General features: G+C 71.0%; 45 protein-coding genes (1 of these 45 running past the window's edge). 25 read left to right on the top strand and 20 right to left on the bottom strand.

Annotated elements, in window-relative coordinates; all coding sequences use genetic code 11:
* The 4 genes from AB4Y76_RS14160 to AB4Y76_RS14145 form a co-directional block, all read left to right on the top strand.
* On the top strand, window positions 1-612 hold the 3' portion of the coding sequence (locus AB4Y76_RS14160) for an ATP-binding cassette domain-containing protein (RefSeq protein WP_441926330.1). 117 nt of this gene lie to the left of the window's left edge; 612 of the gene's 729 nt are visible here — the last part of the coding sequence; its start codon lies off the left edge, out of view; the stop codon is at window positions 610-612.
* Entirely contained in the window at window positions 609-1,832 is a 1,224-nt protein-coding gene (locus AB4Y76_RS14155) for a hypothetical protein (RefSeq protein WP_441926328.1), read from the top strand. Before AB4Y76_RS14160 ends, AB4Y76_RS14155 begins: the two co-directional genes overlap by 4 nt.
* Window positions 1,833-1,855: 23 nt before the next feature.
* Window positions 1,856-2,407 carry a hypothetical protein gene (locus tag AB4Y76_RS14150; RefSeq protein WP_441926326.1) on the top strand — a complete coding sequence of 184 codons (552 nt, stop codon included), beginning with the start codon at window positions 1,856-1,858 and terminating at the stop codon, window positions 2,405-2,407.
* 65 nt (window positions 2,408-2,472) lie between these two features.
* The gene (locus AB4Y76_RS14145) at window positions 2,473-2,649 is read left to right on the top strand and encodes a hypothetical protein (RefSeq protein ID WP_441926324.1); all 177 of its coding nucleotides are present in this window, start codon (window positions 2,473-2,475) and stop codon (window positions 2,647-2,649) included.
* An 82-nt stretch (window positions 2,650-2,731) separates the two neighbouring features.
* Here AB4Y76_RS14145 and AB4Y76_RS14140 read toward each other — a convergent pair whose 3' ends face one another.
* The 3 genes from AB4Y76_RS14140 to pdhA are packed head-to-tail and all read right to left on the bottom strand — an operon-like array spanning window position 2,732 to window position 6,317.
* Window positions 2,732-4,183: a dihydrolipoamide acetyltransferase family protein gene (locus tag AB4Y76_RS14140; protein WP_441926322.1), complete on the bottom strand. Its 1,452-nt coding sequence runs from the start codon at window positions 4,181-4,183 to the stop codon at window positions 2,732-2,734.
* Between the two features lie 11 nt (window positions 4,184-4,194).
* Window positions 4,195-5,172, bottom strand: coding sequence for an alpha-ketoacid dehydrogenase subunit beta (locus AB4Y76_RS14135; protein ID WP_441926320.1), 978 nt, complete (start codon window positions 5,170-5,172; stop codon window positions 4,195-4,197).
* Entirely contained in the window at window positions 5,169-6,317 is a 1,149-nt protein-coding gene (pdhA, locus tag AB4Y76_RS14130; RefSeq protein WP_441926318.1) for a pyruvate dehydrogenase (acetyl-transferring) E1 component subunit alpha, read from the bottom strand. Before pdhA ends, AB4Y76_RS14135 begins: the two co-directional genes overlap by 4 nt.
* A 207-nt stretch (window positions 6,318-6,524) precedes the next feature.
* Here pdhA and AB4Y76_RS14125 point away from each other — a divergent pair, with 207 nt between their 5' ends.
* The 4 genes from AB4Y76_RS14125 to AB4Y76_RS14110 all read left to right on the top strand — a co-directional run bounded on the left by AB4Y76_RS14125 (window position 6,525) and on the right by AB4Y76_RS14110 (window position 10,395).
* Window positions 6,525-7,538 (top strand): EamA family transporter, encoded by a 1,014-nt coding sequence (locus tag AB4Y76_RS14125; protein ID WP_441926316.1) that lies wholly within the window; start codon window positions 6,525-6,527, stop codon window positions 7,536-7,538.
* A gap of 95 nt (window positions 7,539-7,633) precedes the next feature.
* Window positions 7,634-8,311 (top strand): hypothetical protein, encoded by a 678-nt coding sequence (locus AB4Y76_RS14120; RefSeq protein ID WP_441926314.1) that lies wholly within the window; start codon window positions 7,634-7,636, stop codon window positions 8,309-8,311.
* 37 nt (window positions 8,312-8,348) lie between these two features.
* Complete coding sequence (locus AB4Y76_RS14115; protein ID WP_441926312.1) at window positions 8,349-8,957, top strand: hypothetical protein; 609 nt, start codon at window positions 8,349-8,351, stop codon at window positions 8,955-8,957.
* 19 nt (window positions 8,958-8,976) lie between these two features.
* Complete coding sequence (locus AB4Y76_RS14110) at window positions 8,977-10,395, top strand: ATP-binding response regulator (protein ID WP_441926310.1); 1,419 nt, start codon at window positions 8,977-8,979, stop codon at window positions 10,393-10,395.
* Window positions 10,396-10,943: 548 nt separating this feature from the next.
* Here AB4Y76_RS14110 and AB4Y76_RS14105 read toward each other — a convergent pair.
* Window positions 10,944-16,454, bottom strand: coding sequence for a SpaA isopeptide-forming pilin-related protein (locus AB4Y76_RS14105; RefSeq protein ID WP_441926308.1), 5,511 nt, complete (start codon window positions 16,452-16,454; stop codon window positions 10,944-10,946).
* Between the two features lie 298 nt (window positions 16,455-16,752).
* A complete protein-coding gene (gene hisC / locus AB4Y76_RS14100; RefSeq protein WP_441926306.1) occupies window positions 16,753-17,835 on the bottom strand; it encodes a histidinol-phosphate transaminase in 1,083 nt (360 codons plus the stop codon).
* A 42-nt stretch (window positions 17,836-17,877) separates the two neighbouring features.
* Between hisC and AB4Y76_RS14095 the strand changes: the two genes are divergently transcribed.
* Window positions 17,878-18,846, top strand: coding sequence for an EamA family transporter (locus tag AB4Y76_RS14095; RefSeq protein ID WP_441926304.1), 969 nt, complete (start codon window positions 17,878-17,880; stop codon window positions 18,844-18,846).
* A gap of 39 nt (window positions 18,847-18,885) precedes the next feature.
* On the opposite strand, the gene AB4Y76_RS14090 is transcribed toward AB4Y76_RS14095, so the two are convergent.
* On the bottom strand, window positions 18,886-19,776 hold the full coding sequence (locus tag AB4Y76_RS14090; protein ID WP_441926302.1) for a dimethylarginine dimethylaminohydrolase family protein: 891 nt from the start codon (window positions 19,774-19,776) through the stop codon (window positions 18,886-18,888).
* Between the two features lie 100 nt (window positions 19,777-19,876).
* On the opposite strand from AB4Y76_RS14090, the gene AB4Y76_RS14085 reads away from it, so the two are divergent.
* The 7 genes from AB4Y76_RS14085 to AB4Y76_RS14055 all read left to right on the top strand — a co-directional run bounded on the left by AB4Y76_RS14085 (window position 19,877) and on the right by AB4Y76_RS14055 (window position 25,973).
* Window positions 19,877-20,596: a GntR family transcriptional regulator gene (locus AB4Y76_RS14085; protein WP_441926300.1), complete on the top strand. Its 720-nt coding sequence runs from the start codon at window positions 19,877-19,879 to the stop codon at window positions 20,594-20,596.
* Between the two features lie 5 nt (window positions 20,597-20,601).
* Complete coding sequence (locus tag AB4Y76_RS14080) at window positions 20,602-20,970, top strand: phage holin family protein (protein ID WP_441926298.1); 369 nt, start codon at window positions 20,602-20,604, stop codon at window positions 20,968-20,970.
* Window position 20,971: 1 nt separating this feature from the next.
* Complete coding sequence (locus tag AB4Y76_RS14075) at window positions 20,972-21,481, top strand: low molecular weight protein-tyrosine-phosphatase (protein WP_441926296.1); 510 nt, start codon at window positions 20,972-20,974, stop codon at window positions 21,479-21,481.
* 49 nt (window positions 21,482-21,530) lie between these two features.
* On the top strand, window positions 21,531-22,391 hold the full coding sequence (locus AB4Y76_RS14070) for a fructosamine kinase family protein (RefSeq protein WP_441926294.1): 861 nt from the start codon (window positions 21,531-21,533) through the stop codon (window positions 22,389-22,391).
* Window positions 22,392-22,456: 65 nt separating this feature from the next.
* Entirely contained in the window at window positions 22,457-23,164 is a 708-nt protein-coding gene (locus AB4Y76_RS14065; RefSeq protein WP_441926292.1) for a response regulator transcription factor, read from the top strand.
* A 22-nt stretch (window positions 23,165-23,186) separates the two neighbouring features.
* Window positions 23,187-24,587 carry a sensor histidine kinase gene (locus AB4Y76_RS14060; protein ID WP_441926290.1) on the top strand — a complete coding sequence of 467 codons (1,401 nt, stop codon included), beginning with the start codon at window positions 23,187-23,189 and terminating at the stop codon, window positions 24,585-24,587.
* A 45-nt stretch (window positions 24,588-24,632) separates the two neighbouring features.
* Complete coding sequence (locus AB4Y76_RS14055; RefSeq protein WP_441926288.1) at window positions 24,633-25,973, top strand: S1C family serine protease; 1,341 nt, start codon at window positions 24,633-24,635, stop codon at window positions 25,971-25,973.
* An 80-nt stretch (window positions 25,974-26,053) separates the two neighbouring features.
* Here AB4Y76_RS14055 and pabB read toward each other — a convergent pair whose 3' ends face one another.
* Genes pabB through AB4Y76_RS14040 form a run of 3 tightly spaced genes read right to left on the bottom strand, consistent with a single transcriptional unit; the run spans window position 26,054 to window position 29,759 of the window.
* Entirely contained in the window at window positions 26,054-27,262 is a 1,209-nt protein-coding gene (gene pabB / locus AB4Y76_RS14050; RefSeq protein WP_441926286.1) for an aminodeoxychorismate synthase component I, read from the bottom strand.
* Complete coding sequence (locus AB4Y76_RS14045) at window positions 27,259-27,831, bottom strand: anthranilate synthase component II (RefSeq protein WP_441926284.1); 573 nt, start codon at window positions 27,829-27,831, stop codon at window positions 27,259-27,261. Before AB4Y76_RS14045 ends, pabB begins: the two co-directional genes overlap by 4 nt.
* Complete coding sequence (locus AB4Y76_RS14040; RefSeq protein ID WP_441926282.1) at window positions 27,831-29,759, bottom strand: anthranilate synthase family protein; 1,929 nt, start codon at window positions 29,757-29,759, stop codon at window positions 27,831-27,833. The genes AB4Y76_RS14045 and AB4Y76_RS14040 overlap by 1 nt, the downstream gene beginning before the upstream one ends.
* Before the next feature lie 114 nt (window positions 29,760-29,873).
* On the opposite strand from AB4Y76_RS14040, the gene AB4Y76_RS14035 reads away from it, so the two are divergent.
* The 4 genes from AB4Y76_RS14035 (at window position 29,874) to AB4Y76_RS14020 (ending at window position 34,272) form a co-directional block, all read left to right on the top strand.
* Window positions 29,874-30,509 carry a pyridoxamine 5'-phosphate oxidase family protein gene (locus AB4Y76_RS14035; protein ID WP_441926280.1) on the top strand — a complete coding sequence of 212 codons (636 nt, stop codon included), beginning with the start codon at window positions 29,874-29,876 and terminating at the stop codon, window positions 30,507-30,509.
* A gap of 108 nt (window positions 30,510-30,617) precedes the next feature.
* The gene (locus AB4Y76_RS14030; protein WP_441926278.1) at window positions 30,618-31,025 is read left to right on the top strand and encodes a YciI family protein; all 408 of its coding nucleotides are present in this window, start codon (window positions 30,618-30,620) and stop codon (window positions 31,023-31,025) included.
* On the top strand, window positions 31,022-32,188 hold the full coding sequence (locus AB4Y76_RS14025; RefSeq protein WP_441926276.1) for an RNA polymerase sigma factor: 1,167 nt from the start codon (window positions 31,022-31,024) through the stop codon (window positions 32,186-32,188). The genes AB4Y76_RS14030 and AB4Y76_RS14025 overlap by 4 nt, the downstream gene beginning before the upstream one ends.
* A 368-nt stretch (window positions 32,189-32,556) precedes the next feature.
* Window positions 32,557-34,272, top strand: coding sequence for an Ig-like domain repeat protein (locus AB4Y76_RS14020; protein WP_441926274.1), 1,716 nt, complete (start codon window positions 32,557-32,559; stop codon window positions 34,270-34,272).
* Between the two features lie 39 nt (window positions 34,273-34,311).
* On the opposite strand, the gene zwf is transcribed toward AB4Y76_RS14020, so the two are convergent.
* The 4 genes from zwf to AB4Y76_RS14000 all read right to left on the bottom strand — a co-directional run bounded on the left by zwf (window position 34,312) and on the right by AB4Y76_RS14000 (window position 40,352).
* A complete protein-coding gene (gene zwf / locus AB4Y76_RS14015) occupies window positions 34,312-35,769 on the bottom strand; it encodes a glucose-6-phosphate dehydrogenase (RefSeq protein ID WP_441926272.1) in 1,458 nt (485 codons plus the stop codon).
* 66 nt (window positions 35,770-35,835) lie between these two features.
* Entirely contained in the window at window positions 35,836-37,989 is a 2,154-nt protein-coding gene (locus AB4Y76_RS14010) for a HelD family protein (protein WP_441926270.1), read from the bottom strand.
* 81 nt (window positions 37,990-38,070) lie between these two features.
* A complete protein-coding gene (locus AB4Y76_RS14005) occupies window positions 38,071-39,477 on the bottom strand; it encodes a VWA domain-containing protein (RefSeq protein ID WP_441926268.1) in 1,407 nt (468 codons plus the stop codon).
* 8 nt (window positions 39,478-39,485) lie between these two features.
* Window positions 39,486-40,352, bottom strand: coding sequence for an AAA family ATPase (locus tag AB4Y76_RS14000; RefSeq protein WP_441926266.1), 867 nt, complete (start codon window positions 40,350-40,352; stop codon window positions 39,486-39,488).
* A gap of 141 nt (window positions 40,353-40,493) precedes the next feature.
* Here AB4Y76_RS14000 and AB4Y76_RS13995 point away from each other — a divergent pair, with 141 nt between their 5' ends.
* Window positions 40,494-42,581 (top strand): aryl-sulfate sulfotransferase, encoded by a 2,088-nt coding sequence (locus AB4Y76_RS13995; protein WP_441926264.1) that lies wholly within the window; start codon window positions 40,494-40,496, stop codon window positions 42,579-42,581.
* A gap of 6 nt (window positions 42,582-42,587) precedes the next feature.
* Here AB4Y76_RS13995 and AB4Y76_RS13990 read toward each other — a convergent pair whose 3' ends face one another.
* Genes AB4Y76_RS13990 through AB4Y76_RS13980 form a run of 3 tightly spaced genes read right to left on the bottom strand, consistent with a single transcriptional unit; the run spans window position 42,588 to window position 44,757 of the window.
* Window positions 42,588-43,163: a cysteine dioxygenase gene (locus tag AB4Y76_RS13990; protein WP_441926262.1), complete on the bottom strand. Its 576-nt coding sequence runs from the start codon at window positions 43,161-43,163 to the stop codon at window positions 42,588-42,590.
* Entirely contained in the window at window positions 43,145-44,092 is a 948-nt protein-coding gene (locus AB4Y76_RS13985; protein WP_441926260.1) for an amidohydrolase, read from the bottom strand. The genes AB4Y76_RS13990 and AB4Y76_RS13985 overlap by 19 nt, the downstream gene beginning before the upstream one ends.
* A 23-nt stretch (window positions 44,093-44,115) precedes the next feature.
* Window positions 44,116-44,757 carry an FMN-binding negative transcriptional regulator gene (locus tag AB4Y76_RS13980; protein WP_441926258.1) on the bottom strand — a complete coding sequence of 214 codons (642 nt, stop codon included), beginning with the start codon at window positions 44,755-44,757 and terminating at the stop codon, window positions 44,116-44,118.
* An 87-nt stretch (window positions 44,758-44,844) separates the two neighbouring features.
* On the opposite strand from AB4Y76_RS13980, the gene AB4Y76_RS13975 reads away from it, so the two are divergent.
* The 3 genes from AB4Y76_RS13975 to AB4Y76_RS13965 all read left to right on the top strand — a co-directional run bounded on the left by AB4Y76_RS13975 (window position 44,845) and on the right by AB4Y76_RS13965 (window position 47,116).
* The gene (locus AB4Y76_RS13975) at window positions 44,845-45,864 is read left to right on the top strand and encodes a cobalamin B12-binding domain-containing protein (RefSeq protein WP_441926256.1); all 1,020 of its coding nucleotides are present in this window, start codon (window positions 44,845-44,847) and stop codon (window positions 45,862-45,864) included.
* The gene (locus tag AB4Y76_RS13970) at window positions 45,861-46,655 is read left to right on the top strand and encodes a sensor histidine kinase (protein WP_441926254.1); all 795 of its coding nucleotides are present in this window, start codon (window positions 45,861-45,863) and stop codon (window positions 46,653-46,655) included. The genes AB4Y76_RS13975 and AB4Y76_RS13970 overlap by 4 nt, the downstream gene beginning before the upstream one ends.
* Before the next feature lie 98 nt (window positions 46,656-46,753).
* Window positions 46,754-47,116 carry a helix-turn-helix domain-containing protein gene (locus tag AB4Y76_RS13965; protein ID WP_441926252.1) on the top strand — a complete coding sequence of 121 codons (363 nt, stop codon included), beginning with the start codon at window positions 46,754-46,756 and terminating at the stop codon, window positions 47,114-47,116.
* A 384-nt stretch (window positions 47,117-47,500) separates the two neighbouring features.
* Here the strand turns inward: AB4Y76_RS13965 and AB4Y76_RS13960 are convergent, their stop codons facing one another.
* The 4 genes from AB4Y76_RS13960 to AB4Y76_RS13945 all read right to left on the bottom strand — a co-directional run bounded on the left by AB4Y76_RS13960 (window position 47,501) and on the right by AB4Y76_RS13945 (window position 56,798).
* Window positions 47,501-49,042: a DUF6119 family protein gene (locus tag AB4Y76_RS13960; RefSeq protein ID WP_441926250.1), complete on the bottom strand. Its 1,542-nt coding sequence runs from the start codon at window positions 49,040-49,042 to the stop codon at window positions 47,501-47,503.
* 74 nt (window positions 49,043-49,116) lie between these two features.
* The gene (locus AB4Y76_RS13955) at window positions 49,117-49,326 is read right to left on the bottom strand and encodes a transposase (protein ID WP_441926248.1); all 210 of its coding nucleotides are present in this window, start codon (window positions 49,324-49,326) and stop codon (window positions 49,117-49,119) included.
* 165 nt (window positions 49,327-49,491) lie between these two features.
* On the bottom strand, window positions 49,492-50,145 hold the full coding sequence (locus AB4Y76_RS13950; protein ID WP_441926246.1) for a hypothetical protein: 654 nt from the start codon (window positions 50,143-50,145) through the stop codon (window positions 49,492-49,494).
* Entirely contained in the window at window positions 50,142-56,798 is a 6,657-nt protein-coding gene (locus AB4Y76_RS13945; protein WP_441926244.1) for a DNRLRE domain-containing protein, read from the bottom strand. The genes AB4Y76_RS13950 and AB4Y76_RS13945 overlap by 4 nt, the downstream gene beginning before the upstream one ends.
* A 484-nt stretch (window positions 56,799-57,282) precedes the next feature.
* Here AB4Y76_RS13945 and AB4Y76_RS13940 point away from each other — a divergent pair, with 484 nt between their 5' ends.
* Window positions 57,283-57,546 (top strand): hypothetical protein, encoded by a 264-nt coding sequence (locus AB4Y76_RS13940; RefSeq protein ID WP_441926242.1) that lies wholly within the window; start codon window positions 57,283-57,285, stop codon window positions 57,544-57,546.
* Window positions 57,547-57,671 lie beyond the last annotated feature (125 nt).

Below are 57,671 nucleotides of genomic sequence, written 5' to 3'. Positions count from 1 at the left end.
AACGGGATCGGCAAGTCCGCGATCCTGACCGCGGTTGCCGATCCGAGGGCGCGCACCCGCGGCAGTCACGCCGAGCTGCGCAACCGCATCGTGCCGGGAGCAACCGGTGAACCGTCGCTCGCACTGCTCCCGCAGAGACCGGCACTGCCTCGCGGTCTCACCGTGGACGAGCTGCTCCGGTACTGCTGCTGGATCCGCGGCGCGGAGTACGCCGCGATCGCACCGGTCGTGGACGCCGTGGACCTGAGTTGCCTGGGCGGGCGGCGCGCTGACCGGCTCTCGGGCGGCGAGACGCAACGGGTCAACCTGGCGATCGCCTTCCTGGGCCACCCCGAAGTGGTCCTGCTCGACGAGCCCACCGTCGCGCTGGACCCCGTCGCGAGAGCGGGCTTCATCAGGGGCCTGCGTCGACTCCTGCGTCCTGACACGATCGTGCTTCTCACCACCCACCTCGAGTCCGATCTCGAGGCAGCGGACCGGGTGCACGTCCTGGGAGAACGAGGCATCTCCTGGCAGGGCACCGTGCAGGGCGTGCTCGACCTGAGCGAGGACGGTCAGCTGCACACGGCGCTGGCGCGCGCGGCGCACCCGTCGACGGTCTTGCGGCCGTGACTGGCTGGTGGCTGCTGCTCCGACGAAGCACCGCGCGGTGGTGGACACCCCCGGGGGTGGTCCTGCTCGTGCTCCTGGTGGCGGATCAGGTCGGCACGGCGAGCACCTCGATGGCCGCCTCGTCGGAGGCCGCCCTGGCGGCGCTCGTGTGGACGCCGGCAACGGTCCTGACGGGGTACCTCAGCGTTCGCTCGACGGGCCCGTCCTCGCGCCGCGACGCCCTCGCGCTGCGGAACTCGCGGGCGCAGTCGTGCCGTCGGGCGCTGACGGCGCTCGCGGCTCCGCTCGCTTTGGCATCGCTCGGCTGGGCATCGTTCTGGACGGCCACGAGCATCGTGGCAGCGCGCGCCGGCGTCCCGCTGTACTGGTCGATGTCCGTCACCGGATTCGCCATGGGCACCGTCGGAACCACCCTGGGTTGCTGCCTCGGCACCCTCCGCGCGCCCGCCTGGGTGGCAGCGTGCGTGACCGGTGCGGCCTATCTCGCCGGCGTCATCTGGAACTACATTCCCTCGTCGGCGGCAGAGGTGCTCGTCGCCCCGTACTACCCCCTGTTCCTGTCCGATGCCCTGCCGAGCACCGGCCGCCTGGGTGTCCAAGCCGCCTGGGCCGGGACGGTGCTCCTGATCGCACTCGCCTCGTGGAGCGGGATCCTCAGGCGTGGCGCCGCGGCCGCGGCCCTGGCCGCGGCTGCCGTCGCCTGCTCGGCGGCCACCTCCTGGACGCCCGCGACGACGCTGCGCTCGGACCGGCTGGTGCTCGACTGCCACCGGTACCGCGGCCTGACCATCTGCACCTGGCCCGACCACCGCCCGATCCTTCCCGCACTCCGTGCCGGGGCCGACCGCGCCCGACGGTTGACCGCCGGTACCGGACTGACGCTGCCTGCTGCGCTGACCGAGAGCGACAGCCGGGGAACGCCGTCCGACCTGTCGAGCCGTCTGCGGGCGGACGTCGTCGTACTGCTCGCCACCACCCGTGCCGATTCCGACGGAGTGGCCGCAGCGCTGGTCTCGGCGGCCCTTGCCCGCCCCTCCGGCTGCCCTGTCAACACTCGCGCGCCCGGCGCCGGCCCTGCGCTGGCCCCGGCCAGTGCAGCGCGCTCGCTGGTGGAGCTCAACCAGTGGGAAGGACGCGAGATCGACGACCCGGCCATCCACCGATGGCTGGTCGCGGCCACGGAGGCCGGTCGTCGGTGCGAACCCGCGCCACTCCCGTGAGCCACGTCTGGAGATGGCTCCGGGTGCGGCGGCTCGGGCAATACCTCGTCACCTCGGCCGTGGTCGGACTCGGCGGACTCTGGCTCGGCGCTCGCCTGGTACCGGTGCCGGGCCAGCTGTTCGCCGATGTCCTCGGCGTTCCGCTGGTGTACGTCGCGCCCCTGGTCGTCGCGGTGTCCCTCGCCCACGGCGTCCCCGAGGGTGATCCGTGGTTCGAGCGCCGACCTCCAGGACTGCGCAGCGCCACGGTGATCGCCGTCGGGCTCGCGGTTGCGTTTCTCGTCCCGCTCGTGAGCACGGGCACCACCGAGGTGTCGACGGTCGCGGCCCGCGACGGGGTCCTTCTCTCCGGCCTCGTCCTGGCACTGCGCAGTCGACTCGACGCGGCGGCGACCACAGCGGCCGTGATCGTCCCCAACCTGGTCATCTGGACCTTCGGCTGGGACGCGACCGGCACCCCGCGCGACTGGGCACTGCTGCTGGCGCCCGCGAGCTCGAACGTCGCGGCCGCCGTCGCCGCCGCGGCCTTCGTCACCGGAGCCGGTCTCTACCGACGCCGACGCTGGCCGGCCTGATCCGGTTCGAGGACAAGGAGCCGGAACACGCGTGACCCCGCCCGCCCCGGCGTCGTTAACGGGGTGTGAACACGACGCACTGGAAGACGCAAGCAGCCTGGCTCTGGCTGCCGCTCTTCCTCGTCCTCTGCGCGGTCCTCGGGTTCTACCGCAGCTACGCGGGTCCGGGAATCGGTGCGGAGAGTGACGTCACGTCCTGCCCCGACAGCAGCCACCTGACGCAGTTCCTGGGCTGCCGCTAGGACGCAGGGGCCGACGCGGCCCCTCGCCCGCTCACCTGGTTCGGGGGAACAGGGCGATCGGACGAGGGGTCGTGCCTGCGCACTAGAACAACAGCGCCGCCGCCGGGTCCTCCAGGATCGAGGCGACGTCGGCGAGGAAGCGCGACCCGCTCTCGCCGTCCACGTGCCGGTGGTCGAACGACAGCGTCAGCGTCGCCACGTCGCGGATCTCCAGCGATTCGTGGCCGTCGGCGTCGGTGACCACCCACGGCTGCCGCTTGGTCGCGCCGAAGCAGAGGATCGCGGACTCGCCCGGGTTGATGATCGGCGTACCGCCGTCGACCCCGAAGACCCCCACGTTGGTGATCGTGAAGGTGCCCCCGGCCATCTCGGCCGGCTGGGTCTTCCCGGCCCGCGCGGTCGCGGTCAGGTCGCCCAGCGCGCCCGCGAGCTCGAGCATCGACAACGAGTCGGCGTCCTTGATGTTCGGCACGACCAGTCCGCGCGGCGTGGCCGCGGCGATGCCGAGGTTCACGTAACGGCGGAACTCGATCTCCTGGGCGGCCTCGTCCCAGTAGCTGTTGACCAGAGGCGTACGACGCACCGCCTTGAGGCACGCGGTCGCCAGCACCAGCAGCGGTGAGACCTTCACGTCGGCGAACTCGCGCCGGGACCGGAGCCGGGCGACGAACTCGGTGGTCCGGGTGACGTCGACCGTGACCCACTCGGTGACGTGCGGCGCGGTGAACGCGGAGCTCACCATCGCCTGGCCCATCATCTTGCGGACGCCCTTGATCGGCTCGCGCCAGGAGCGCTCGCCGGCGGGGACCGCGGACCCGGCCGGAGCAGCACCGGGGGACGGGATCTGGTAGCCGCCGGACGCGGCGGCCTCGACGTCGGCGCGGGTGATCACGCCACCGGCGCCGGTCGGCTGGCACGCGGCGAGGTCGACGCCGAGGTCCTTGGCGAGCTTGCGCACCGGCGGCTTCGCCAGCGCGGCCTGCTCGACCGGTGCCATCGGCGGCGGTACCGCGGCCGGCGTCGCCGGGACCACCGGCTCGTCGGCCTCGAACACGTCGCCGGTGTTGATCACGCCGGGCGCGAACGCACCCTGGAGCTGGAGCTGGGTGTTGGCGCCGGCCTCGGTGCGCGGCGACGCGGAGCCCTTGCGGGCCCGCCGGATCGGGCCGCGCTCGGCCTTGTTCCGGCCGACCAGGCTCTCCCCCTCGCCACCGCCGCTGGTGGCGGGGTTGGACAGGTCGATCTCGCCGATGTCGGCGGCGGCCGGGGCAGCCGGAGCGGCGGCGGCCGGGGCCGCGACGCCGTCGTCGATCCGGATGATCGGGGTGCCGACCGCGACGGTCAGCCCCTCCTCGACGAGCAGGGCCTCGACGGTGCCGGCGTACGGCGACGGCAGCTCGACCAGCGACTTCGCGGTCTCGATCTCGACGACGACGTCGTTGATCTTGATCTCGTCGCCGACCTGGACCTTCCAGGAGACGATCTCGGCCTCGACCAGGCCCTCACCGACGTCAGGGAGAAGGTATTCAGACAAGGCAGGTCCTCTCAGAAGGCGATGCTGCGGTCGACGGCATCGAGCACCCGGTCCAGGTCGGGGAGGAACTCCTCCTCGAGCCGGGCCGGCGGGTACGGGGTGTCGAAACCGCCCACCCGCAGCACCGGGGCCTCCAGCGAGTAGAAGCAGTGCTCGGTGATCCGGGCCGCGATCTCCGAACCCATGCCGAGGTTGACGTGCGCCTCGTGGACGACGACGGCGCGGCCGGTGCGGCGTACCGAGTCGTAGACCGGGCCCATGTCCAGCGGCGACAGCGTGCGCAGGTCGATCACCTCGACCGAGCGGCCCTCGCCGGCGGCCGCCTCGGCGGCCAGCAGGCAGGTCTTCACCGTCGGGCCGTAGCCGAGCAGGGTCACGTCCGTGCCGGCCTTGATCACCCGCGAGGAGAACAGCGGCGCCGGGGTGGCGCTCTCGTCGACGTCGGCCTTGTCGGCGTGGTACTGCCGCTTCGGCTCCAGGAAGATCACCGGGTCGTCCGACGCGATGGCCTGCTGGATCATGAAGTAGCCGTCGACCGGGTTGGAGCAGGTCACGACCTTGAGACCGGGCGTGTGCGCGAACTGCGCCTCCGGCGACTCCGAGTGGTGCTCGACCGCGCCGATGCCGCCGCCGAACGGGATCCTGATCACCATCGGCATCCTGATCGCGCCGTGGGTCCGGTAGTGCAGCTTGGCGACCTGGCTGACGATCTGGTCGTAGGCCGGGTAGACGAAGCCGTCGAACTGGATCTCGCAGACCGGCCGGTACCCGCGCATCGCCATGCCGACCGCGGTGCCGATGATCCCGGACTCGGCCAGCGGGCTGTCGATCACCCGGTCCTCGCCGAAGTCCTTCTGCAGGCCGTCGGTGATCCGGAAGACGCCGCCGAGCTTGCCGACGTCCTCCCCCATCACCAGGACCTTCGCGTCGTCCTCCATCGCCTTGCGGATCCCCGCGTTGAGGGCCTTGGCGAGCGTCATCCTGGTCATCGGTGCGCTCCTTCGCGGTGTCCGACTTCAAATGTGGCGAGGTAGGCGGCGAACTCGTCGCGCTGCTCGGCGAGCTCGGCGGTCTGCTCGACGTAGACCTGGTCGAAGATGTCGAGCACGTGCTGCTCGGGCATCGACCTGCAGCCCTCGCGCAGCCGCGCGCCGGCCTCGTCGGCCTCGGCCTCGACCGCGTCGAAGAAGTCCTGGTCGGCCAGTCCGTTGCGGGTCAGGTAGACCTTCACCCGGGCGATCGGGTCGCGGAGCTTCCAGTACTCGACCTCCTCGCTCATCCGGTAGCGGGTCGGGTCGTCGGTGGTGGTGTGCGCGCCCATCCGGTAGGTGTAGGCCTCGATCAGCATCGGGCCGTTGCCCTCGCGGGCCCACTCCAGCGCCGCCTGGGTGACCGCGTGCATCGCCAGGACGTCGTTGCCGTCGACGCGGACGCCGGGGAAGCCGAAGCCGCGGGCGCGCTGGTAGAGCGGGATCCGGGACTGGCGCTCGGTGGGCTCGGAGATCGCCCACTGGTTGTTCTGGCAGAAGAACACCACCGGCGCGTTGTACGACGCGGCGAAGATGAAGGACTCGTTCACGTCGCCCTGCGAGGAGGCGCCGTCGCCGAAGAAGGCCATCACCGCGGTGTCGCGGTCGGGGTCGCCGGTGCCGACCAGGCCGTCGCGCTGGACGCCCATCGCGTAGCCGGTCGCGTGCAGGGTCTGCGCGCCGATGACGATCGTGTAGTTGCCGAAGTTGTGCTCGTGCGGGTCCCAGGCACCCTGGTCGACGCCGCGGAAGAGCCCGAGGATCCGGAGCGGGTCCAGGCCGCGGCAGAGCGCGACGCCGTGCTCGCGGTAGGTCGGGAAGACGTAGTCCTGCGGACGCAGCGCGCGGCCGGCGCCGATCTGTGCCGCCTCCTGGCCGAGCAGCTGGGTCCAGATGCCCAGCTCGCCGTGGCGCTGCAACGCGGTGGCCTCGATGTCGATCCGGCGGGTCAGGACCATGTCGCGGTAGAAGCCGCGGATCGTGGCCGCCTCGTCGGGACCGCCGTCGAAGTGGTAGTCCGGGTTGCTCACCCGGTCGCCCTCGGGCGTCAGCAGCTGGACGAATTCGGGGCCGCCCTCGGCGCTCGGCGCCAGGTACTCGGTCATACGCACCTCTCCAGATCCATCAGGGCCCGGACGGAGTTGCCGTCCGGGCGTCGGTAGATCGCAGTCCGTTCCCCCGAACGTGGGTGGTGCTCAGGTGTGACGCGGACCACAGTGATTCCACGGTACCCAGAGGAAGCGCCGACGCCCTAATCAAGTCGGGCACCCGAAAATCGGGCATCCGAAAATCGGGTGTCCGAGGAGAGGACCGTGATCGTCGCCGTTATCCGGGTGCACCCTGGCCGGTGGCTGCGGCACAGTGACCGGGTGACCGTCTCGCCGCCCGCCGCCCCCGCCACCAAGCGGGTGGCCGCGTCGGCGGGCATGGTCGCGGTCGCCCTGGTGATCGTCTACCTGGTCTGGGGGTCGACCTACCTCGGCATCCGGGTGGTCGTCGAGGAGGCCCCGCCGCTGAGCGGGATGGGCGCGCGCTACTTCACCGCCGGCGTGCTGCTCGCGCTGGTGCTCGCGTTCCTGCACCGGTCCGGCGGCGGCTTCCGGCGGCTGCTGGTCACCCGCCGCGAGCTGCTCGGCTGCGCCACCCTCGGGCTCCTGCTCCCCGTTCTCGGCAACGGCCTGGTCTCGGTCGGCGAGGACCGCGGCGCGCCGTCCGGCGTGACCGCGCTGCTGATCGCGATCGCGCCGCTGATGATCGCCCTCTTCCGGTTCCTCTCCGGGGACCGTCCCCGGGCGTGGAGCCTGGTCGGCGTGCTGCTCGGCTTCGTCGGGCTCGCCTACCTGGTGCTCGCCGGCCGGAGCACCGGTGGATCCGACCGGGTCCCGCTCGACGCCGCGCTGATCGTGCTCTTCGCCAGCACCTGCTGGGCGTTCGGCTCCTGGGTGCAACCGCGGTTGACCCTGCCCGGCGACGCGTTCGTCATGACCGTGCACGAGATGTGGATCGGCGGGCTGATCCTGCTGGCCTCGGGCTTCCTGCGCGGCGAGCGGCTCGACCCGGCGTCGTACTCGGCGGACACCTGGGTGGCCTGGGCGTACCTGGTCGTCTTCGGCTCGATGATCGCCTTCTCGGCGTACGTGTGGTTGCTCGGCAACGCGCCGATCTCGCTGGTCGCGACGTACGCCTACGTGAACCCGGTCGTCGCCGTGGTCCTCGGCGCGCTGATCCTCGACGAGCCGATCACCCACGCCGTGCTCGTCGGTGGAGCCGTGATCGTGGCCTCGGTGGCGATCGTGATCTCGGTCGAGCGGGTCCGGTCCCGGTAGACCATTCTTCCCAAAGGTCCGGTATCGGCCCTATCCTGCCGGGGAGCCGGCACGCCCCAGGCGCGCCGGTCGGGGGAGGGAACCCGGTGGTGCCGATGTCCGCGAGCGCCGACGTTGTCGCGCACGGCGTGCACTACGCCGTGCTCGCGGTCGGCCTGGCCGGGGTCGCCGTGCTGCTCGGACCGCGGTTCACCCCGGAGCGAAGCCGCCACCGCGACCCGCACGACGCCCGGGTGGCCGAGCTGCGCCGCCGGCTCGACGTCGGCCGGTCTCCCGAGATCGCCGTGCCCGCGCTCGGCACGACCAGGCTGCTCCTGCCGGTCGCCGTCGTCTCCTCGGCGGCAGCCGCCGGCGTGCACGCCGCCGTCGGGCCGGCGCACGTGCGCGAGGGCCTGCTGCTCGGCCTCTTCTTCGCCGGGTCCGCGCTCTTCCAGATCTCCTGGTCGGTGGTCGTCGCCGGCCGGGGCAGTACCCGGCCGCTGCTGCTCGCCGGGGTGGTCGGCAACCTCGCGTTCCTCACACTCTGGGCGGTCACCCGCACGGTCGGGCTGCCTTTCGGGCTGCTCCCCGGTCCCGAGGCCGTCGGGCCGTGGGACCTGGCCTGCGGGGCCTGGGAGGCGAGCGTGGTCCTCAGCTGCGCCGCGGTCCTGCGCCGCGGCCACGGCCGGCACCGGCTGCCGCCCTGGTCGCGCTGGACCGGAACGGCCCGCACCGGCGCCCTCGGCTCGGCGGCGGCGCTGGCGTTGCTCGCGGTGAGCGGGGCCGGATCGTGAGGGCCGGATCATGAGGGCCGGATCGTGAGGTACTGAGATGGAGTCCTGGAGTCTCGGACTGTTCTGCAACGCGTTGATCGCGATCGCCTACCTGCTGATCACCGCGGCGATCGTCGTCCCGCTGACCCGCAGCCACCAGCTGCGGACCAACCCGCTCGGCGCGGCGACGGCGGCGATCTTCTTCACCTGCGCGGTCCACCACGGCGCGCACGCGCTGCACATGCTGCTCCCTTCGCTCGGCATCGACGACGCCCAGGGACTCGCCATGCGCACCGCCTGGGGCTGGCCGCTGGCACTCTGGGACGCCGTCGGTGCCGTCTGCGCCATCTACTACTGGACGCTGCGGCGCAACTACTCCTCGCTGATGCACGGCGCCCAGCTCTTCGAGGACCTGCGGCAGCGCGAGCGGCAGGCGCTCGAGCTCAACGACACTGTGCTGCAGGGCCTCGTCGTCGCGAAGCTGGCGCTCGATCTCGACCAGGCGGACAAGGCCCGGGACGCGCTCGACTCCTCGATCGACTCGGCCAGCCGGATCATCACCGGCCTGCTCGGACCCGGGAACGGGAAGGACCCGCTCGCGCTGGTCCGGAGCGCACCCGCCGACCTCGACGGGTCCGCCGACCGCGGCGACCGCGACCCGACGTGAGCCCGGGACGAGTTCCGGCGTGAGCACCGAGATGAGCCCCCAGACGACCACCGGGACGAACGCCGGGCCGCAGGGGAAGCCGCGGGTCGTCATCATCGACGACACCGCGGACCTGCGCGACCTCCTCCGGCTCGCCCTGCAGCGCGGCGGCCTGGAGGTCGTCGGCGAGGCGGCCGACGGCCGGGCCGGGATCGACCTGGTGCGCGAGACCCTCCCCGACCTGGTCCTCCTCGACCTCTCGATGCCGGTCCTGGACGGCATGACCGCGCTCCCGGAGATCCGCGCACTGGTGCCCGCGGCCAAGATCGTGGTGCTCTCCGGCTTCGACGCCCTCCAGCTCGCCGAGCGCGCCGTCGCCGCCGGCGCGGACGCGTACCTGCAGAAGGGCATGCCGCTGCACCGGATGCTCGCCCGGATCCGCGAGGTGATGGAGGGCCGCGCCGCCCCGGCCGCTCCGTCGCCGGGCACGGTGCCGCCGGCCCGGTACGACGCCCTCGCCCTGGCGCCCTTCGGCGTGCTCGAGGTCGACGGCATCCCGCCGTACCGGGTGATCTCGCTGAACGCGAGCGCCCGGGACCTGCTCCCGGCCGGGACCGGGCCCGGGACGCCGCTGCCGGTCGCGTCCCCGGCCCTGGCCGAGCTGCTCGCGACCAGCACCCGGCTCGACGACGGCCCCTTCGACGCCCGGATCGGCGAGCAGGACAGCCAGGTCACGGTGCGGTCCACCCCCGGCTCGCACTACCTCTACTTCGAGCCGCGCGGGGACGAGGTGGGCGTGCTCCGCACCGCCATCGCCACCACGGCCCACGAGATCCGAGGACCGGTGGCCGTGCTGTCCGCGCTCGCCGAGACGATCTCCGAGGCGTCCAGCGAGGTCCCCCTCGACGACGAGCAGCAGCTGCGGCTGGTCGCCTCGATCGCCCGCCAGGCCCGGATGCTCGACAGCATCACCTCCGACCTGCTCACCGCGGCGCAGATCCAGCGCGGCGCGCTGCGGGTGGCGCCGACGATCACCGACCCGCGTTCGGTGGTGGAGACCACCGTGGACGACCGGCACCTCGACCGGACCGTCCGGCTGGAGGTGATGGACATCCGCAAGGTCGTCGCGGACCCGCTCCGGCTCGGCCAGATGCTCGGCAACCTGCTCGGCAACGCGCACAAGTACGGCCGGCCTCCGGTGGTGGTCCGAATCCGCGCGGCCGGGGAGGACGGCATGGTCGCCATCGACGTCGAGGACGCCGGCGACGGCGTTCCCTCGGAGTTCCGCGACCAGCTGTTCCGCGAGTTCACCCGCGCCTCGGGCACCAGCGCCGCCGGCACCGGCCTCGGCCTGCACGTGGTGCAGACGCTCGCGCTCGCCCAGGACGGCCGCGTCGACTACACCGCGGCGGACGGCGGCGGTTCGGTCTTCACGATCACGCTGCCGGCCGCGGACTGAGCGCACGCCCCGGACACGCGGCGACGCGTGCCCGGTGGCCACCGGACACGCGTCTCCGGGCGTCGTCGGTCTGCTGGGACCCCGGATGCGCCAGGGGGCCGGCGCACCGGGCAGTCCGACGTTCATGCCCAGCCCCCGGGCGTCGGAAGCAGTGGGGTCGTGACCCACGGCGCCGGCGTACAGGAAGAGCAATCCCTCCGCCCTGGGCGAGCGGGGCCCACCTACCCCTCCTGCGCCCCGTCGGGCCGAGTGCGGATCCGGGACCGTCGGGCCCCGGCTCGCAGTCGGCCCGACCTGGCGCCTCCCCCAAGGAGACAAGTCCACGACGGCCCCCCGTTCCGCGGCAAGAGACCGGGTGTCCGGATCGTCCCGCGGCCTAGTCCAGGGACCGTCCCCAACCAGGGTGAACGGGACAAAACGTCACCCGGACACAGACGTGCCCGGACCGGCGGGGGAGTCGGCCCGGGCACGCGTGTCCGGAGCTGCACGCACCATTCGCTCGTCAGGCCCCGTGGGGTGTCGGCACGCCTGACGTGGTGCGCTCGGGGCTAGCTCCGACGTCGTGGGATCCTGCCGCCGAGGACGACGGTCCCGCCGACCAGGGTCAGACCCAGGCCGAGGAGCAGGATCCAGAGGTCGGGTCCGCCGGTGTTCGGCAGGCCGGTGCCTCCCGAGCCCGGCGGGTCGACGACGACCACCGGCGCGGCCGGCTCGATCGCCCGGGCCTCGTCGGTCACCTCGTTGGAGGTCAGGCTGTGGTGCGCCGGCCCGACCGCGAGGGCGCGCGCGGCCCGGAGGCCGAGGACCTGCGGCGGGCTCGGCGGGGTCGAGAAGTCCAGCTCGTCCCAGTCGAGGTAGCCGACGTTCCACAGCAGCCGCGAGTAGACCCCGGAGACGCCGAAGTCCGGCGCGTCCGGCAGCTCCGGCATCCGGACCACGAACTCGACCGCGCCGGTGGCGTCGCCACGGACGTCACCGGGCTCCTGGCCGGCGGTGGTCAGCTTCCAGGTGACCAGTCCGGTGACCGCGTCCTCGGTGCTGGTGCAGGTGAGGGCACCGGTGCACGTCGAGGACCCGGCGACCAGCACACCCTTCCCGGTCGACGTGGTGTCGAGCGGGTTGAAGCCGGGCACGTAGTCCTTGACGGTCACGTCGTGGAAGAGCTTGGTACCCGTCGCCTTCACGTGCACGACGTAGCGGATCTCGTCCCCGAAGTCGACGGCGCCGTCGCTGAGCACCCAGCCGTTGGTGACCGGGTCGCGCTCGTAGTCCTCCTTGGTCAGGATCGCGATCTGGCCGGTGGCCGGGTCGCGGAAGGTGATCGGCTCCATCACGCCACCGGCGACGAAGTTCTCGTCGTCGACCACCACCGTGACCGAGCCCTCGCCCTCGACCGGCAGGGCGTAGCCCGCCGGCGCCTTCGTCTCGGTCACCGTGAACGAGCCGGGCAGGAGCGCGACGTCGAACACCGCGACCCCGTCCTCGCCGGAGGTGGCCGTCGCGATCTTGTCCTCGCCGTGGAAGAGCGCGAACTCGGCGCCGGCCAGCCGCTCGCCGGTCTCGAAGTCGACCTTGAGCACCGACAGCTTCGTCGACGGCGGCGTCACCGCGGTGGTGGTGCAGACGAGGCAGGTGCCGCCGTCGCCGGGGACCGCCACGTTGGTGAGGGTCTCGTCCCACCGGTCGGCCCGCACCCGGACCTGGTAGCTCAGCTGGACCGTGTCCCCGGCCGCGATCGGCGGGAGCGTCCAGGTGAGCTTCTTGGTCGCGGCGTCGTAGGCGGCCTGGTCGGCCGGGTCGATGCTGTCGGTCAGGAGCTCTGCGTCGTCGACCACCTTCGACAGGTCGTCGACCACGGTCGCGTCCGGCAGCGTCGTCGGGTTGATCGGCGCGTCCGAGTCGTTGTGCACGGTCAGCGTGTAGGTGATCGTCGTCCCCGGCGCTCCCAGGTACGGCGGCAGCACCTCGCCACCCTGGGTCACGCTGCTGCTCTTCTCCAGCGTGTACGACGGGGTGTCGTTGTCGGTGGTGCACTCCTCGACCCCGGCCGCCACCTCGGCGTCCGGGCAGTTCGTCGAGCCCGGGCTGGTGACCAGGTTCGGCAGGTCGACCCCGTAGGCGTCGTCCGCCACGTGGACGGTGAATTCCATCGTCGCGTCGGTCGCACCGAGCTGGGCGATCGTCCAGGTGAGGACGTGCGTCGCCGGGTCGTACTCCGCGGTCGAGCCGTCCGGAGCGGTGAACTGCGGGTCGCCGTCCAGGGAGGGCACCAGGGCGGAGAGGTCGTCCTTGACGACGACGTTCTTCGGGTCCACGCCGGCGGTCTTGTGGGCGGTGAGCCGGTAGGTGACGTCGGTGCCGACCGCGATCGGGCCGTCACCGTCGACGTTCTCCTTGGCCACCGTCCAGGTGCCCGCGTTGACGCAGATCGTCGCCGTGGTGCTGTCCTGGCGGTCGGTGGGCTCGCTGCCGTCGCCGCCCAGCCAGGCGGTGTTGACGAAGTCCGGCCCGCACGAGCCCGCGGTCTCCTCGGGCACGCTGAGCTTCAGCGCGTACGGGAACGTGGTCGAGGTGCCGTTCTCGTTCCAGGCCACGTTGCCGAGCAGGACGCCGTCCGGACCGTCGGTCTTGTCGTCGTAGACCGCGATGGACTTGTCGACCTCGGCCGGCGCGTGCCAGCTGATCGAGCCGGCGGGCGTGCTCGCCGAGCCGCTCTGGCCCCAGGTGGCGCTGGCCGCGAGGGTGCCGGCGTACGGCTTGGTCGGCTGGTTCGCGAAGGTGCACTCGAAGCCGATGTCGACGTGGTCGCCGGAGACGATCTGCAGCGGGAGCAGCCCGGGCACCGCGTAGGTGCAGGTGCCGCCGGTGCCGATGTTCGGGAGGCTCTGGACACCGGTGAGCGAGATCGGGTCGATCCCGGCGTCGGTGTTGTCGTTGGTCACCGTGACGGTGCCGGAGACCTTCCACGCACTGTCGACCGGCGTCCCCGGCGTCACCTTCACGAGGTAGTCGAAGGTGTGCTGGTAGCTGTCGATGTCGACCTTCTGCGAGGTCTTGTCGCCGTCGATGAACTTCTGGATGGTCCACGGGTAGGTGCGGGTGAAGTCACCGACCGCGGTCCTGGCGATGCTCAGGCCGAGCGGGTTGCAGACCTGGACCCGGGCGGTGTTGTTCGCGGCGCTCTTGTCCGCGTCGAGCGAGGCCCCGCCGTCGCCGACGATCTTGACGACGTTGTCGCGGTTTCCGCAGGTACCGCCGTCGGGCAGGTTCGGGATCTCGATGTCGTACTCGATGACCTTCTTGCCGCCGGGAAGCGCGTGCACCGCGTCCCAGGCGAGGTCCCAGGTCTGGTCGTCGGAGGTGTCGGCCGGGGTGGTGTTGTCGTCGTGCAGCACCACCGTGGAGTTGACCAGCGTCGTCTTCCAGTTGGCCTCGGTGATGCCGAGGTCGCTGGTGGCGTGGTCCGACGGGGTCGCGGCGGTCGCGGCGTTCCAGTTCGCCACGGCGCTGATCGTGCCCGTGTAGCCGGGCTTCACGCCGCCGAAGTTGCACGTGTACGGGAAGTCGCGCGAACCGCCCGCCGGCACCGAGGCCGGGAACGGGCCGGTCGCGGTGCAGCTGCCGCCGCCGCTGTAGGTGACCGGCAGGCTCGTCAGGGCCACGGCCTCCCAGGCGTTCGGGTTGTGGACCGTGATCGTGCCGGTCATCACCCAGTCGCTGTCGAGGCCGTCCCCGGCGGTGACGGTGACCTGGTAGTGCGCGGTCGCCTTGCCGCCGTCGACGGTGACCTTGGGCGTCGTCGTCTTCTTCTCCACGCTCCACGGGTAGGTGCGGGTGAAGCCGCGGGCGTCGACGCGGGTGATCGACAGGTCGGCGCCCTCGCAGACCTTGCCGTACGCCGAGTCCTGGGTGATCTCGGTCTGCCCGGCGCCGAGGACCCGGGCGGTGTTCTTCAGGACCGCCGAGCAGGTGCCCGGGGTGACGTCGACGGTGCTCGAGTACACCGGCGAGGTGTTCACGGTGCCGTCGTTCGGGTTCCAGGTGATCGTCCAGCCGCCGGGGAAGACGTGGTGGTCGTCGGTGATCGTCACGGTCTTGTCGACCGCGGTGGTCTCGGCGCCGAAGGTGTAGCCGGCGGTCGGGTCGACGTGGAAGTCGTCGCCCCCGAGGAGGTCGGACTGCTCCTGCGGGTAGGCAGAGCGGTCCCACGTGACGTGCGCGGTGTTGGTGCCGCCGTCCGCCGGGATCCCGTCGAACGTGCAGACGTACGGATACGGGGTAGGGCCTCCGGGCGGGACCGCGACCTCCTTCGTCGCCGAGCCGGCGACCGTGCAGGTCGCTCCGGGGAGGTCGTCGCTCAGGTCCGCGGTGACGGCGGCGGCGTTCGGGTTGGTGACGTAGATGTTGCCGGTGACCTGGTGGGCCGACGTGGTGCGGGCACCCTCGGTCACCGCGACCCGGTAGTAGAGCTGGTTCGCGTTCGGGTCGGTGCCCGGGACGTTCTTGACCAGCGGCTCGTCGTCCTTGGTGGCGGACTTCCAGCCGTCGACGCCGTTGGCCGAGACCTGCTTGTCGATGCTCCAGCCGTAGGTCGCCGTGTACGACGGCACCGCGGTCTTGGTGGCCGTCAGCGGCTTCCACCTCTTCGGGTCTTTGAAGGTGACGGTCTCGATCTCGCTCGGGTCGACCTGGACCGGGCCCTGGGAAGCCGGGCTGGCGAGCAGGTAGCCGGCCGGCGCGTCGGTCTCGGTGACCGTGTAGGACTCGTCGGGGTCGACCGGGCTGATCTCGATGACGCCGACGGCCGGGTACTTGTCCTTCGCGTCGTTGTCCTTGATCGAGTACGGCGTGCCGTCAGGCAGCGTCGGGTCCGGGTTCGGGCTCACCGAGAAGGTGGCCAGGCCGATCGGGTTGCCGGCGAGGTCCTGCTTGTTGATGACGAGCTTGCCGCAGGTCGACGGCGTGCTCACGCCGAGCGGCGTGACGTAGTCCTGGAGTGCCGAGGTCGCGAACGAGTTGCCGGTGACCGAGCGGATCGAGGTCGACCCGAAGGAGCCGGAGCAGTTGCCGGCGCCGAAGAGCAGGGAGATGTTGATCGCGCCCTCGAAGAACGTGCCGTCGGAGTTGACCTGCTGGGCGAACACGCCGCTGGGGATCGGGATGGTGCACCAGCCCGCGGCGGTGTTCTTGATGGCGAAGCAGGATCCGTTGCTCCACGACGGCGAGCTGGTCAGGGTGTACTTCTTCGCGTCGCTGAAGACGATCGCGGCGCTGCCGGTGCTGGAGAACCGGAAGAGCAGGTCGCCGGGCGACCGGTTCGGGACCGGCTTCCCGCCGCCGTTGGTGGTCGGCCCGAGCTGGTTGTACTCGAGGTCGTACTGGCTGGTGCCGCCCGAGGTGGAGTCGTTGGTGATGGCGAAGAAGCCGTAGACCTGGCCGCCGGAGACCCGGGAGTGGGCCCACGCGGTGCCGATGTCGCTCTTCCCGTTCGGTGATCCGCCGATGCTCCAGCTGGTCGGCGGGTCGTTCTCCGAGCTGCCGCCGGTGAAGCCGGTGCTGTCGCCGAACCCGTCCTCGACCATCGAGCCGGTGGTGTCCCAGTCGAGACCGCCGCCCTGGACGCAGGTGTTGCCGTCGATCTCGAACCCGCCGACGACCGGGTTGGGGCCGCCGGTGCAGGCGATGGCGAGCGCGTTGACGACCGGCGCGAGCGCGCTCGCCGCGAAGGTGCGCGTCCGCGGCGTGGAGGGGGCACCGGGCGCGGTCGCCGGCGCGTCCGTCTGCTCCGGCTGCGGGGCGGGATCGTCGGCCTTCGCGGTGTCGGCCGGAGGCGGGGCGTCGTCCAGGTGCTCCGCGGGAGCCGGCTCGGCCGGCGCCGGCGCGGGCGCCTCGGAGGCGGGGTCGGCGGGCGTGCCGGAGTCGGCGGGCGCCTCGGCGGCGGCCGCTCCCGGGTCGACGGGCGCGTCGTCGGCGAGCGCCGGGGTCGGGCCGAGCGCGAGGAGCGCGGCGACTGCTGCGGCGGCGACGGACGCGGTGATCCGGACCCTGCGGTTGTTCATCTGTGAAGCCCCCAGAAACTGCGCGGAGCACGTGCGGGCCCCCACGGCCGCACCTGCCCCACGAAACGATCCGGCGACTCTTTGCCCCCCGGCTGCCGGAACGGGCCGACGACCCCAGGACGTCGGTCCGCCCCGCTAGTGGACGCTGAGGCTCACCCGCACGCAAGGCGCGCCAGGGCCCTCGGGACCCCCGGCCTAGTCAGCGAAAAGGGACTTTTCCGGATGTTCTTCCCCGCGCCCGCGAATCGGGCAGGAGGGGTGTGACATTCCGGCGCGCTGCGGCGCTGACAATGCCGCGCTACGCGTCCCGGAACCGGGCGGCGACCTCCAGCAGGACGTCGTTGGCGGCGCTCTCGCCGATGGTCACCCGGACTCCTTCACCGGCGAACGGGCGGACCACGATCCCGGCCGCCTCGGCAGCGGCGGCGAACTCCGCGGTCCGCTCCCCGAGCCCGAACCAGACGAAGTTCCCCTGGGCGTCCGGCAGCTCCCAGCCCTGGTCGGCGAGGGCCGCGGTCACCCGCGCCCGCTCCGCCACCAGGGCCTCCACCCGGGCGAGCAGCGCGTCGGTGGCGGCGAGGCTGGCGATCGCGGCGACCTGCGCAGGCGAGCTCACCCCGAACGGGAGCGAACAGGCCCGGACCGCCGCGGCGATCTCCTCGGGACCGACCAGGTAGCCGATCCGGAGCCCGGCCAGCCCGTAGGCCTTGGCGAAGGTCCGCATCGCGACCACGTTCGGCCGGGCCGCCAGCGCGACGCCGTCCACCGGGTCTTCGTGGCGGACGAACTCGCGGTAGGCCTCGTCGACGACGACCAGGACGTGCGACGGCACCCGGTCCAGGAACGCCACCAGCTCGGCGTGGCCGACCGCGGGACCGGTGGGGTTGTTCGGGGTGCAGACGAGCACCACCTTGGTGCGCGGGCCGATCGCCGCCGCCATCGCGTCGAGGTCGTGGCGGCCGTCCGCGGTCAGCGCGACCTGGACGGAGGTGGCACCCACGACCGAGACCGCGATCGGGTAGGCCTCGAAGGAGCGCCAGGCGTAGACGACCTCGTCGCCGGGATCGCAGTAGGCCTGCAGCAGGTGGTAGAGCACGGCCACGCTGCCGGTGCCGGCGGCGAGCTGCTCGGGGCGGACGCCGAGCCGGTCCGCGAGGGCGGCGTACAGGTCGGTGCAGCCCATGTCGGGGTAGCGGTTCATCACCGCGACGGCGCGGGCGACCTCCTCGAGGACGCCCGGCAGCGGCGGGTAGGGGTTCTCGTTGGAGGAGAGCTTGAAGACCTGCTGGCCGGGGCGCGGGACGGGCGGGCGGCCGGGCACGTACGCCGGGATGGTGGCGACGGTGGCCCGGGGGCGCGGCGTGGGAGTGGATGTGCTCACCCGGGCAGGCTATGCCGTTCCGGCGCTGCCTAGAGTGTTCGGGTGCCCGCCCGGAACCCTGCTCTCGGAGTCGGGCTCGTCGTCCTCGGCGCCACCTGCTTCGTGGTCAACGCCGGGGTCTCCCGGGTCGCCCTGCGTGCCGGTGTGGATCCGGCGATGCTCACCACGATCCGGGTGACGAGCACGGAGGTGCTGCTGCTCGCGGTCGCTCTCCTGGTACGCCGCTCGGCGCTGCGGCCGCCGCGCGGCCGGCTGCTCGTCCTGGTCTTCGCGCACGGCCTGATCGGGGTCGCCGCGCTGCAGTGGACCTACTTCGTCGCGATCGACCGGCTGCCGGTCGGCATGGCCCTGCTGCTGGAGTACCAGGCACCGATCATCGTCGCGCTCTGGGCGTGGCTGGTGCAGCGCCAACGGGTCCGGGCGCGGCTGTGGCTCGGCCTCGGCCTGGCGGTCGTCGGGCTCGCCGCCGCGACCGGGGTCTGGGAGGGCGCGACCTTCGACACCGTCGGCGTGATCGCCGGCTTCGGCGCGGCGATCTGCTTCGCGGCGTACTTCCTGATCGGCGAGGCCGCCGTGGGTGGACACGGTGCCGAGCTCGATCCGCTGCGGATGATCCTGTGGTCCTTCGCCACGGCGACGGTCGTGATCAACCTCTTCGAGCCGATCACCGGGTTCGACACCGGCATGCTCGACGACTCGGTCTCGCTGCTGGGCCGGTTCGCCGACGTGCACGTTCCGCTGTGGGCGGTGCTCGGCTGGATCGTCGTCCTCGGCACCGTGGTGCCGTTCTTCGCCGAGCTGCTCGCGCTGTCGTTCGTCACCGCGACGACGGTCACGCAGATCGCCATGCTGGAGCCGATCGGCGTGGCCGCCCTCGGCTGGTTCTGGTTCGGCGAGTCGCTCGGGGTGATCGCGGTGCTCGGCTGCTTCGCCGTCGTCGCGGGCATCCTGCTGGCGCAGTCGGCCCGGATCGACCAGCGCGAGATCGCCGAGCCACCGCTGATCACGTGACCCTGGTGGGCGAGGTCGCGCAGCAACCGTCTCGAAACTTCAGGCGCTGACGACCTTCGCCTCGCCGGTGCGCAGGTCGCGGCCGAGGGTCACGTCGAGCGGGTTGGTGAGGCAGCGGATCGCGCCGCCGCCCTTGACGAACTCCTCGACGCCGACGATCACGACCTCGAAGTCCCAGGCCTCCAGCTGCGCGCGGACGCGGTCCGGGCAGGCGGGCATCAGGATGGTCCGCCCGATCACGATCGAGTTGGCGCAGAAGGACATCGCCTCCTCCTCGCTGAGCACCAGGGCCTCGGGGACGAGGTCGAGGAGCTGCCGGGCCGAGGCCTCGGTGAACGCCGCCGGGCAGACCATCGCGCGCTCGGAGTCGAGCGGGCAGAAGGACAGGTCGAGGTGGTACATCCCGGGGTGCACGATCTCGAGGCCCTGCACCCGGACGTCCAGCTCGGTGGCGAGGTGCTTCAACGCGAGCCGCTCGGTGCGCGGGCCGAAGCCGACGACGAGGTCACCGCGCCAGGCGAAGGCGTCGCCGGCCTCGAAGTGCGCGCCGACGCCCTGGGCGCCGACCGAGACGGTCGCGAACTCGTGGTCGCGGAACCACTGCTCGGCGGTCTCGGTCTCGTTGCGGCGCTCGGCGTACCGCATGTGCGAGAGCACCGCGGTCCGGCCGACGGTGCCCGGGCCGCCCTGGAAGGGCAGGCCGAGGTTCATCGCGTAGACCATGTCCGGGGAGTCCTGGCGCTGGCCGAGGACCTCGACGGCGCCACCGGCGGCCTCGATGCCGGCGATGATCGCGTCCCACTGCGCCCGCGTGGTCACCGGGTCCGGCTGCGTGGACAGGTCCATGAACGGGTTGATCGCGTACTCCACCCGGAAGTGGTCCGGGGCGACCATCAGGTACTCGCGCCCCCAGGTCAGCTGCTCTCCCATGATGTTCTCCCCCTCAGGTCTGATTGCCGGATTGTCCGACAATCTCAAGTGTGCGCCAGGATCACGCCGTGACGCAACCTCGTGTCGGACAATCGGACTGATGCCGATCTCCAGCGACCCCGCCCCTCCCGCGAACCAGCCCACGAACTCCTTCGCCGGGCTCAGCGTCGAGCCGGTGAGCATCGTCGACCGGGTCGCCGACGAGCTCCGCCGCGCACTCTTCGACGGCGAGCTCGAGCCCGGTACGCCGCTGCGCGAGGTCGCCCTCGCCGAGTCCCTCGGCGTCGCCCGGTCCACCGTCCGGGAAGCCCTCGCCGTCCTCGTCGCCGACGGCCTGGTCGAGCGGATCCCGAACAAGGGCACCGTCGTCCTCGCCCTCACCCCGGACGGCATCCGGGACATCTGCCGCGCCCGCCTCGTGCTGGAGCAGGCCGGCATCCGGGCCTGGGAGACCGCCTCGGAGCGGGCCCGCGACGCGGTCAGGTCGGCGCTCACCGAGTTCAACCGGGTGGCGCAGACCTCCGCCAGCGCCCAGGAGCTCACCGCGTCGCACCTGGAGATCCACCGCTCGATCGCGGCGCTCACCGAGTCGGACCGGTTGACCGCCCTCGCCGACTCGCTCTACGCCGAGATCCGGCTCGCCCTCGCGCACGTCGACCGGGCCCGCGGCAACGTCCGCGAGCAGGCGCACGCGCACGGCGACCTGCTCCGGCTCCTCGAGCGCGGACACCTCGACGAGGCCTGCGCCGAGCTCGTCGAGCACCTCGCCGGGGCCGAGGAGTCCCTGTTGGAGAGCATCGCGACCACGCCCCTACGATGACGCGCATGGGTTTCCTCGTCTGGGTCGTCGCCAACGCGGTCGCGGTCGGCTTCGCCACCTGGCTCTTCGACGACATCACGGTCACCGGCGACACCACCACCGACCGGATCCTCACCCTGCTGCTGATCGGCCTGATCTTCGGCCTGGTCAACTCCGTCGTGCGACCGGTCGTGAACCTGCTCTCGCTGCCGCTGATCATCCTCACCCTCGGGCTCATGCTGGTCGTGACGAACGCGCTGATGCTCCTGCTGACCAGCAAGATCGCCGACTGGCTCGACATCGGCTTCCACGTCGAGGGCTTCTGGACCGCGATCGGGGCCTCGATCGTCATCTCGATCACCTCGATGGTGATCGACGCCGTGCTCCCGGACTGACGTGACCTACCGGATCGCCCTGGTCTGCCTGGGGAACATCTGCCGCTCCCCCACGGCGGACGTCGTCCTCAACGCCCTCCTCGACGACAGCGGGCTGGACGTCGTCGTCGAGAGCTGCGGCACCGCCGACTACCACCTCGGCGAGCGGATGGACCCGCGCACCGCCCGGGTCCTCGCCGACGCCGGCTACGACCCGGACCGGCACCGGGCCCGGCAGTTCGGGCCGGAGTGGTTCGACCACGACCTGATCCTGGTGATGGACGACTCCAACCGGGACGACGTCCTCGACGTCCTGCCCGCGGACCGGCACGGCCGGGTCCGGCTCTTCCGCGAGTTCGACCCGGAGGTGAGCGGGCGACCCGCGCCCGGCGTACCGGACCCCTGGTACGGCGGCCCGGACGGCTTCCGCGAGGTGCTCGCGATCGTCGAGCGCACCAGCCGCGTCCTCGCCGACCGGCTGGAGGACGAGCCGGCGACCGACCTGGGCGAACACCCGGAGAGACCCGCGTAGCCGGCCCGCGCGCCTCGACAGCGGGCCGCGGCGGGAACAGGATGGGCCCATGGCCCGGATGCGGACCCTCGCCGAACGAGCCGAGCAGCTGCTGGGAGCGGCGGTCATCTCGACCACCCCGGTCGCCGGCGGCGACGTCTGCACGTCCACCCGGCTGCGGCTCAGCGACGGCCGTTCCGCGCTGATCAAGACCCGGCCGCACGCGCCCGAGGGCTTCTTCGAGACCGAGGCCCGCGGCCTGCGGTGGCTGGCCGAACCCGGCGTCGCCGAGGTCGCCGAGGTGCTCGGCGTCCAGGACGACTGCCTCGTCCTGGGCTGGATCGAGCCGAGCCGGCCGACTCCCGAGGCCGCGGTCGAGATCGGCCGGATGCTCGCCCGGCTGCACGCCAGCGGGGCCGACGGCTTCGGCGCCGAGCAGGACGGCTTCATCGGCCACCTGCCGCTGCCGAACCGGCCGGCACCGACCTGGCCGGAGTTCTTCGCGGTCCGCCGGGTGCTGCCCTACCTGCGGCTCGCGGTCGACCGCGGCAACGTCGAGCAGGCGGACGCCGACGCGGTCGAGGGCGTGGTCCGCCGGATCGTCGACCTGGCCGGCCCCGACGAACCTCCGGCGCGGCTGCACGGCGACCTGTGGTCCGGCAACATCGTCTGGAACGCCGAGCGGAGCGGCGTGCTCGTCGACCCCGCGGCGCACGGCGGGCACCGGGAGACCGACCTGGCGATGCTCGCGCTCTTCGGGATCCCCCAGCTCCCCCGGGTGCTCGCGGCGTACCACGAGGTACAGCCGCTCGCCGACGGCTGGGAGGAGCGCCAGCCGCTGCACCAGCTCTTCCCCCTGCTCGTCCACGCCGCGCTCTTCGGCGGCCGGTACGGCGCCCTCGCAGGAGAGGCCGCGAAGAAGCTGCTCTGAGTTGCTCGCGTCGTTCTCTGCGTCGTTCTCAGGGTGGACTCAGGGCTTCCTGGCACTCTTGAGCCGTGAGCACTCCCGATGCCAAGCCGCACGTCCTCGTCGTCGACGACGACCGCGCCGTCCGCGAGTCGCTGCGACGGTCGCTGGAATTCAACGGCTACACCGTGTCCCTCGCCGCCGACGGCGCCGAGGCGCTCGCCGGGATCAGCGGCATCAACCCCGACGCCGTCGTGATGGACGTGATGATGCCGCGGCTCGACGGGATCGAGACCACCCGCGCCCTGCGGTCGGTCGGCAACCACGTCCCGATCCTGGTGCTCACCGCCCGCGACGCCGTCGGCGACCGCGTCGAGGGGCTCGACGCCGGCGCGGACGACTACCTGACCAAGCCGTTCGCCCTCGACGAGCTGCTCGCCCGGCTGCGTGCGCTGCTGCGCCGCGTCGGTCCCGGCCCGACCGACGAGGCCGACGAGGTCCTCGAGTACGCCGACCTGCGGATGGACCTGGCCTCGCGCGACGTGCACCGCGGCACCCGGTCGATGACGCTGACCCGCACCGAGTTCGCCCTGCTCGAGCTGTTCCTGCGCCGGCCCAAGCGGGTGCTGGAGCGCTCGTTCATCCTGGAGGAGGTCTGGGGCTTCGACTTCCCGACCACCGCCAACAGCCTCGAGGTCTACGTCGGCTACCTGCGGCGCAAGACCGAGGCCGAGGGCGAGCCGCGCCTGCTGCACACCGTGCGTGGCGTCGGCTACGTGCTGCGCGAGGAACCGTGAGCGCGCGAAGCGAGGGCTGTCCGTGAGCAACGTCTGGGGCGGCCTGCACTACCGCCGCTCGCTGGCCAGCCGGGTCACCGTCCTGACCACCGTCGCCGTCGGCTTCGCGGTCAGCGCGGTCGCGTTCGCGGCGTACGCGACGGTGCGCGCGCAGACCGTCGGGGCGCTCGACGACTCGCTGCTCAGCCGCGCCAACCAGGCCGCGCAGACCGTCCCGGCGCTGGCCCAGGAGCGGGTCCCGTCGTGGGCGCTCGGCGCGGCCGACGTGAAGATCATCCTGGTCGACGCGCACACCCGGCCGGCGACCTGGCAGAGCGTCGACACCACCGACTCCTTCGGCATCGGCTCGGCCGAGGTGGCCGTCGCCCAGGGCAAGGACCAGCACTCGGCGCGGACCGTCTGGTCGCGCGGCGAGCGCTGGCGGATGGTCGCGGTCAACGCCGGCGACGGGCAGGCCCTCGTGCTCGCGCAGTCGATGGCCTCGACCGACCGGATGCTCGACCGGCTCGGCCTGGTGATGCTGCTCTTCGGCGTCGCCGGCATGATCGCCGCCGGCCTGGCCGGCTGGGCGGTCGCACGCAACGGCCTGCGCCCGGTACGACGCCTCACCGCCGCCGTCGAGGACATCGCCCGCACCCAGCGCCTGGAGCCGATCCCGATCGAGGGCAGCGACGAGGTCGCCCGGCTGGCCCAGTCCTTCAACGCCATGCTCCGCGCGCTCTCCGCGTCCCAGCACCGGCAGCGCCAGCTGGTCGCCGACGCCGGCCACGAGCTGCGCACCCCGCTGACCTCGCTGCGCACCAACCTGGACCTGCTGGTCCAGGCGGACGCCTCCACCGGCCTGTCCGCGGAGAACCGCGCCGAGCTGCTCGACGACGTCCGCGCCCAGATCAACGAGATGACGACGCTGATCGGCGACCTCGTCGAGCTCGCCCGCGAGGAACCGGGACAGGCCACCGTCGAGCCGGTCGAGCTGACCGCGGTCCTCGACCAGGCGATCTCCCGGGTACGCCGCCGGGCGAACGTCGAGTTCAGCGTGCGCAGCACGCCCTGGTGGGTCACCGGCGAGGCGGACGCGCTCGAGCGGGCGATCACCAACCTGCTCGACAACGCCGCGAAGTGGAGCCCGACCGGCGGCACCGTGACGGTCACCCTCACCGAGGGCACCCTGATGGTCGCCGACCAGGGACCGGGCATCGCGGCCCAGGACCTGCCGCACGTCTTCGAGCGGTTCTACCGCTCCGCCGAGTCGCGCTCGATGCCCGGCTCGGGCCTCGGCCTCTCCATCGTCGCGTCGGTCGCCGAGCGGCACGGCGGGGTCGTCCGCGCCGGGACCGGGCCCGACGGGGGGGCAGCGTTCTGGTTCTCGGTGCCGGGGCAGCCGAGTCCGCCGGAGACCAGCCAAGTCTTGGCCCGGTCGTAGCGACCTCCTAGAGATCTCTCAGGATCGGCCGTCACGATCGAGGACATGACGGACCAGAACATTCCTGACGGCGCTTCGAACAACTCCCCCACTGGGTCGGCTGACGGTTTCCCCTGGTCCGCCGAGCCCCCGACCCCGGCCGCCGAGCACACCCGCCCGCTCCCGCCGTACCAGGCCCCGGCCGCGACCACGACCGCACCCGTGCGTCGTGGCGGTGCCGCGACGGCCGGCGTGCTGGTGGGCGCTCTCCTCCTCGGAGGGGCGGCCGGGATCGGCGGTGCCGCCTGGTACGACGCCTGGCAGGGCGACGACAGCACGGCAGCGGTCGCCTCGACCGGCAGCGGGGTCAAGGCCTCGAACGCCGCGAACCTCCCGGCCGGCTCGGTCGAGAAGGTCGCCTCGACCGTCCTCCCCTCGGTCGTGAAGATCAACGTCTCCGGGAGCAGCGAGTCCGGCTCGGGCTCCGGCATCATCCTCTCCGCCGACGGCGAGATCCTCACCAACAACCACGTGGTCGAGGTCGCCGGCAACGGCGGTTCGATCACCGTGAACTTCAACGACGGCAAGACCGTCAAGGCGAAGGTCATCGGCACCGACCCGGTCACCGACATCGCGGTGATCAAGGCCGAGGGCGTCTCCGGCCTGACGCCGGCCACGATCGGCAGCTCCTCGGCGCTGCGCGTCGGCCAGGCGGTCGTCGCGGTCGGGTCGCCGTACGGGCTGAACTCGACGGTCACCAGCGGCATCGTCTCCGCCCTCAACCGGCCGGTGTCGGTGTCCACCTCGGAGCAGCAGGCCCCGCAGCAGGACCAGAACCCGTTCGGCTTCGGTGAGCAGCCGCAGCAGCAGCCCCAGCAGCAGTCCTCCGGCGGCACGAGCACGACCTACCCGGCGATCCAGACCGACGCGGCGATCAACCCCGGCAACTCCGGCGGCCCGCTGGTCGACATGTCCGGCCGCGTCGTCGGCATCAACTCCTCGATCCGCACCGCGGACGACTCCTCGTCCTCCGGCGGCTCGATCGGCCTCGGCTTCTCGATCCCGATCGACGAGGTCCTGCCGATCGTCAAGCAGATCACCGACGGCGAGACCCCGACCCACGCCCGGCTCGCGATCAGCGTCTCCGACGTCAGCAGCAGCACGCTGGCCCAGGGCGCCCAGGTCGGCGACGTCACCTCGGGCGGCCCGGCCGACAAGGCGGGCCTGAAGAAGGGCGACGTGATCACGAAGGTGAACGACGACCTGATCGACGGCTCCGAGTCGCTCGTCGCCACCGTCCGCGGCCACCGGCCCGGCGAGAAGGTCACCATCACCTACATCCGCGACGGCAAGACGAAGACCACCGAGGCCACCCTCGGCTCGGACGCGCAGAACACCCAGTCCTGACCGACTGTCACACCGCACGCCTGCCCGGCATGGATCCACGGCGGTAGAACGGATCCACGCCGGGCAGGCACCTTTCTGCCTCAGCCCGCCAGCGCTCCGCGCACGCGCGCGACCTTCCAGAGCGTCTCGGCCCACTCCTCCGCGACGTCCGAGCGCACGGTGATCCCGCCGCCGGTGCCCAGCCACCACGGACCGGCGCCGGAGCGGAACAACGACCGGATCACGACCCCGAGGTCGGCGCGGCCGTCGCCGGAGATCCAGCCGAAGGCACCCGCGTAGACGCCGCGCGGCTCGGCCTCGACCTCGTCGATGACCTGCATGGTCCGCAGCTTCGGCGCCCCGGTCATCGATCCGGCCGGGAACATCGCCCGGAGCGCGTCGACGGTGCCGACCTCCGCGCGGAGGTGGCCGGTGACGGTGGAGACCAGCTGGTGCACCGACGGGTAGGACTCGACCTCCATCAGCCGCGGCACCGCCACGCTTCCGGGCTCGCAGACCATCGCGAGGTCGTTGCGGAGCAGGTCGGTGATCATCAGGTTCTCGGCCCGGAACTTGGTGTCCTCGGCCAGCAGTGCGCGCAGCCGGTCGTCCTCGGCCGGGGTCGCGCCACGCGGCGTGGTGCCCTTGATCGGCCGGGTCTCGACGCGCCGGTTCCGGTCGATGGTGGCGAACCGCTCGGGGGACGCGGAGAGCAGCCAGGTGTCCCCGTGCCGGAGCACGCCCGCGTACGGCGCGGGGTTGGTCGAGCGCAGCCGGCGGTACACCTCGACAGGATCTGCCTCGATCTCCGCGGCGACCCGGTAGGTCAGGTTGACCTCGTAGGAGTTGCCGGCGCGCAGGTGCTCCTGGACCCGGTCGAACCCGGCCCGGTACCAGTCCGGCACCACGACCTCGGGGTCCACGTCGCGGGCCCGGGCCAGCGACTGCACGCTGCCCTCCTCGACGCGCACCGAGCGGGCGCGCATCCAGACCGCGTCCGGGACGCCGGGCAGGCTGCGGGCCGGCAGGTCGGGACGGGCGGCGTACCCGAAGAAGCCGACCCAGTGCGTCGCCGGGTCGCCGTCGAGGCGGTCCTGCAGGACGGCGAAGACGTCGTCGCCGACGACCCGGCCGGCCGGGTGCTCGACGACCTGCCGGCGTCCGGCGTCGTAGGTGAGCGAGACGTCGTCGTCCTCCAGCCAGCCGAGGAGCGAACGCCGGCCCGACCACGGCTGCGAGCCGCCGCCGTCGAGCCAGAAGCAGCGCTCGTGACGGGCGGCGATCCGGGCGAACTCGTCGGCGGCGGTCACGCCCCCTCCCCCGACGGCCGACCCAGGAAGTTCGCGACGATCCGCTCGCCGTGCTCGGAGAGCACCGACTCGGGGTGGAACTGGACGCCGTGCAGCGGCAGGGTCCGGTGCTCGACGGCCATCACCACGTCCCCGGCCCGGCCGGTGACCCGCAGGTCGTCGGGAACCCGGGTCGCCGCCAGCGAGTGGTAGCGGACGGCGGCGAAGCCGTCGGGCAGGCCGGCGAGCACACCGGTCCCGTCGTGGGTCACGTGCGCGACCTCGCCGTGCGCCGGATCCACCCGCTCCACCGTGCCGCCGTACGCCGTCACGAGCGCCTGCATCCCGAGGCAGACGCCGAGGACCGGCACCCCGAGCTCGAAGACGGCCCGGCCGAGGGCGAAGTCGGCCGGTTCGGAGGGGTGCCCGGGGCCGGGCGAGAGCACCAGGTGGGTGCAGCCGGACGCGCGGTCGAGCACCCCGGGCTCGTCGTGCTCGACGACGTCGGGAAGCACGCCGGTCACCGCGGCGACCAGGTGCACCAGGTTCCAGGTGTACGAGTCGTGGTGGTCGACCACGAGCACGTCCATCAGCCGGTGACCAGGTCCAGGAGCAACCGCTGGATCAGGGCGACGCCGTTCTCGGTGAGGATCGACTCGGCGTGGAACTGGACGCCGCGGAAGTGCGGTCCGGCGACGAGGTGGATGTCGCCGGTCGCGGGGTCGGTCTCCACGCGGACACCCTCGGGCAGGACGCTTTCGGATGACGCGGCGTCGGCGCCGAGCCGGCCGACGAAGGTGTTGTAGAACCCGACCGCCTCGGGCCGGCCGTCGATGGTGACCGTCGACTGGGTGCCCTGGAAGACGATGTCCTTGTAGGCCAGGGGGATGCCGAGCCGGTGGCAGAGGACCTGGTGCCCCAGGCAGACCGAGAGGAACGGCTTGCCGGAGGCGAGCAGCCCGTCGACGGCGGTGCGGAACGTGGCGATCTTGGCGCTGCTGTCGTCCCGCGGGTCACCGGGGCCGGGGCCGACGACGGCGAGGTCGTAGGAGTCGAAGGCACCGGGGCGGAAGTCCTCGTGCCGGATCACGGTCGGCTTCATGCCGAGCACCGCGAACACGTGGCAGAGCATGTTGGCGAAGTCGTCCTCGCCGTGCAGGATCGCGACCGAGCGTCCGGCCAGCTCGGGCGCCGGCGCGGCCCCCGCCTGGTCGGTGAGCCAGAACTTGGAGAGCCGCTGGTTGCGGGAGTTCAGCGCGATCAGGACGTCCTCGTCGCGGGCCAGGTCGGCCACCTGCGACGGCTCTCCCACGGCGGCCGGGACCAGCCCGAACGCGCTCAGGATGCCGCTCGCCTTCGCCGCGGTCTCGGCGACCTCCGAGTCCGGGTCGGAGTCGCGCACCAGGGTCGCTCCGGCGGTGACCTTGAGGGCACCGGTGGGCGAGACGTCCGCGGTCCTGATCACGATCGGCGAGTCCGCCGTCGGGGCCCCGTCGGGGTCGCGGCCGAGCAGGGCGAGCGCGCCGGCGTAGTAGCCGCGACCCTCGGCCTCGTAGCGCCTGATCAGCCGGCAGGCGTTCTCGACAGGGGCGCCGGTGACGGTGGCGGCGAACATCGAGTCGCGGAGCACGTCGCGGACGTCGGAGCGGGTGCGGCCGGCGAGCAGGTACTCGGTGTGCACCAGGTGCGTCATCGGCTTGAGGAACGGACCGAGCACCTGGCCGCCCTCGTGGCAGATGTCGCACATCATCTTGAGCTCTTCGTCGACGACCATGAAGAGCTCGTAGATCTCCTTCTCGTCGGCCAGGAACTCCAGCAGCTTCGCCTTGCGCTCCTCGGGCGCGAGGCCCTTGAGCCGGAAGGTGCCGGAGATCGGGTTCATCCGGACCTCGCCGTCGTGCACGCTGACGTGCCGCTCCGGCGAGGCGCCGATCAGGAACCGGTCGCCGGTCCAGAAGCAGTACGTCCAGTAGGCGCCGCGCTCGTTCTCCAGCAGCCGGCGCAGCACGCTCAGCGCCTTGGCCGGGCCGGTCCGCTCGTCCCAGTCGGCGAGCTGCGCGCGGTAGTGCCGGCCGATCACCAGGTTGGCGCCCTCGCCGTTGCCGATCTCCTCGCGGATGATCCGGCCGACGGTGTCGGCGTACTCCTCGTCGCTGGTCTCGAAACCACCGCGGTCGGTGAACTCGATCGGCTCGGCCGGCAGCGCCGCGACCAGCTCGGCGAGCGGCACCTCGACCTCGGTGGCGATGTCGACCACCGCCAGCGGGGTCCCGTCGTCGTGCGCCTCGAAGCCGCGCTCGGCGACCTGGCGGAACGGCACCGCGACCAGGGTGTCGAAACGGCGGCCGACCTCCGGGGCGCCCTCGGGCAGCGGGATGTCGCCGAGCTTGTCGGTCGGCACCAGGGCCCCGCCGAGGACCGTCACGGTGGGGCTGTCGCGGAGCCGGACGACCGCCCAGGCCTGCTGCCCCAGCACCTGCTCGAGGGCTGCGGCGGCGGACGTCACGGTGGCGGTCATGGCCTGACGCTACCAACGCGCGTGCGACCGGCCGGGCCGGTTTTCCCGGGGCGAGACGGCCGCTCGCCGGTTGAGGAGGTCGCGCAGCAACCGTCTCGAAACCACAATCGATCCATGTCCGAACCTCGCACCCGGATCCGCCGCCTGCCCGAGAAGGCCGCCCACGACCGGGCGAGCCTCGACGCCGTCCTGGACGCCGCCCGGGTCGCGCACCTCGCCTTCGTCCAGGAGGGGTCGCCGGTCAACGTGCCCGTCGCCTGCGCCCGCGACGGTGACCGGCTGCTGCTGCACGGCTCGACCGGCAGCCGGCTGCTCCGGACCCTGGGCTCGGGCGTCGAGGTCTGCGCGGCCGTGACGCTGCTGGACGGGATGGTGCTGGCCAGGTCGGCGTTCGAGTCCTCGATGCACTACCGCAGCGCGATGGTCTTCGGGACCTGTGCGGTCGTCCCCGACGACGGGAAGGTCGCCGCGCTGCGGGCGATGTCGGAGGCCTGGATGCCGGGCCGGTGGGACACGCTCCGGCCGCCGACGGCCAAAGAGCTGGCCGCGACCGCCGTCCTGGCGCTGCCGCTGGTCGAGTGGTCGGTGAAGATCAGCGCCGGCGACCCGGAGGATCCGCCGGAGGACCTCGACGCCCCGGTGTGGGCGGGCGTGCTGCCGATCGTCGCGGCGTACGGCGACCCGGTGCCGGCGCCGGACCTGCGCGGCGACCCGGAGGTGCCGGCGTACCTGCGGGGGTGGCGGCCGTGAGGACGGTGGACCGAAATTCCGTAGCGTGATGTCGAGAACCGCCGGCCGGCTCCGTCCCCGGGACGAAGCGCGACCGCACCGGGTCGCACCGAGCTGAGGAGAACCACGATGGCCAAGTACCTGCTGCTCAAGCACTACCGCGGCGCGCCCGCGCCGCAGAACGCCGTGCCGATGGATCGCTGGACCCCCGACGAGGTCGCGGACCACGTCCGGTTCATGCAGGAGTTCGCGGCCCGGCTGGAGACCACCGGCGAGCTCGTCGACGCCTCCGCGCTGGCCCCCGAGGGCGCCTGGGTCCGGTACGACGGCGAGGGCCGGCCGCCGGTCACGGACGGCCCGTTCGCCGAGACCAAGGACCTGATCGCCGGCTGGATGATCATCGACGTCGACAGCAGGGACCGCGCGTTCGAGCTGGCCGGCGAGCTGTCGGCGGCCCCGGGCGCGGGCGGCGAGCCGATCCACGAGTGGCTCGAGGTGCGCCCGTTCCTGACCGAGCTGCCGACGATCACGGAATGAGTCCGATGGACCCGGACGAGATCCGGCGCCTGACTCCCCAGGTCCTCGGCATCCTCGTCCGCCGCGGAGCCGACTTCGCGGCGGCCGAGGACGCCGTCCAGGAAGCGCTGCTGCAGGCTGTCCGGGCCTGGCCGGAGGACCCGCCGCAGAACCCGAAGGCGTGGCTGGTCACGGTGGCGTGGCGCAAGTTCCTCGACGCCACCCGGGCGGACGCCTCGCGGCGGCGGCGCGAGGACCTGGCCGAGGAGCAGCCGGTCCCCGAGCCCCCGGCCGGCCGGGACGACACTCTGCAGCTCTACTTCCTGTGCGCGCACCCGTCGCTCACGCCGTCGTCGGCGGTCGCGCTGACACTGCGGGCCGTCGGCGGGCTGACCACCCGCCAGATCGCTGCCGCCTACCTGGTCCCCGAGGCCACCATGGGCCAGCGGATCACCCGGGCGAAGCGGACCGTCGCCGGCGTCCGGTTCGACCAGCCGGGCGATCTCGGCACCGTGCTGCGGGTGCTCTACCTGGTCTTCAACGAGGGCTACTCCGGTGACGTCGACCTCGCCGTCGAGGCGATCCGGCTGACCCGGCAGCTCGCCGCCGCGGTCGGACCCGAGCACCCCGGCCACCCCGAGGTCTCCGGGCTGCACGCGCTGATGCTGCTGCACCACGCGCGCCGGAGCGCCCGGACCGACGCCGACGGGGGCCTGGTCCCGCTCGCCGAGCAGGACCGCCGGTGCTGGGACACCGCGATGATCGCCGAAGGGGTCGAGGTCCTGCAGACGGCGCTGGCCCGCGACCGGCTCGGCGAGTTCCAGGCCCAGGCCGCGATCGCCGCGCTGCACGCCGACGCCCCGCGGGCCGAGGAGACCGACTGGGTGCAGATCGTCGACTGGTACGACGAGCTCCTCGCCCTCACCGCCAGCCCCGTCGTCCGGCTCAACCGCGCCGTGGCGGTCGGCGAGGCCGACGGCGCCCGGGCCGGCCTGGCCGCGCTCGCGGAGGTCGAACCGGACCTGCCGCGCCGGACCGCCGTGGCGGCGTACCTGCACGAGCGGGACGGCGACCTCGTGACGGCCGCCCGCCTGTACGCGGAGGCCGCGCTCGTCGCGACGAACCAGGCCGAGCGCGACCACCTGACGAAGCAGGCGGCGCGGATCAATTCCGCCGCGCGGTGAGCGCCGCCAGCGGCCCAGGGGCACGTGGAACGCTCAGGTGCGGGCCAGAGCGGCCGATGATTCCCCCGATGGTCTGTCCTCGACCGCCAATCATCGACGCCCCCAGCTCTCCGGCGAAGACGGATAGCGCCGGGCAAGTCACGCTCGTTGGCGCGGCCGTCGGTGATGCCTGTTGAGGAGTGGGAATGCGGACACAGTCGATGCCCGGGCCGTTCGCCCGGCGTAGGTTCGTCGGGGTGCCAGCGGTGGTGGCAGCGGTGGTGGCAGCGCTGGTGGCAGCGCTGGCACTCGGCACTGCGGGAGTCGGACCCGCGGCTGCCGCCGCAGGTTGGGATCCCGGCGAGGCCACCCCGTTGTCCGTTCCGGGGATGCCGGTGTCGTCGGTGCAGGCCGGCGAGCTGGCCCTCTGGGGAGACGACACGGGAGGCCAGCTGACGCTCCCCGAGTCGCTGACCGGCGTCGCCATCTCCCAGGTGGTGCTGCCGGACAACGCCCGACTGGTGTTGACCGCCGCCGGCCGGGTCGTCGGTTGGGGAGCCAACGAGTTCGGGCTGCAGACGGTCCCTGCGGACGTGGCAGCGGTCAAGGTGGCCCAGATCGCCACCCACGGCGGCTATGCGGGCGCGGTGACCCACGACGGCACGGTGCTGACGTGGGGCGACGAGGCGTCCGCTTCTCCGAACCCGTTGGACGTTCCGGCCGGGCTGAACGGAGTCAAGCAGCTGGCTCTGACTGATTCGGCGGCGGCCGCGGTGAAGACGGACGGCTCCGTGGTGGCCTGGGGGCGGCCGACCTACCACGAGGTCGAGGTCCCGGCGGGGTTGCGAGCGACCGCGATCACCGCCACGAACGACCAGTTCTTCGCGTTGACCGAGGCCGGGACCGTGACAGCCTGGGGTCACGACGTGGCAGGCGCCCTCCCGGCCGCGCTGCAGATGCCGGGCAACGTGAAGGCGATCGCCACCAGTCGCATCGGCGGCGTGGCACTGCTGGCCGACAACACGCTCGTGCCGTTCGGCTCGGTCTCGCCTCCCGCACTGCCGACGGAGGTCGCCGCCTCCGACCCGGCGTTGCTGGCGAACAGCAGCGGCACCTCCGAGTTCGCCATCGTGGATCGCGATCGGACCATCCACTCCTGGTCCGGCGACGGCGCTCCGGGCGCCGCACCGGCGGCGCTGAACGGGCGCGCGCTGACGCAGATCGTGCTCGGTGCGCGGCCCGGGTCCGGTCCCTCGACCAGCACCGGTGGCGTGCTGATCACGAAGATGCTGCGGGTCGAGCTGCCGCAGGTGACGGGCAGCCCGGCAGTCGGCGGCACGTTGACGGCGACCCCGGGCACGTTCTCGGCTGGTCCGGAGACCGTGACCAGCCAGTGGCTGGCCGACGGGGAGGCCGTGCCGGGTCAGACCGGCGCCACGTTGGACGTGACGCCTGCGTTGGCGGGCAAGCAGATCAGCTACCGGTCGACCGCGGCCAAAGCCGGCGAGGACACCATCTCGTCGACCTCGGCGGCCGTGAAGGTCCCGGCCCCGGCAACGATCGGCCTGTCGATCGCCCCGGGCAGGTACGGCGCCGCGGCGACGGTGACCGCTTCGGTCCCCGGGGCCGCGGGCAGCGTCTCCCTGACCTTGGACGGCAAGCCGGTCGGCACCCAGGCTCTCGCCGGTGGCACGGCGTCGTTCCAGGTGGCGGGGACGACCACCCCGGGTCTCCACGCGGTCGAGGCGACCTATGCCGGCAGCGACACCTTCGGTCCTGGCAGCAAGACCGGGACGTTGACTGTCGGCAAGGGCAGGACCGGCACTCCCACCTTGAAGGTCGCGAAGGCGAGCCCGAGCAGGACGGGGACGGTCTCCGTGGCCGTGCCGACCGCCGCGGGCCTGGTCAGGGCCACCGGGAAGGCGCTCCTGGTCCTCAAGAAGGGAAAGGCCGTCAAGAAGGTCACCCTGAACGTCGCCAACGGCGCGGCCGCCGGCAAGCTGCCCAGGCTGGCCCGGGGCCGCTGGACCGCCAGCGTGACCTACCAGGGCAGCACCTACTACCTGGCGTCCGGCCCCAGGACCATCAGGCTCACCTCGAAGTAGCACGCTCGCGGCGCACGGGGGCAGCCGGGCACACGCCCCCTAGCGCGTCGACGTGCCCGAGCCCCGCCAGCTGCGCTCGAACGGCAGCCGCCAGGCGTGCGGGGCGATGAGCTGGTGGATGGCGTTCGGGCCCCAGCTGCCAGGGGCGTACGACCGGACGGGCGGCGGGTTCTCCAGCAGCGGCGCGGACTTCGCCCACAGCGTCTCGACGCCCTCGGCGGTGGTGAAGAGGGTGTGGTCGCCGCGCATCGCGTCGTAGATGAGCCGCTCGTAGGCCTCCAGCACCGACCCGGAGCTGCCGGTCTCGTGGGTGGCGAACTGCATCGAGAGCTTCTCCAGCTTCATCCCCGGGCCGGGACGCTTGCCGTAGAAGGAGAGCGACATCTTCGACTGGTCGGCGAGGTCGAAGGTGAGGTGGTCAGGGCCTTGGGTGCCCGCGTTCGAACCGGGCGGGAACATCGTCAGCGGCGGCTCCTTGAAGGCGATCGAGATGATCCGGGCGCCCTCGGCGAGCTTCTTGCCGGTCCGCAGGAAGAACGGCACCCCGGCCCAGCGCCAGTTGTCGATCTCCGCCTTGAGGGCGATGAACGTCTCGGTGTCGGAGTCGTCGGCGACCTCCTCCTTGCCGCGGTAGCCGGAGTACTGACCGCGTACGACGTTCGCCGGCTCGATCGGCCGCATCGACCGGAACACCTTGAGCTTCTCGTCGGAGATCGGCCCCGGCGCCAGCGAGGTCGGCGGCTCCATCGCCATGAAGGCCAGCACCTGCATCAGGTGGGTGACGACCATGTCCCGGTAGGCGCCGGTGGACTCGTAGAACCGGGTCCGGCCCTCCAGGCCGAGCACCTCCGGCACGTCGATCTGCACGTGGTCGATGAAGTTGCGGTTCCAGATCGGCTCGAAGAGGCCGTTGGCGAACCGGAAGGCGAGGATGTTCTGCGCCGCTTCCTTGCCGAGGAAGTGGTCGATCCGGAAGACCTGGTCCTCCGCGAACACCCGGTGCACCCGGTCGTTGAGCAGCTTGGCCGACGCCAGGTCGGTGCCGAACGGCTTCTCCATGATGATCCGGGCGCGGTCGACCAGGGCGGCCTCGTCGAGCTGGCGCAGCACGCCGAGCGCGGCTTTGGGCGGGACGCTCAGGTAGTGCAGCCGGCCGATGTCCTTGGCGACGACGTCGACCTCGGCGGCGAGCTCGGCCTCGGCCATCGAGACGGCCTCCCCGAGCGCGCCGGTGCCGGCGGACACCGGGACGTAGCTGAGCATCCGCGCGAACGGCGCCCACCTCGTCTCGGTCAGCTCTCCCTGGCCGAACTCCTCGCAGGCGTCCCGGGCGAACTTCACGAAGTGCTCGGTGTCGACGTCCTCCAGCGAGGTGCCGACGATCCGCGCGTCGATCAGCAGGCCGGCCTCGAAGAGGCGCAGCAGGCCGGGCAGCAGCTTGCGCCGGGCCAGGTCGCCGGTGGCGCCGAACAGCACGATGACGTGCGGTTGCTCCATGTGCCGACGATAGCCCTGCGGTGTTGCCGCGGGGTTAAACCTCGGTGCCGGGTCAGCGGTGGTGGGTCAGCGGTGGTGGGTCAGGGTGGTCATCATCTGGGTGGCGCGGGTGTAGACCACGTACAGCGTCGCCCGGCCGGTCGGGGACTCGGCCTCGATCTCCTGCGGCTGGACCACGACGATGCCGTCGAACTCCAGGCCCTTGGTGTCGAGACCGGTCAGCACCGCGACCCGGGCGTCGTCGCCGGTGATCAGGCCGGCCACCTCGGGCCAGCCCTGCAGCCAGCGGGTCACCTCGGTACGACGCGCCACCGGGACCACGATCCCGACGGTGCCGTCGACCTGGCCGAGCATCGCGGCCAGCGTCTCGCGGGTGCCGTGCTCGAGGTCCGCGACGGTCTCCTCGCGCGGCGCGACGCCGGTCGAGCGGACCGCGTTCGGCAGGTCGGCGTCCAGGCCGACCCGCTCGGCGTACGCCGCCGCGAACGCGTAGATCTCCGACGAGTTCCGGTAGTTGGTCGACAGGTGGAACTGGTGGACCGGCTTGTCTCCGGACAGCGAGTTCAGTGCCGCCGACCGGGCCTCCTCGGCCTCGGCCCGCACCGGCCACGACGACTGCGCCGGGTCCCCGACGATCGTCCAGGTCGCCGTGCGCCCGCGCCGGCCGACCATCCGCCACTGCATCGGCGTCAGGTCCTGGGCCTCGTCGACGAGCACGTGCGCGTAGCCGTCGTCCTCGACCCGGCCGGTCGGCGGCGTCCAGCCGCCGCGGCCGCGGTACTCCCGGTCGGCGGCGGTGGTGAGCTCCTGCAGCGAGCTGTCGGCCAGCCCGAGCGGGTCCTCGTCGGCGTCGTTGACGATCGGCGGGTCGCCGAGCAGGTAGCGCAGCTCGTCGACCAGCGGGACGTCGTCGACGGTCAGGTCCTCGCCCCACGACTTGGTGAGCAGCCGGACGGCCTCGTCGTCGAGGACGCCCTCGGCGACCCGGCCGAGGAGCTCGGGGTCGCGCAGCCAGCCGAGCACGGACGCGGCGTCGAGCACCGGCCACCAGGCGGCCGCGAACTCGAGGAACGCGTCGCTGGTGCGCATCTCGTCGGCGAAGTCCTCCTTGGTGCGCTCGCGCGCACGCTCGGAGCGGACCTGCCGCCACAGGGCGTCGATCAGGGTGCTGGCGACCTTCGTCGTCGACCGGTTCCGCGAGCCCATCGAGAGCAGCTGGCGGCGGATCTGGCCGAGCTCGCGCGGCCCGAGCACGAGCACGTCGTCGCGGTAGAAGACCCGGAACTCCCGCGGCGCCCCGGGCACGTGCTGCCGGGCGGTGCGCCGGAGCAGCTCGGCCATGGCGCCGGAACCCTTGACCTCGGCGATCCGCGGGTCGTCACGGCGGGTCGCCCGGAGCCCGTCGACGACCTCGCCGAGCGAGCGGAGCGCGACCGCGGTCTCACCGAGGGACGGCAGCACCCGCTCGATGTAGCGCATGAAGACGCCGGACGGGCCGACGACCAGGACACCGCCGGTCTCGTAGCGGCGGCGGTCGGCGTACAGCAGGAAGGCCGCGCGGTGCAGCGCGACGACGGTCTTGCCGGTGCCCGGACCGCCGCTGATCATCACGACGCCCTTCTGCGGCGCCCGGATCGCCCGGTCCTGCTCGGCCTGGATGGTGGCGACGATCGAGTGCATCGAGCGGTCCCGGGCGCGGGAGAGCTGCGCCATCAGGGCGCCCTCGCCGACGATGGGGAGGTTCTTCTCCGACGCGGCGTCCGCCTCGGGGTCGAGCAGGTCGTCCTCGACGCCGATGACGGTCTCGCCGTCGCTGCGCAGGATCCGCCGCCGGATCACGTTCTGCGGCTCGGCCGGCGTGGCCTGGTAGAAGACGGCCGCCGCCGGGGCGCGCCAGTCGATGAGGAGCACGTCGCGGTCGGCGTCGCGCAGACCGATCCGGCCGACGTACCGGGGCTCGGGGTCGACCTCGTCACGCATGTCCAGACGCCCGAAGACGAGGCCCTCGTGGGCGGCGTCCAGGCTGGCCATCCGGCGCGCGGCCTGGAACAGCATCGCGTCCCGCTCGACCAGTCCGCCCTCGTGCCCGAGCTGACCGCGGGCACGGCCCTCGGCGGCCAGCTGCTCGGCCGAACGGGTCGATTCGGCTAGCTGGCGGTAGACCGTGTCGACGAACTCCTGCTCGAGCGCGATCTCGCGCGCGGCGACGTCATCGTTCAAGGTTCGCTGGTCCTTCGGCGGCGGGAAACGGGAGTCGTCCACTCTACCGGCAGCAGGTCGGCGCCGACCCGGGAACCCGGATCAGGCCAGGTCGTGCACGAATTCGCCGAGCTGGACGAGATTGCGGCACTCGATCATCGGCGCGATCTTCCCGTAGTCGAGCGCGGCCGAGTCCCCGGTCGCCCAGTGCCGCGGCGACTCCGGGTTGAGCCACCAGGCGTGCCGGGAGTCGGCGACCAGCTGCCGGTAGACCGGCAGGGCGAGGTCGGAGTAGTTGGACCGGGCGTCGCCGAGGACCAGCAGGTTGGTCTTCGGCGTGATCGCGTCCGGGTGCAGCTCGGCGAAGCGGGTGAACGCGCGGCCGTAGTTGGTGCGCCCCCAGAGCGTCGCGTGCTGGGCGCTCGCGGCGAGCGAGGCCATCGTCTCCATCGGGTCGGCGCCGGTGACGAACCGGTCGGTGACCTCGTGGATCTCGTCGACGAAGGTGAACGCCCGCACCCGGTTGAACTGCTCGCGCAGCGCGAAGACGAGCATCAGGGTGAAGTTCGCGAAGTTCGACACCGAGCCGCTGACGTCGCAGAGCACGACGAGGTCGCTGCGGCTGGGCCGGCGCGGTCGGTGGTGCGTCTCCAGCGGGACGCCGCCGGAGGAGACCGAGGCGCGCACCGTCCGGCGGAAGTCCAGCGGGCCGCGCTGCCGGGACGCCTTGTGCCGGTTGAGCCGGGTGGCCAGGCGGCGGGCGAGCGGCCCGATCTCGCGGCGCATCTCCTCCAGGTCGGCCTTGCGCGCCGACGTGAAGTCGAGCTGGTCGATGCTCTTGCGCACCGTGTAGCGGGCGACGTGCTCGGGGCCGCGGACCTCGGCGGCGCGGCGGCGCACCTCGGAGTCGACCATGCCCTCGAACGCGGCCACCTGCGCCTCGACCAGCCGGCGCAGCGCCGGGTCCTGGTCGAGCTGACCGAGCAGGCCCTCGAGCACCCGGTCGACGAGCTCGCCCGGCGAGACCCGGTTCATCACGTTGTACGACGACCAGCGCTGCTCGCCCTGGCCGCGGCCCCGGATCAGCCCGAACCGGAGGACGGCCTCCCGGGCGAGCGCCTGGAGCGCGTCCGGGTCGCCCATCGCCAGCGCGGTCGCCAGGCTGTCGCGGAACTCGGCGAGGTCGGCGGGGCCGTCGCCGAGCGGACCGTCCGCCCCTGCCGGTCGGGGAGGACCGTCAGGGTCCGTCTCGAGACCTTCGGGCTCCTCGACCCGGGTCGGATCGCCGACCAGTGCCGGGAAGTACAGGTCGAAGACGTGGTCGAACCCGGGGCGGTGCGGCTGGCGCTTGACCAGCGTCGCCGCGTACGCCGCCCGCAGGATCTCGCGGTCCTCCAGGCCGAGGGTTCCGATCGCGTGCACGGCGTCGAGCCCTTCGGACAGCGAGACCGGGAGGCCCGCCGCGCGGAGCGCCTCGACGAAGGCGATGTGCCGGTCGAGCAGCGACATCGGCCTTCTCAGCCCTGGCGGAGCCGCAGCTCGCGGACCGCGCGGTCCACGTCGCTGCTGTGCTTGAGGACGACGCCGAGGGTGGCGTCGATGGAGGCCGGGTCCAGGGTGCCGGTGCCGAGGGCGACCAGCGTCCGGGCCCAGTCGATGGTCTCGGCGATCGAGGGCGACTTGCGCAGCTCCAGGGCGCGCAGCTTGGTGACGGTCTCGACGATCTGCCGGGCCAGGCTCTCCTCGACGTCCTCGACCTGCGAGGTGACGATGGCGAGCTCGCGCTCGGCGTCGGGGTAGTCGATGTGCAGGTACAGGCAGCGGCGGCGGACCGCCTCGGACAGCTCGCGGGTGGCGTTGGAGGTGAGCAGCACCATCGGCCGGCGTACGGCGGCGACGGTGCCGAGCTCGGGGATGGTCACCTGGAAGTCGGAGAGCACCTCCAGCAGCAGGCCCTCGACCTCGACGTCGGTCTTGTCGACCTCGTCGATGAGCAGCACCGTGGGGTCGGTGCGCCGGATCGCGGTGAGCAGCGGCCGGGTGAGCAGGAACTCCTCGGTGAAGATGTCGTCGTGGGTCTCGTCCCAGCTGGCGTCGTCGCCGGCGGCCTGGATCCGGAGCAGCTGCTTCTTGTAGTTCCACTCGTAGAGCGCCCGGGCCTCGTCGAGGCCCTCGTAGCACTGCAGCCGGACCAGCTCGGCGCCGGTCGAGCAGGCGATCGCCTTGGCGAGCTCGGTCTTGCCGACCCCCGCCGGCCCCTCCACCAGCAGCGGCTTCTCGAGCGCTCCGGCGAGGAACGTGGTGGTGGCGGTCGCGGGGTCGGCCAGGTAGCCGGCTTCGCCGAGGCGCTTGGCGGCGTCGGCCGCGGAGTCGAACCAGGTCACCGGCACATCATGCCTTGCGGCCCGGTCCGGGCCGTCTCGCCCATCCGGCGTACGGGCAGCCGTCGCCCGGGTAGTCTGAGATGTCCGCATTGTGACGTTCGGGGAGGGACCGACGCCGTGCGGGTTCCTGGGAGGGAACACATGAAGCGCACCCTGGCGGCCCTGGTCGTCCTGTCCGCCTCCGTCCTGACCGCGACGACGACGGGGCTGGCCGCACCGGCCGGCGCGACCCCGGTGCCGGTCCGCACGCTCAGCGTCTCCGGCACGGAGGTCGACTCCTACCCGGCGTTCAGCTCCGGCGTGCACCGGTACGCCGCCACCACCACCGCCGCGACCGCCGGGGTGCTCCAGGTGGCCGCGGCCACCAGCGACCCCGCCGGGTCCGTGCGTGTCGACGGCCGGACCGTCACCGGCCCGACCACCGTCTCCGGCCTGGTCGCCGGCGACGAGGTCTCGGTGGTCATCGCCGACACGGCCGGGACCGAGGCGTACTCGGTGATGTACCTGCCCGCCGGCTTCCCGAAGCTCGAGGTCACGACCCACCAGTCCGGCCTCGCCGACGGCTACGTCGGACTCACCCTGAACCCCTTCGACGCCTCTGGCCGCGCGTCGTACGACGCGATCGTCGACCGCAACGGCGTCCCCGTGTACGCCGCCCTCGGGACCGCCCAGAACCTCGACCTGAAGCAGCAGCCGAACGGCCAGATCACCGTCTCCCGCCCGACCACGGCGCCCGGCCACACCGGCACCGCGCTGATCACCCTCGACTCCCAGCTCCGCGAGGCCGGCCGCCAGGACGTCCTCGCACCGCTGACCAACACCGACGGCCACGACGCCGTCAAGCTCGCCGACGGCAGCACCATCCTGATCGGCTACGAGTACGACGCCGGCCGCGACAAGACCGACGCCACGATCCAGAAGCTCGCCGCCAACGGCACCACGACGTTCGAGTGGACCTCGAAGGCGCTCGAGGCCGAGACCACGGCCAGCCCGACCGTGCAGAACAACGGCGGTTTCAGCCGGGGCGACTACGCGCACATCAACTCGGTGGTCCCGGTGGCGGACGGCGACGTCATCGCGTCGTTCCGGCACCTCAGCGCGGTCGTGCGCATCGCCACGGTGGCCCACGACGGCTACCAGCCGGGCGACATCGTCTGGAAGCTCGGCGGCCGGGACAGCGACTTCACCTTCGTCGACGACCCGTACGGCGGCCCCTGCGCGCAGCACACCGCGAGCGAGCTCGCCAACGGGCACATCCTGATCTTCGACAACGGCAGCGACGGGCTCTGCGTCGACCCGACCGACCCGACCGGCCCGACGACGAACCGCGGCGCGACCCGGATCTCCGAGTACGCGCTCGACACCACCGCGCACACCGCGACCCTGGTGTGGAGCTACGCCCCGGCGAGCACCTACGCACTGTTCGCCGGCTCTGCCCGCCGGACAGCCAACGGCGACACCCTGATCGGCTGGGCCGACGACCGCGACGCGATCGCCACCGAGATCGGACCCGACAAGCAGGTGCTGTGGGAGCTCCGCGACCCGGCCGCCGCGACGCCGACGGTCAAGCACTACATGACCTACCGGGCCGAGCTGATCACGAACCTCCCCGACGCGATCAAGCCGACCGCCCGGCTCGGCACCGTGGCGGCGTCGTACCGGCAGGGCACGGTCGTGCCGGTCGACAGCTCCTGCACGGACCGTGGCGGGTCGAACCTGCGGACCTGCACGGTCACCGGGCTCTCCGGCGGCAACCTCGACACCCGCACCCCCGGAACCCGCACGGCGCGGGTCACCGCGACCGACGGCGCCGGGAACGTCACCACGACCGCCCGCACCTACACGGTGGTCCCGCCGTACGGCGTCGACGCCGCGGCCGGGACCGTCCGGCTCGCCACCCACGGGCGCCACGGCCGGGCGAGCGGCAGCGTCGCGGTCCGCAACACCGGCTACCTGACCGGCGCGGTCAGGCTGCTCGGCACGAAGGCGTCCAAGTCCTTCGACGTCCGCTACTACGCCGGTTCGACCGACGTCACCCGCCGGGTGGTCGCGGGCACCTACCGCTCGGCGTCGCTGGCGCCGAACGCCACCGTCCGGCTCCGCGTCGTGGTGATCCGCAAGCCGGGCACCGCGACCGGCAAGCAGCAGACCGTCACCGTGCGCGCGACCTCAGCCGCCGCGGCGAGCGCGGTCGACCGGGTCGCGATGGTGGTCACCGCACGCCGCTGACCCGGGTCAGTCGACCGGACGCAGCTCGTCGGCGTAGGAGAGCGAGATCCGGCGCAGCACGCCGGCCTCGCTGACGGCGTACTGACCCATCCGCCACAGCGGAGGGCTGTAGGCGTGCACCGAGATCGACCGGTCCGCGGTCCCGTTCAGCCGGTGGATGTGGTCCCCGCCGAACGAGAACACCTTGCCGGCGGGGACGCGGGTCTCGCGCGATCCGCCGACCAGGGTCAGGTTGTTCTCGGCGAGCTCGCCGGCGACGACGGCGACCGCGCCCGAGGACACGTCGTGGTCGTGCCAGCCGGTGTCGTTCTCCGGGGTCCAGCAGAGCAGCCAGACGTCGACGTGGGCGTCGCGGTGCAGCGAGACGTAGACCCGCTCCTCCGCGTCGTAGCCGACCAGGTGCTGCCAGCGCTCGGGGTCGGCGCTGATCCCCGCGACGAGCTCCTCCAGCTCGGCCTGCGTGAGGTCGCGGCCGGGGAGCCCGTCGAGGGTCAGGCCGGCCGGGTAGGACGCCAGGTCGGCTGCCCTCTCGGCCGGGACCGCTGCCCGCTCCCGCTCCAGGGTCAGCTCGCCTGCGCCCATGCGACGTCACCTCCCCGGACGGCCGCCGGCTCGAGGAGCCGACGGGGATTGGCGACGCGGACCGCGTGGGTGGCGGCATCGCCGAGGAACTGCGCCAGCGGCTCGCCGTACGGGCGGTCGCTGCCGAGGACCACGGTGTCGATGCCGAGCATCCTCACCAGGGCGTCGAGCGCGCGCGGTCCGTAGCAGGAGGTGTCGACGAAGACGTCGGGGTCGACGGGCAGCGAGGTCCCGCCGCGGGCCACGTAGCGCTCGTGGTGCACCGGCGCGAGCCCGGCGCCGGCCGCGAAGACGACCTTGAGCCCGCCGAAGAGGGCGCGGGCGTCGAAGGCGTGCCAGCCCCACCAGGCCGCCGCCATCTGCGCGGTGTAGGCGACCACCGGGTCCCACCAGCCCGGCACCTCGCCGCGCAGCGGGGCGCGCTCGACCGGGCCGGGGTGGACGAAGACGGGCTTGCCGGCGACCTCGGCGGCGAGCAGGAGCGCGCCGTTGCGCTCCCAGGCCGCCGGGGAGGCGAGCTCGGTGGCGGGCAGCTGCAGGCCGACGTACCGGTCGTCGGCGAGCAGCGCGTGCACGGCGCCGACGTCGGGTTCGGTGCTCGGGACCGAGACCCACGCCCGGAAGTGCTCCGGCAGCGCGCTCACCTCGCGGTGCCAGGCGTCGATCAGCAGGCTGGCCTGCGGTCGCGGGAGGGTCTCGATCCCGAGCGGCGAGGAGAGGCTGAGGCACGCGGTGCCGACCTCCGACTCGCGGTCCGCGGCGATGCGCCGCTGGACGTCGTGGGCCTCCGGGTCGACCTCGTACGGCGGTTCCGCCGCGGTGTGCAGCGTCCAGCCGCGGAGGTACGGGACCTGGGTGCGTGCGCGGAGCATCTCCACGAACTCCCCGGTCCAGAGGTGCTGGTGCACGTCGATCGATTCCTGGGGCATCTGACTCAGCCTCCTCCCCTGTGTTAGTCGATTGATTTACTCGACTTTAGCACACGCTCCATGTCCTCGGCGACCTCCACGGCACCCGGCGTGCCGTCGACGCCGAGCCCCGCGATCACGCCGCGCCGGTCCGCCTCCGAGCGGTTCTGGCTCAGCTTCGCCTTTCCCTCGACCCGCTCCACCCGGATCTCGACACCGACGATCGCGCGCAGGTTCTTGGTGAGGTACTCCTCAGGCGCGTCGGTCACGGCCCACGGCGCCGGACGCCCGGACTCGTGCTTCTCGGTCAGCGCGGTGACCATCGCCCGCACCCACTCCGGGTCGTCGTGCACCCGGGCCCGCCCGGTGAGGTGGACCGCCGAGTAGTTCCAGGTCGGCACCACCCGGCCGTGCTCGGCCTTGGTCGCGTACCAGGACGGCGACACGTAGGCCTGCGGCCCGGCGCAGACCAGCAGCGCCGCGGCGTCCTCGCCGATCTCCCGCCAGTGCGGGTTCGCCCGGGCGAAGTGCGCGATCACGCGGTCGCCGTCCCAGATCACCGGAAGCAGCGTCGCCCGCGGGTAGCCGTCGGCGCCCGTCGTGACCAGCTCGGCGCTCCCGACCTCGGCCACCAGAGCACGCAGCTCGGCCTCGTCCTCGACGGCGTTGAAGCGGGGTACGTACACCTCGTCAGGCTAGTGCGCTCGGAGCCGCAGCCGGAGGCGAGGACCTTCGGCCCTCCTGGTGACGCGGCCTGGCGATTACGCTGCCTCATGGACCGATGGGACTCGAGCTGCCTCGCGGGGCTGAGCGCCGACCCGGCAGCGTTGGCTGTCGAGGCGCTCGAGCTGCTGGGCCTGCCCGACAGCGCCGAGCTCTCCGCGCTGTCGGAGGACGGGGTCAAGACGTTCGACGCGGCGCTGGCCGTCGGGCAGCCCGCCGTCCTGGCCGACTTCCTCAGCTACGCGGCTTCTCGCCTCGAGGTCCTCGCTCCCGGGCAGGCCCACCCCCAGGAGGCGGTGGCATCGTTCCGCGGACTGCTCCGGGAACGGCTGTCGGCACCCGATGCCCGAGCGGCCGAGGACTTCCTCGACCGAGCCCTGGACCTGACCCTGTGGGCGGCTCCCCAGGAGCCGGACCAGGACCGGTTCGGCCCCCTGGCCCGCGGCTACCTCACCCTGGTGCTGCAAGGACGCCGCGAGGACGCCCGCGCCCTGGTCCAGGACGCGTTGCGGGACGGGACCAGCATCCGCACGATCCTCGTCGACGTCCTCGAAGCGGCCCAGCGCGAGATCGGCCGACGCTGGCAGGTCGGCGAGATCACGGTCGCGCAGGAGCACTACTGCACCGCGGTGACCCAGATGGTGCTGGCCGACCTCTACCCGTACCTGTTCACCGGGACCGGCGGAGCGCGGCGGCTGGTCGCGGTCGACGCCCCGGGCAGCCTTCACCAGGTCGGACTGCGCATGGTCGTCGACCTGCTGGAGCACGAAGGCTGGGAGACCACCCACGTGCGGTCGGCCGACGCCGAGGCGATCGTCGAGCAGGTCGCCAAGGCCCGAGCGGCCGTGCTGGCGATCTCGGCATCGATGCCGGGCCAGATCTCCGGCGTCCGGGCGCTGATCTCCGCGGTCCGCGCCGACCCCCGCGTGCGCGGCGTGAAGGTCCTCGTCGGGGGCAGGCCCTTCACGGTCGCCCCCGACCTCGTCACGGCCGTCGGGGCGGACGCCACCGCGACCAGTGCGGCCGACGCGGTCACGGTCTGCAACCGGCTCGTGCGGGCCCGGTCGTGAGCCCGACCGAGCGCGCCCGGGACCGGCGCCTCCTCCTCGAGCTGAGCCGGATCAACAACGACTACGGCCTGCTGCAGCGACAAGCCATGCGGGACCTGGCCCGAGCCCGGAACGAGCTCACCGAAGCCCGGAGCGTGCTCGGCGCCGTCGCCCACGACCTGCGCACCCCGCTGCAGGCGGTCGTCGGCTTCGCGGAGTTCCTTCTCGACGAGGACCTCGACCCCGAGCAGCGCGAGCTGGCCGAGCGGATAGCCCAAGCCGGCAAGATGATGACCGAGCTCACCGAAGACCTGCTGGGCACGCTCACGACCCGGGAGGCCGCGCTCTCCGTGGTCCCGCTCGACCTGGCCGCCCTGGTCACCGAGATCGTCTCGAGCTACAACCTGCTCGCCGCACGGTCAGGCGCCCACGCCCTCGTGGAGGCGTCCGTCCCGTCCGCGCTGCAGGTCGAGGGAGATCCGACGAGGCTGCGGCGCGCGTTCGAGAACCTGATCACCAACGCGATCAAGTTCTCCCCGCGCGAGAGCACCGTGCACGTCACCCTCGTACGTCACGGGGACGAGGCCGAGCTCACCGTCACCGACGTCGGTCCCGGCATCGACCCGTCCGAGCACGTCGCCGTCTTCGAGCCGTTCCACCGGTCCCCCGGTTCCGACGCGGTCCCCGGCGTCGGCCTCGGTCTGCCCATCGTGAAGCAGATCGTCGAACAGCACCACGGGACCGTCACCGTCGACTCACGCCTCGGAGCGGGCGCGCGGTTCGCCGTCCGGCTGCCCCTACGACACGCCTAGGAGCTGACGCGACGAACCCCGCCCGGGATCTCTCCCGGACGGGGTTCGTGGTGGCGGGCCAACTGAGACAACATTGGAACCTTTCGGTTTGGGCCGGCGTGAGCCGCCTCCTGGCTGAAGGCACGCCCGCGGGTTCGCCCCGGCGCCCGTCTCCCCCGCCCAAACAGGTCCAACATCGCCTGCCTGAGGAACGCTGGGACGAGATCATCGCCAAGTACCAAGCCGGCGCCTCCGCAACATCCCTCGCCAAGAAGAACGGTGTGGACAACGAAACTGTCCGCCGACGACTCCGCTCCCGTGGCATCACCCCACGCCCGCAGCCAGAACCGACCTTCACCGGCAAGAACCTGGAGGAGGCTCTGACACTTCGGGCTCAAGGCTGGACCTACACCCAGATCGGTAAGCACTTCGGCGTCAACCGACAGACAGCAGCGAATGCCCTTCAGAAGCACGGCGCCTAGGCGGCAGGCTGCTGGCCCAACTGCTCGGCCATTCGGACCAGTACCCGGGCGATCGCATCCGCGTCGATCGATGGTCGGATCACGGCGTACTTCACCTGCTTTTCCAGAGGCTCGAACCTCGCTAGTGTTCACGATCTGCGCAGCAAGCAACCGTGATGCTGCCCGCCCTGCGGCTGACGGCGAGCTGGGCCGCTCCGATCTAACCCTGGCTCGAGTTGCACCAGATCCGCATCGCTCATCGGCCGGCTCGGTGCAAAGTAGTCGTGAATCAGGCTCTGTTCCTTCGGACTCACCAGGGAGAAGATCTGCGGGTGTTCCTGCCATGTATGAGCAAGCGAACTCTGGAGCTCGAGGTAGTGCTGGTTCGTGAGGCGAGGCATCGACCTAGGCGTCGCTGGCCGCTTCTTCCGCATCGTTGTTATCGATGCCGAGAACGATCTTCTGGCTCATGCGAATGACAGGGGTGATGCCCAGTTCAGTCGCCCGGCGTGCCCATGCTTCGATCTGCTGCTTCAAGATGATCGATCCGCTGTCGGCCATGCTGTCCGGCAGGTTCTTGACGCGGTAACCGAACCAGAGGCAGTACCGGTCGAAGTTCGGGACCTCTTTGGTCTCGCTCTTGTTTCGCAGCAGTTCGAGGACGTTGAGCGCTTGTGCGCACACGTAGTTCAACTTTTGGGCGTCACCGAACTTGACGGCATACACCGTAGTGTCCCTGCGAAGGTCCCATGCCTCGACCGGCGTGGATCGACGGGTCGTAAAGATCTCGAAGTTCTTGTCGGCTACCTCGAACCCGGCAGCCGTGACCTCAGCGGAGATGTTGAATGTGGGTTCGGTCAGGGTGATGACCTTGAACTCCTCTTCAATTTCCTCCACCTCGATCTCACGAATGGCATCGTCGAGGAAGTCCAGGTAGTCCTGGTTGAAGTGCATCCACTTCCCGCCGCTCAGGACCACGCGGTCTGAATCTGCCAGGAAGTCCACGCACTCCTTGATGCTGTTGGTGTAGGAGTTCGAATCTTCAGGTTCATGAGTGATCTTGATTTTGAGGATGTCATCGCGCGGGATCTTGTGGTCCTCGATGTACTGCTTGAAGTCGGCCATCGTCAATTGCTCAAGCTGCTGCTTGTTACTGCGGCCACACTTGAGCGTGAAGGCGCCTTCACTCGGAAAGACGAAGTCCACTCCGTACAGATCAAACGTGTTGTTCGTGAAGTCGCTCGTTCCGACCGGCGCAGTCAGCTCATCGAGGAGGAGCTCGTCGAAACGTTCGACCTCAGCAGGCTCAATAACTACCAATGTTCGCGGGAGCGGGAACCGCGGCGCTTCGGCCAGCTCAGCTTCAAGCTTGTTCAAGAACTGGCCAAGGTCTGGCGGGTCAACCTTTGGTGTGATCTGGGCGGACGTCCCGAACTTGCCGGTCTTGCCGAAGGTCTCCTGTTTGGCCTTGATGACCGACGCTTGGATGTAGTCGATCGACTCGCCGCTCTCGATGATCAGCGGTGAGTTCGACGAGAAACTCTTGATGTCCTTGGTGCGCTTGCCAGCAAACCGCTTGCCCGAAGTTTGACGGATGTCTTCATCGTCAGCGATCCGTTTGGCGAGCTCGATGCCGAAGTCGTAGTCGCAGAACGGCCGGATATAGAAGTGGGCCTTCCCGTAGCTCAATGCGAACGCAGAACCTTCTTTAACAAAGAGATAGACCGCGAAGTGATTGAAGTTCTTGGGATCTGCGCCCTCTGGGAAATACGCGTGGTATGTCTTCACCCACGGGATTGGCGAAGGATGCGGCTTGTCAGAGAAGTAGAACTCGCCATGCCATCCAGACTGGTCGGTCTCCTTGATGACCTGCATGTTCGCGCTCACGAGCTTGGCTCGTAACAGGTCGACCTCGCCCGTACTGATCTTGAAAATATTGAGCTTCACTTCTCCTCCTTGTAAGGAGAAATTGTACGCGGTAGTTAACTCTAGGCATACTGTTTACGCTCAAGTTGCCAGGATCATGGGTACATCCCACCCCTGTTTGCTGTTGTTAGAAATACTTGTACCGATGATTCGAAATGGTTCACGTCAACCGCGGCCTGGGCCATCCAGCGACGCAGACACGACTCGCTGATCCCAAGATTCCGCGCGACCTGAGCAACAGACTCACCCTGCTCGACCAGATCCAAAGCGCGACGCCGGAACTCCGGCGACTTCGGTGCAGGCATCCTGACTCCTCTCCGAGACGATCATCGCCTCAAGATTGGTGTCCGAAATAGCGGATCAGGCTCCGTGTCGTTTGAACGCTCGCTTGACCGCCGAGAAGACTTCTTCAGCCTCTGCAGGGAATATCGCAACCAGACCGAGAAGTCGGGCGCACACTCGGCATCGCATCACGCCTCCGCGGCTGAACCTCCTAGCGGTCGCCACCTCCGAAACAGCGTCGGTACTGCCACAGCCGCGAGGGCGAGGCAGAATGAAGAGAAGGCGGCGAGGCCGATAGTCCAAAGGGCGAGTTCAAGGAGGACGGATCGCGCGTGACTCGGGCTTGCGATCTGGGAGGCGACGACGAAACTAGCGATGAAGAGTACAAAGCTCGCCTGCAACTCGGCTGCACGCCAGCACTGCTCCTTCGCACCGCGATCCCGGATCGCGACGATCAGAATCAGTGGAATCACAACCGCCAGACCGACGAATGGGCTACCGAACGCGACTCCGCCGGCGATCCTCTCCGTTGCTGTCGGCTCCGGTTCGAAATCTGCAGCCGCCGCACCTCGAGACCTACGACGAATGAGCACCTCTGTTCCTGCCCAAACAGCGCTCGGGACTACCCCGGCCAGGAGCAGGATGATTTGATCCGTCCGGGCAGTCGAGCAGTCTTCTTGCTCGATCGGCCCACCCACAACCGGCGTGGCGTGAATCAAGCGGCCGCAGTCAAGGCTCAGGCCGATGTCATTACCGGAGTGGATTGGGCGGAGGGCGCAGATCGCTACCCAACCAAGCAGCCCGGCGATAAGAATGGCTCGAACAGGCTTCACGCGTGTCATAGAGGGATCTTCTTTCCAGTTGCGTCGTCGCGCCAGGTGTACAGCACCGCGCCGTAGATCCACCACGACCAAATCGTGATGACCGAGAGCTTCCCGCCTAGCGAAACGCGATAGCGGTACTGCTGCGTGGTGCCGGTGAGCGATCGGTACTTCCAGTACCCGGCCTGCGTGCAACGCCGCTGAACCACGTGACGTTCGACATCGCGGATCTGGAACTGCACGAAATCGTCCCGATCAAAATGGAAATCGACATTAAGGAACTGCTTCTCAACCGCTTTCACGTTTGTCTTCCGCCACTTTGAGTACTTGGGATCGCCCTTCCGTACGTTCGTGTAGTGCTCGTTGAACTTGGTGCACGTGCAGCGTGAGGGTGCGGGTGGGTCGGGCGTAAGCAGACCGGATGTGTCTGCCGAGTTGACCGGGTCTTGAGGATAAGAGTAAGAACTCGTGTTTCCTTGGTAGACCGGATCGGGACTGGTGAACAGGCCGGTAGCAGCGTTGAAGACACGGGCGCCCATGAGCGCCAGGCCACTGTCGTCGAGAGCTCGCTGAAGTGCCCCGAGGCTTCCGTACCCGATGCCATCGCTGGCTCCGGAGATGTTCACGGGCGTCTTGCCAATGCTCGAGGCCACCAACGGATTGCCATACTCGTCTGCGTCGGACCACGCGGTCAGCCCTGTCGCATCGCCGGTCGCGGGCAAGTCAACGGTCGTGATGATGTCGCGATGCATATCAGTGAGCGTCAAGCTGCTTGCCTGCGCGCTCCCGGTATTGGCGATCGTCACGCCCAAGCCTCCGCTGAGGTCTTCGGCGTACCGCTCGATGGTGCCAGTGCCGGTGCCAGTCGTGGTGCTGACCCAGCCCGGGTTGTCCGAGCCGTCCGTGTAATGGCGCACCGTCGTGGTCGCAGCACCCGCCGAGGGCGTGGAGGTCGAGGCAGCGCGTCGCGCTGCCGCGTCGAGCCCAAACGTCGTGGTCGAACCGTTCTGAGAAAGCGACTTGACCGCGTCGGTGTCGTAGTAACCCAGGACGATCGCCCCCGCGCTCCCGCCGCCGGCTGCGGCCGGGGTGTCGGCCTGCGGGATCGAGGTCTGACGTCCAAACTGGTCGTAGACGTAGCCGGTGTTGATGGTTCGGTCGCCGTTGTCGTAGGTCCAGGCCTTCGTGGTGCCGCCAGAGGTCGGGCAGGCCGCGCCGGTAGCACCGGTGCTGGTCGTCTTGGAGGTGCGGTTGCCGTTGGTGTCGAAGGCGTAGTCACGGACCTGGCAGACCGCCGAGGTGATTCCGGCGGTGCCGCCATCGCCCTGAGTGGTGGTGCCGCCTCCGGCGGGCAGGGTCTGGTCCTTTACCGAGATCAGGCGCGCGGCCTTGTCGTAGGTGTAGTCCCGGGCGAATCCGGTCGCCGCAGCCCCCGTCAGGTCTCCGGACAACCCACCCCCGGTCGGGGTCCACTCACGGCGTACCCGCCCCTGGGCGTCGTTGTCCTGTGACCAGCCCACCCATGGGGCGTCCGGGTCGGTGCCGGTGACGTCCCCGGTGTCGGGGTCGGTGACCGCAACCGGTCCGGAGTAAGACAGGCCGGTCGGCTCGCCCGCGGTGTCGTAGCTGACCCGCTGGATCAGGCCGCCGGGCAGGTTCTGCCGCACCAGCGCACCGGAGACGTCGTAGGCACCGGTGAAGTCCAGCGCACCACCGCTGGCGCGGCTGATCGAGACCTTGGTCGCCAGACTGCGGTGCTCTTCCTTGCCGGCAGCGTCGGTGCCGTCGTAGGTGTAGGTCGTGACCCCCTTCGGGTCGGTCACCGTTGCGACGTCGCCGTCGTTGTTGTAGGCCGTGGTGGTGGTCTCGGCCGCCGAGCCGTTGTTGGTGATCGTGTAGGTGGTCTGCCGGCCCCACGAGTCGTATCCCGTGGTGACTACACCGCCCGGACTACCGCCTGCGGCGTCGGTGGTGACCGTGGTCTGCAGCCCGGTGGCCGGGTCGTAGCCGATCGTGGTCTTCCCGACCCCGGTGGTCGACGGCGAGGATCCGCTCAGCCCGGCGGTGGTGAGCGTGCTGGTTGCGGGTCGGCCGTCGGTCTTGTAGGTCGCCGTGGTGGTCCGGGTCGCGCCGTTGGCGCTCTCCTCGGTGACCAACGGGTTGAGCAGCTCGTCGTAGGAGGTGATCGTGGTCGTCACCAGATCCGGGTTCGATCCAGACGCGGCGCCTGCGTAGGTGGTCTGGCAGACCGCACCGGCCCACGCAGGCTTGTCACCGCACGGTGTGCCAGCTTGCGCACCGGCGGTGTAGTACAGCGTCTTGCGGGTGCCGGCATCGGAGCCGGTCGACTTGGGCTGCCGGGTCTCGATGACCCTGCCGGTGGCGTCGTACCGGGTTCGGCTGGTCACGTCGGCTTGCGACGTGCCGGGCGAGCCGGCCATCACCGCGGTCACGTCGCCGGCCAGACCCATCTTCCAGGCGTCATCGGTGGTGCCGCCCAGGATGGCGTTGTCGTAGTTGGTCGTGGTGGTGCCGTAGGTGTCGACCACGTTGTGGGTGGCCGGGTCGACGGCGTCGCTGACCACGGTGGTGGGCAGGGTGTACCGCTGGCCGGTCGCGGGGTTGATTCCGCCGTTCGGGGCACCCTGGTCGTAGCTGGTGTGGCTGTGCGGGCTGGCCCACACCATCACCCCGGCGGTGTTGCGGATCCAACGAGCGGTCGCGTAGGTGTCAACCACCACCGATCCCCCTGGGAGGATCACGTTGCCGGAGCCGTCCTTGACCTCGGCGTTGTAGACAGTCACGTCACCGGCCTGGGAGGGCACCAGAGTGCCGTCCTGGATCGCGGCGATGTCGGAGGAATCAAGGCTGCGGACCACGTTGTCCTGGTCGTCGTAGGACGCCGAGGTCAGCAGCCATCGGCCGGCACCGAACTCCGCGGAGTTCGTGGTGCGTCCATCGGCGTCGAAGTAGGTCAGGTCGGCGTCGCGCCATGCAGATCCTCCCGAACCTGCCCCGTCGACGTCACTGACGCTCACGTTGGCTCCGGTGCCGAGCGGCTGGTCAGGTCCGAAGACCGCGGCCGCGCCGGTCGGCGCCTGACCCTGACCCCACACCTGCACATCCGAGGAGTCCAGATCGGGCAAGCCGGTGTGGCCGTGGGTCGGGATGTCGTAGACGACGGTCGCCAGGTTCGCGGTCCCGCCCGTTGGACGGTCCCGCTTCACCCGGGTCAACTTGTTGCCCGAACCGTAGGTGTAGCTGATCGGCGCCAACCCGGCTGGGGTCACCGAGGCGACCCGGTCACTCGACCCGTCATAGGTGTAGGCAGTGACCAGGCCCGTGCGGGCATCGGTCGCCGCGACCAGGCGGTGGCTGTCGTCATACTTGAACGTCGCCAGCGTCGTGACGGTCTGGGTGGTGGCACCGATGACTTGGTCGATCTGCTTGACCTGACCAGCAACATCACCCGGCGTGCCCGCTGATGCCGTCGTGGTCGTGGCGTAGGTGATGGTCATCGCCCGGCAGCCGGCCGGGAGGTTCCCGGTTGCGGGGCAGGTCACCCCTGTGGGCGCGGGGGCGACCATGCGGGTGATGCGGCCCTGGCTGTCGCGGCTGTAGGTGGTGGCGCCCTCGGTGCCGGCTTCGTCGATGCTGTACATCGAGTACACGCCGGCCGTAGTGGTCGTGGGCGCGGTCTGGGTGGCGTAGGTGGTGATGGTGCCGTCGTCCTCGGTCACCGTGATCTGGGTTCCGCTTCCGGTGCCGGTGACAGCGAGGGTCGTGCCGGAGAGCTCGGTGTCCTCATCCAGTGCCACCCACGCCCCGGTCGCCAGGTCGGCGCCGGTGCGACGTGCCGGGGTCGCGGTCTTGCCGAAGATCATCGCGGTGCCGACACCGTCGACGAGCTGCAGGGTGCCGTCTAGCAGGGTGTTGTCGATCAGGGTCATGTCCCCCAGACCGGCGTCCGGCCCATCCAGGCTGGCGTTCCAGCCGGGCCCGAAGACCTGGTTGGCCGGGTTCGCGACCGGGCCCGCGAAGGAAGACGCGGTGCGGGAGACCGACAGGTCCGCCCCCGGGGCGCCCACGGTCGCGTCGGAATCACCGACCGCGAGCTCGCCGGTGAACAGCGCCACCTGACCACCGGGCACGTCGGCGGTCGGGAAGTTCCCGCCGAAGGCATGCGCGACCCGGAGCACCTGGCGGCCACCCTGGGCCCAAGAACAGTGGCCAGGCTGCTGGGTGCCCGGGTAGTCGATGCAGACCTGGACGTCCAGGAGCACCGGACGATCCGGGTCCAGGGTGATCGTGCCGGTTCCCGAGGAGGTGTCCTCATCGGCGTGCCGGGTGTCCCAAGTTCCGGTGACGTGGACCCCGGCGACCGGGTCGTTGGTCACGGTCAGGTCGGTCGCGGTGTCCTCGTTCCAGCCGGCGTTCCAGGCGAGGTTCGAGCCAGCAACACGCCACTTGACCGAGGCAGTCACCGCGGTGGTGCCGTCACCAGACTTCGGACCGGAAGCCTCGAGCCCGACCGTGTCCGTGGTCGTCTCGACCTGGCCCGCGAGCGGAAACGAAAGGCCGACGTTGCCCCACCCGAACCCGTAGTCATTCGCCGTCGAGGTCTTCCCGGACGGGGAGATCGCGCTCGCGACAACACCGTGGCCGCCGTCGGTGGCCGGGATGGTGACATCGACCTTCGCGACGTTCGCGTCGCTCGACTGCACGATCCGTATGCGCTGAGTCGTCTTGCGGTCGACCGAGACGTCGATGAACCCGGCCGCGGAGGCACCGCTCCCGGTCGCGGTAACGGTGCAGGTGATCGCCCCGCCCGGCGGAGTCGTCGCCCACGACCCGTCGGTGTACGGAGCCGGGCAGGACACCACTGGCGCTGCCGGAGTGTTCGAAGCCACAGTGAAGTAGCTCTTGCCCGACCACTTCGCTCCCGCGCTCGTACGGGAGCCGCCGGTGTAGTCGTACCCATCCCACCCGGTCGCCTGGACGTAGTAGCGCGTGCCCTCGCTCAGCGCGGTGCCGACCTTGCAGGAGGTCTTGCCGCCGGAGGCCACCAGCGGGGTGTAGCAGTAGGACACCGAGGCGTTGGTCGCCGCGTTGTAGACCGCGACCACCGCACCGACACTGGCCCGGTCCGGATCAGAGACAGTCGCGGAGAACGTCGGCTGGAGGTCCTGGACATAGGTCTCGACCGGAGCGGTGTCGTTCGGGGCGTAGGTCCCGACTGCGGTGGGCAGTGGCGCGGTCGGCGAGTAGGGGGCCTGGTTGTAGGTCACGATCAGCCGCGGGACCACCGTGGAGTCGCTGTAGTTCACCGACCGGTACTTGCGGTAGGTGGCGTTGGAGTTCTCCGAGTTGGCGCGGACCTGCAGGCCGTAGTTGTTGTACGCCCCCGACGCCCAACCATCCACGATCTTGGTGACGTCCCAGTTCGCGCCGTTGGCCGCACACCCCGACGCACCGTAGGCCGGAGCGAAGTAGGCCATGTCGACGTCGGTGAAGTTCGGCCGCCCCGCCCACGTCAGGCCGGAGACCGTCCATGTGTCGATGATGCGCGAGACGTTGATGTTCGCCGCCGTGCAGTTGGTCGAGTACCAGTTCCGCATCCACAACGTGGCCTTGATGATGTGCCGCCCGCTGATACCGCTGGAGGAGAACGTCAAGTACGTCCGGGCCTTGTGGGCACCGCCGTCGTTAGTGCCCACCACCAGAGCCGTGTCGCCGGCCTGGCTACTCGTGAGCCCCGCACTCTCGATCCACGTGTCGCCGTTGGCATAGGTCGTGAACGTCGGGTCGATCGTGACCGGGTACTTCGTGTCCGGGTCTGTGAGGAAGTCGTGGTCCGGCGTCAGCGTCAGCACCGGGTTCGCCCCCGCCGTCGTGCCCTCCGGGGTGGTCCCGCCGGCCTGCGTGACCGCCGTCTCGACCGGGACCACGTTCGCCGGGTCGCCCTGCGCGTCCGTGGTCGCGTCCCACATCATCGGCCTCGGCGCCGTAGCGACAACCTCACCAGCCTGCGTCTTGACCTGCAGCGAGCCGTTCGGGGCCTCGCTCAGCTTCGCCCCGTCCGTCGCGACAGGCATCGAGAACTGCACCGGATCGTTCTCGGCCGTCCCGTCGGCTGGCGCATCGGTCGTCGAGGCAGACGGGGCCGCGCTCGGATCGGGCGTCGCCGTGGGATCGGGCGTCGCCGTGGCCGAGGGGTCGGCCGTGACGTCGGTGTTCAGCGCGTCCAGGCTCTCGGGTCGCTCCCGCAACACCACCGAGTGGCTGAACCCGGTCGCCGTGGCGGTGACCACCAGGTCCCCGCCCTCCACCGCACCGACATATGTCGCAGTCGAGCCCTCGACCTGCGGCTCGGGCAGCGTCGAGGGCCACTTCCACGCCAGGTCCTTGCCGTCCTCGCTCAACGCGGCGAACACCTTGTCCCCGCCGTCCGAGAGCTCCAGGTCGGCCGCGGCGTACTTCGGCTCGAGGTGCCCGTCACGCTCGACCAGCGTGGTGTCGATGTCGTGCCACTCCCCCGCGCCGTCCTGCACCCGGGTCGGCTCGGTGTCCTGCTCCGAGGTCCACGTCCCGTCCGGGTTCGCGTAGACCAGCTCGGTCTCCGAACGCTGCGAGAGATCCTCGACCCGCTTGCCGCTCGCCCGCGCCGTCACCATCGCCGAAACCGAGTCCGGACGGGTCTCATCGTCAGCCGGAGCGCTGCTCGCCGTGGAAGTCCGAGCCGGGGTCGCAGCCGCCTCAGGGATCGAAAGCCCGGTGAGCACGAGAGCTACCGGGAGCGCTGCGAGTACGACACTCCGCGCCGCCTTCGACATTCCATCGGGCGAGACGAGGCAGATCAGCCCCACGCGATCACGCGAAATCCACATACGACTTCCGTTCGTCAAGAACTTCTTGGCATAGAGCCGGGGCACAGCAGACATGTCGGGCCCCATGACTGTCAAGTAGAACTTGGCAAGTCGGCTGGCGCCGCACGGAACTTCTGTGTCAAGGTGCCCTTGTCAAATGTCAGGGAACTCCTGACGCCCCAGAGAAATGAGATGTCCATGAAGTACGCAGTTGCAGCCCTCATCCAGCGCATCCAGGGTCGGACCCTGTCCGGCGGCTACACCTGGTAGTCCGCGCGCAGATCGTCCTGACATGCCCGCTTCCGCCCGTCCCCCCGGCCCCCGCGGCCGCTGGTTCATCGGGAATCTGCAGGCATACGAGCAGGATCGGCTCGGCTTCCTCATGCGCTCTCGCGAGGCGCATGGCGGAGTAGTGAGCCTGGGGCGCCACACCACGGTCATTCACGATCCCGATACCGCCGTCGCGGTGCTGGGTTCCGAGGACTTTGTCATCGGCGACGACTTCCTCCAGCGGCGTCTGTCGCCGAACGAACGGGTCTGCTGCACGATCAGGTGACAGGTTCGGTCAGGCTGCCTGAGCAGCTGGTGGCGTCATGATGGTCTCGAACTCAATGGGGGTCAATCGGCCCAGGGCGTCTTGTCTGCGGCGTCGGTGGTAGGTCCTTTCGATCCAGGTCACGA

It is taken from the genome of Marmoricola sp. RAF53 (assembly GCF_052114005.1).
Taxonomy (GTDB): domain Bacteria; phylum Actinomycetota; class Actinomycetes; order Propionibacteriales; family Nocardioidaceae; genus Marmoricola.
This window is presented reverse-complemented; position numbering and strand designations above follow the sequence as displayed.

What these genes read in the sequence shown, in the direction of transcription:
- AB4Y76_RS14135 (WP_441926320.1), bottom strand. Translation starts at nt 5,172, where the DNA reads ATGACCAGGATGACGCTCGCCAAGGCCCTCAACGCGGGGATCCGCAAG.
- pdhA (WP_441926318.1), bottom strand. Translation starts at nt 6,317, where the DNA reads ATGACCGAGTACCTGGCGCCGAGCGCCGAGGGCGGCCCCGAATTCGTC.
- AB4Y76_RS14120 (WP_441926314.1), top strand. Translation starts at nt 7,634, where the DNA reads ATGTCCGCGAGCGCCGACGTTGTCGCGCACGGCGTGCACTACGCCGTG.
- AB4Y76_RS14115 (WP_441926312.1), top strand. Translation starts at nt 8,349, where the DNA reads ATGGAGTCCTGGAGTCTCGGACTGTTCTGCAACGCGTTGATCGCGATC.
- AB4Y76_RS14105 (WP_441926308.1), bottom strand. Translation starts at nt 16,454, where the DNA reads ATGAACAACCGCAGGGTCCGGATCACCGCGTCCGTCGCCGCCGCAGCA.
- AB4Y76_RS14090 (WP_441926302.1), bottom strand. Translation starts at nt 19,776, where the DNA reads ATGGGAGAGCAGCTGACCTGGGGGCGCGAGTACCTGATGGTCGCCCCG.
- AB4Y76_RS14085 (WP_441926300.1), top strand. Translation starts at nt 19,877, where the DNA reads ATGCCGATCTCCAGCGACCCCGCCCCTCCCGCGAACCAGCCCACGAAC.
- AB4Y76_RS14080 (WP_441926298.1), top strand. Translation starts at nt 20,602, where the DNA reads ATGGGTTTCCTCGTCTGGGTCGTCGCCAACGCGGTCGCGGTCGGCTTC.
- AB4Y76_RS14070 (WP_441926294.1), top strand. Translation starts at nt 21,531, where the DNA reads ATGGCCCGGATGCGGACCCTCGCCGAACGAGCCGAGCAGCTGCTGGGA.
- AB4Y76_RS14055 (WP_441926288.1), top strand. Translation starts at nt 24,633, where the DNA reads ATGACGGACCAGAACATTCCTGACGGCGCTTCGAACAACTCCCCCACT.
- AB4Y76_RS14045 (WP_441926284.1), bottom strand. Translation starts at nt 27,831, where the DNA reads ATGGACGTGCTCGTGGTCGACCACCACGACTCGTACACCTGGAACCTG.
- AB4Y76_RS14040 (WP_441926282.1), bottom strand. Translation starts at nt 29,759, where the DNA reads ATGACCGCCACCGTGACGTCCGCCGCCGCAGCCCTCGAGCAGGTGCTG.
- AB4Y76_RS14035 (WP_441926280.1), top strand. Translation starts at nt 29,874, where the DNA reads ATGTCCGAACCTCGCACCCGGATCCGCCGCCTGCCCGAGAAGGCCGCC.
- AB4Y76_RS14030 (WP_441926278.1), top strand. Translation starts at nt 30,618, where the DNA reads ATGGCCAAGTACCTGCTGCTCAAGCACTACCGCGGCGCGCCCGCGCCG.
- AB4Y76_RS14025 (WP_441926276.1), top strand. Translation starts at nt 31,022, where the DNA reads ATGAGTCCGATGGACCCGGACGAGATCCGGCGCCTGACTCCCCAGGTC.
- AB4Y76_RS14020 (WP_441926274.1), top strand. Translation starts at nt 32,557, where the DNA reads ATGCCGGTGTCGTCGGTGCAGGCCGGCGAGCTGGCCCTCTGGGGAGAC.
- zwf (WP_441926272.1), bottom strand. Translation starts at nt 35,769, where the DNA reads ATGGAGCAACCGCACGTCATCGTGCTGTTCGGCGCCACCGGCGACCTG.
- AB4Y76_RS14005 (WP_441926268.1), bottom strand. Translation starts at nt 39,477, where the DNA reads ATGTCGCTGCTCGACCGGCACATCGCCTTCGTCGAGGCGCTCCGCGCG.
- AB4Y76_RS13995 (WP_441926264.1), top strand. Translation starts at nt 40,494, where the DNA reads ATGAAGCGCACCCTGGCGGCCCTGGTCGTCCTGTCCGCCTCCGTCCTG.
- AB4Y76_RS13990 (WP_441926262.1), bottom strand. Translation starts at nt 43,163, where the DNA reads ATGGGCGCAGGCGAGCTGACCCTGGAGCGGGAGCGGGCAGCGGTCCCG.
- AB4Y76_RS13985 (WP_441926260.1), bottom strand. Translation starts at nt 44,092, where the DNA reads ATGCCCCAGGAATCGATCGACGTGCACCAGCACCTCTGGACCGGGGAG.
- AB4Y76_RS13975 (WP_441926256.1), top strand. Translation starts at nt 44,845, where the DNA reads ATGGACCGATGGGACTCGAGCTGCCTCGCGGGGCTGAGCGCCGACCCG.
- AB4Y76_RS13955 (WP_441926248.1), bottom strand. Translation starts at nt 49,326, where the DNA reads ATGCCTGCACCGAAGTCGCCGGAGTTCCGGCGTCGCGCTTTGGATCTG.
- AB4Y76_RS13950 (WP_441926246.1), bottom strand. Translation starts at nt 50,145, where the DNA reads ATGACACGCGTGAAGCCTGTTCGAGCCATTCTTATCGCCGGGCTGCTT.
- AB4Y76_RS13945 (WP_441926244.1), bottom strand. Translation starts at nt 56,798, where the DNA reads ATGGTGACGGCGCGGGCGAGCGGCAAGCGGGTCGAGGATCTCTCGCAG.
- AB4Y76_RS13940 (WP_441926242.1), top strand. Translation starts at nt 57,283, where the DNA reads ATGCCCGCTTCCGCCCGTCCCCCCGGCCCCCGCGGCCGCTGGTTCATC.